This window comes from Flavobacterium sp. (genome assembly GCF_025352015.1).
Lineage (GTDB): Bacteria > Bacteroidota > Bacteroidia > Flavobacteriales > Flavobacteriaceae > Flavobacterium.
The window spans coordinates 1-40,871 of sequence record NZ_JANXUG010000115.1 but is presented as its reverse complement, the minus strand read 5'-3'; the positions used below and the strand labels follow the sequence as shown (position 1 = coordinate 40,871).

42 protein-coding genes and 1 pseudogene are annotated in these 40,871 nt (G+C 34.4%); 22 read left to right on the top strand and 21 right to left on the bottom strand.

The window, feature by feature from the left end:
• From Q0Q96_RS12190 to Q0Q96_RS12175, 4 genes and pseudogenes are all read left to right on the top strand, one after another.
• Positions 1-99 (top strand): annotated as a pseudogene (locus Q0Q96_RS12190) (IS982 family transposase); the annotation flags it as partial.
• 144 nt (positions 100-243) lie between these two features.
• On the top strand, positions 244-978 hold the full coding sequence (locus tag Q0Q96_RS12185; RefSeq protein ID WP_293875806.1) for a lysophospholipid acyltransferase family protein: 735 nt from the start codon (positions 244-246) through the stop codon (positions 976-978).
• 60 nt (positions 979-1,038) lie between these two features.
• Positions 1,039-2,028, top strand: coding sequence for an acyl-ACP desaturase (locus Q0Q96_RS12180; protein ID WP_293875804.1), 990 nt, complete (start codon positions 1,039-1,041; stop codon positions 2,026-2,028).
• Positions 2,029-2,084: 56 nt separating this feature from the next.
• Complete coding sequence (locus Q0Q96_RS12175; RefSeq protein ID WP_293875802.1) at positions 2,085-2,729, top strand: HD domain-containing protein; 645 nt, start codon at positions 2,085-2,087, stop codon at positions 2,727-2,729.
• Positions 2,730-2,737: 8 nt separating this feature from the next.
• Here Q0Q96_RS12175 and Q0Q96_RS12170 read toward each other — a convergent pair whose 3' ends face one another.
• From Q0Q96_RS12170 to Q0Q96_RS12140, 7 genes are all read right to left on the bottom strand, one after another.
• A complete protein-coding gene (locus Q0Q96_RS12170; RefSeq protein ID WP_293875800.1) occupies positions 2,738-2,914 on the bottom strand; it encodes a hypothetical protein in 177 nt (58 codons plus the stop codon).
• Positions 2,915-3,004: 90 nt separating this feature from the next.
• Positions 3,005-3,559 (bottom strand): hypothetical protein, encoded by a 555-nt coding sequence (locus Q0Q96_RS12165; RefSeq protein WP_293875798.1) that lies wholly within the window; start codon positions 3,557-3,559, stop codon positions 3,005-3,007.
• A gap of 9 nt (positions 3,560-3,568) precedes the next feature.
• On the bottom strand, positions 3,569-4,351 hold the full coding sequence (locus Q0Q96_RS12160) for an enoyl-CoA hydratase-related protein (RefSeq protein WP_293875796.1): 783 nt from the start codon (positions 4,349-4,351) through the stop codon (positions 3,569-3,571).
• A gap of 79 nt (positions 4,352-4,430) precedes the next feature.
• Positions 4,431-5,900: an ATP-binding protein gene (locus Q0Q96_RS12155; protein ID WP_293875794.1), complete on the bottom strand. Its 1,470-nt coding sequence runs from the start codon at positions 5,898-5,900 to the stop codon at positions 4,431-4,433.
• A gap of 67 nt (positions 5,901-5,967) precedes the next feature.
• Positions 5,968-6,510 carry a CopD family protein gene (locus tag Q0Q96_RS12150; protein ID WP_293875792.1) on the bottom strand — a complete coding sequence of 181 codons (543 nt, stop codon included), beginning with the start codon at positions 6,508-6,510 and terminating at the stop codon, positions 5,968-5,970.
• Between the two features lie 17 nt (positions 6,511-6,527).
• Positions 6,528-7,547, bottom strand: coding sequence for a ferrochelatase (gene hemH / locus Q0Q96_RS12145; protein ID WP_293875790.1), 1,020 nt, complete (start codon positions 7,545-7,547; stop codon positions 6,528-6,530).
• A 130-nt stretch (positions 7,548-7,677) separates the two neighbouring features.
• Positions 7,678-8,553 (bottom strand): AraC family transcriptional regulator, encoded by an 876-nt coding sequence (locus tag Q0Q96_RS12140; RefSeq protein ID WP_293875788.1) that lies wholly within the window; start codon positions 8,551-8,553, stop codon positions 7,678-7,680.
• A 228-nt stretch (positions 8,554-8,781) separates the two neighbouring features.
• On the opposite strand from Q0Q96_RS12140, the gene hemA reads away from it, so the two are divergent.
• The 12 genes from hemA (at position 8,782) to Q0Q96_RS12080 (ending at position 18,044) form a co-directional block, all read left to right on the top strand.
• On the top strand, positions 8,782-10,041 hold the full coding sequence (gene hemA / locus Q0Q96_RS12135; protein ID WP_293875786.1) for a glutamyl-tRNA reductase: 1,260 nt from the start codon (positions 8,782-8,784) through the stop codon (positions 10,039-10,041).
• 31 nt (positions 10,042-10,072) lie between these two features.
• Entirely contained in the window at positions 10,073-11,011 is a 939-nt protein-coding gene (hemC, locus tag Q0Q96_RS12130; RefSeq protein ID WP_293875784.1) for a hydroxymethylbilane synthase, read from the top strand.
• Between the two features lie 50 nt (positions 11,012-11,061).
• Positions 11,062-11,691 (top strand): hypothetical protein, encoded by a 630-nt coding sequence (locus tag Q0Q96_RS12125; RefSeq protein WP_293875782.1) that lies wholly within the window; start codon positions 11,062-11,064, stop codon positions 11,689-11,691.
• On the top strand, positions 11,688-12,359 hold the full coding sequence (locus Q0Q96_RS12120; protein ID WP_293875780.1) for a uroporphyrinogen-III synthase: 672 nt from the start codon (positions 11,688-11,690) through the stop codon (positions 12,357-12,359). Before Q0Q96_RS12125 ends, Q0Q96_RS12120 begins: the two co-directional genes overlap by 4 nt.
• 51 nt (positions 12,360-12,410) lie before the next feature.
• Positions 12,411-13,436 carry a uroporphyrinogen decarboxylase gene (gene hemE / locus Q0Q96_RS12115; RefSeq protein ID WP_293875778.1) on the top strand — a complete coding sequence of 342 codons (1,026 nt, stop codon included), beginning with the start codon at positions 12,411-12,413 and terminating at the stop codon, positions 13,434-13,436.
• On the top strand, positions 13,436-13,999 hold the full coding sequence (locus Q0Q96_RS12110) for an HNH endonuclease (protein WP_293875776.1): 564 nt from the start codon (positions 13,436-13,438) through the stop codon (positions 13,997-13,999). Before hemE ends, Q0Q96_RS12110 begins: the two co-directional genes overlap by 1 nt.
• A gap of 15 nt (positions 14,000-14,014) precedes the next feature.
• Entirely contained in the window at positions 14,015-14,236 is a 222-nt protein-coding gene (locus Q0Q96_RS12105) for a hypothetical protein (RefSeq protein ID WP_293875774.1), read from the top strand.
• 95 nt (positions 14,237-14,331) lie between these two features.
• Positions 14,332-15,261, top strand: coding sequence for an oxygen-dependent coproporphyrinogen oxidase (gene hemF / locus Q0Q96_RS12100; protein WP_293875772.1), 930 nt, complete (start codon positions 14,332-14,334; stop codon positions 15,259-15,261).
• Positions 15,262-15,352: 91 nt separating this feature from the next.
• Positions 15,353-16,342, top strand: a complete 990-nt coding sequence (hemB, locus tag Q0Q96_RS12095) for a porphobilinogen synthase (RefSeq protein ID WP_293875771.1) — start codon at positions 15,353-15,355, stop codon at positions 16,340-16,342.
• Between the two features lie 3 nt (positions 16,343-16,345).
• Positions 16,346-16,711, top strand: a complete 366-nt coding sequence (locus tag Q0Q96_RS12090) for a c-type cytochrome (protein WP_293875770.1) — start codon at positions 16,346-16,348, stop codon at positions 16,709-16,711.
• Between the two features lie 19 nt (positions 16,712-16,730).
• Positions 16,731-17,201: a methylated-DNA--[protein]-cysteine S-methyltransferase gene (locus tag Q0Q96_RS12085; protein WP_293875769.1), complete on the top strand. Its 471-nt coding sequence runs from the start codon at positions 16,731-16,733 to the stop codon at positions 17,199-17,201.
• A gap of 129 nt (positions 17,202-17,330) precedes the next feature.
• Entirely contained in the window at positions 17,331-18,044 is a 714-nt protein-coding gene (locus tag Q0Q96_RS12080; RefSeq protein ID WP_293875768.1) for a 3'-5' exonuclease, read from the top strand.
• 46 nt (positions 18,045-18,090) lie between these two features.
• Here the strand turns inward: Q0Q96_RS12080 and Q0Q96_RS12075 are convergent, their stop codons facing one another.
• The gene (locus tag Q0Q96_RS12075; RefSeq protein WP_293875766.1) at positions 18,091-21,030 is read right to left on the bottom strand and encodes a S8 family serine peptidase; all 2,940 of its coding nucleotides are present in this window, start codon (positions 21,028-21,030) and stop codon (positions 18,091-18,093) included.
• Positions 21,031-21,219: 189 nt separating this feature from the next.
• Between Q0Q96_RS12075 and Q0Q96_RS12070 the strand changes: the two genes are divergently transcribed.
• Genes Q0Q96_RS12070 through Q0Q96_RS12060 form a run of 3 tightly spaced genes read left to right on the top strand, consistent with a single transcriptional unit; the run spans position 21,220 to position 23,269 of the window.
• Complete coding sequence (locus Q0Q96_RS12070) at positions 21,220-22,659, top strand: nucleoside recognition domain-containing protein (RefSeq protein WP_293875764.1); 1,440 nt, start codon at positions 21,220-21,222, stop codon at positions 22,657-22,659.
• Between the two features lie 9 nt (positions 22,660-22,668).
• On the top strand, positions 22,669-22,869 hold the full coding sequence (locus Q0Q96_RS12065; RefSeq protein ID WP_293875762.1) for a hypothetical protein: 201 nt from the start codon (positions 22,669-22,671) through the stop codon (positions 22,867-22,869).
• A 10-nt stretch (positions 22,870-22,879) separates the two neighbouring features.
• Positions 22,880-23,269 (top strand): hypothetical protein, encoded by a 390-nt coding sequence (locus Q0Q96_RS12060; protein ID WP_293875760.1) that lies wholly within the window; start codon positions 22,880-22,882, stop codon positions 23,267-23,269.
• Here Q0Q96_RS12060 and Q0Q96_RS12055 read toward each other — a convergent pair.
• The 9 genes from Q0Q96_RS12055 to Q0Q96_RS12015 all read right to left on the bottom strand — a co-directional run bounded on the left by Q0Q96_RS12055 (position 23,259) and on the right by Q0Q96_RS12015 (position 33,251).
• Positions 23,259-23,918, bottom strand: a complete 660-nt coding sequence (locus Q0Q96_RS12055) for a CoA transferase subunit B (protein WP_293875758.1) — start codon at positions 23,916-23,918, stop codon at positions 23,259-23,261. The two genes, Q0Q96_RS12060 and Q0Q96_RS12055, sit on opposite strands and share 11 nt — an antisense overlap.
• A gap of 2 nt (positions 23,919-23,920) precedes the next feature.
• A complete protein-coding gene (locus tag Q0Q96_RS12050; protein WP_293875756.1) occupies positions 23,921-24,622 on the bottom strand; it encodes a CoA transferase subunit A in 702 nt (233 codons plus the stop codon).
• 132 nt (positions 24,623-24,754) lie between these two features.
• Positions 24,755-27,067 carry a transglycosylase domain-containing protein gene (locus Q0Q96_RS12045; RefSeq protein WP_293875754.1) on the bottom strand — a complete coding sequence of 771 codons (2,313 nt, stop codon included), beginning with the start codon at positions 27,065-27,067 and terminating at the stop codon, positions 24,755-24,757.
• Between the two features lie 4 nt (positions 27,068-27,071).
• Positions 27,072-27,557, bottom strand: coding sequence for a gliding motility lipoprotein GldH (locus tag Q0Q96_RS12040; protein ID WP_293875752.1), 486 nt, complete (start codon positions 27,555-27,557; stop codon positions 27,072-27,074).
• A complete protein-coding gene (gene ricT / locus Q0Q96_RS12035) occupies positions 27,541-28,764 on the bottom strand; it encodes a regulatory iron-sulfur-containing complex subunit RicT (RefSeq protein WP_293875750.1) in 1,224 nt (407 codons plus the stop codon). Before ricT ends, Q0Q96_RS12040 begins: the two co-directional genes overlap by 17 nt.
• Before the next feature lie 173 nt (positions 28,765-28,937).
• On the bottom strand, positions 28,938-30,326 hold the full coding sequence (locus Q0Q96_RS12030; protein ID WP_293875748.1) for a rhodanese-related sulfurtransferase: 1,389 nt from the start codon (positions 30,324-30,326) through the stop codon (positions 28,938-28,940).
• A 160-nt stretch (positions 30,327-30,486) separates the two neighbouring features.
• Positions 30,487-30,897, bottom strand: a complete 411-nt coding sequence (locus Q0Q96_RS12025; protein ID WP_293875746.1) for a BrxA/BrxB family bacilliredoxin — start codon at positions 30,895-30,897, stop codon at positions 30,487-30,489.
• A 467-nt stretch (positions 30,898-31,364) separates the two neighbouring features.
• A complete protein-coding gene (locus Q0Q96_RS12020; RefSeq protein WP_293875744.1) occupies positions 31,365-32,507 on the bottom strand; it encodes a lycopene cyclase family protein in 1,143 nt (380 codons plus the stop codon).
• Positions 32,508-33,251 (bottom strand): transporter, encoded by a 744-nt coding sequence (locus tag Q0Q96_RS12015; RefSeq protein ID WP_293875742.1) that lies wholly within the window; start codon positions 33,249-33,251, stop codon positions 32,508-32,510. It lies immediately after the preceding gene.
• A 77-nt stretch (positions 33,252-33,328) separates the two neighbouring features.
• On the opposite strand from Q0Q96_RS12015, the gene Q0Q96_RS12010 reads away from it, so the two are divergent.
• Together Q0Q96_RS12010 and Q0Q96_RS12005 are read left to right on the top strand one after the other, a co-directional pair.
• Positions 33,329-35,200, top strand: coding sequence for an Nramp family divalent metal transporter (locus Q0Q96_RS12010; RefSeq protein WP_293875740.1), 1,872 nt, complete (start codon positions 33,329-33,331; stop codon positions 35,198-35,200).
• Between the two features lie 3 nt (positions 35,201-35,203).
• Complete coding sequence (locus tag Q0Q96_RS12005; RefSeq protein ID WP_293875738.1) at positions 35,204-35,857, top strand: metal-dependent transcriptional regulator; 654 nt, start codon at positions 35,204-35,206, stop codon at positions 35,855-35,857.
• Here Q0Q96_RS12005 and Q0Q96_RS12000 read toward each other — a convergent pair.
• From Q0Q96_RS12000 to Q0Q96_RS11985, 4 genes are all read right to left on the bottom strand, one after another.
• Positions 35,854-35,973: a FeoB-associated Cys-rich membrane protein gene (locus tag Q0Q96_RS12000; protein ID WP_366069206.1), complete on the bottom strand. Its 120-nt coding sequence runs from the start codon at positions 35,971-35,973 to the stop codon at positions 35,854-35,856. The genes Q0Q96_RS12005 and Q0Q96_RS12000 overlap by 4 nt on opposite strands.
• A gap of 6 nt (positions 35,974-35,979) precedes the next feature.
• A complete protein-coding gene (gene feoB / locus Q0Q96_RS11995; RefSeq protein ID WP_293875734.1) occupies positions 35,980-38,082 on the bottom strand; it encodes a ferrous iron transport protein B in 2,103 nt (700 codons plus the stop codon).
• Between the two features lie 6 nt (positions 38,083-38,088).
• Positions 38,089-38,325: a FeoA family protein gene (locus tag Q0Q96_RS11990; protein WP_293875732.1), complete on the bottom strand. Its 237-nt coding sequence runs from the start codon at positions 38,323-38,325 to the stop codon at positions 38,089-38,091.
• A gap of 74 nt (positions 38,326-38,399) precedes the next feature.
• The gene (locus Q0Q96_RS11985; protein WP_293875730.1) at positions 38,400-39,074 is read right to left on the bottom strand and encodes an SCO family protein; all 675 of its coding nucleotides are present in this window, start codon (positions 39,072-39,074) and stop codon (positions 38,400-38,402) included.
• A 138-nt stretch (positions 39,075-39,212) separates the two neighbouring features.
• On the opposite strand from Q0Q96_RS11985, the gene Q0Q96_RS11980 reads away from it, so the two are divergent.
• A partial coding sequence (locus Q0Q96_RS11980) for a M13 family metallopeptidase (RefSeq protein WP_293875728.1) occupies positions 39,213-40,871 on the top strand: 1,659 nt, incomplete at its 3' end.

The window sequence follows — 40,871 nt, the reverse complement described above, 5'->3', positions numbered from 1 at the left end:
ACCCGAGAGTTTGCTCGAACTGGCGAAGCAATTTTGGCAAAAATAACAGCATTAACACTGGTTCAATATATCAATAAATTTATCTTTGATAGATCATAAATCAAATAATTTAATTTCATCCAACGGGTTATTTGCTATATTTTAGTAAACTATTTGTTCTATAAAAAAAGCAAAACCATCAAAGTTGTTTTGGGTCGATGAAAACCGTCCTATTTTGCTATTTTTGTATTCTATTTTTATGCTATGGAAAAGCTTATTTCGTATCCCATTTCAGTAGTTTACTATTTGTGTTTTGGTTTGTGTTTGGTTGTTTTTCATCCCATTCAGTGGGTGTGTTTCAATATTTTTGGGTATCAAGCGCATAAAAAAAGTGTCGATTATTTGAATTTTTTTTTGGTACGATGCACCAACCTATTGAGAACGCGTTATACGTTTATAAATAAAGAAATCATTCCAGGCAACGTTCCTCTAATTTTTGTTTCAAACCATCAAAGTATGTACGACATCATAGGAATGATTTGGTATTTGCGGCGGTTTCATACCAAGTTTGTCAGCAAAAACGAACTGGGAAAAGGCATTCCGAGTGTTTCCTATAATTTGCGCCATGGCGGATCAATCCTTATTGATAGAAAAGATTCTAAACAAGCCATTCCTTTGATCAAACATTTGGCTGAATATATTGAAGCGCACCACCGCTCTGCCGTAATCTTCCCCGAAGGAACAAGGAGCAAAGACGGAAATCCAAAACAATTTGCTCAAAGTGGTTTAAAAATCTTATGCAAATATGCGCCTTCTGCCTATGTTGTGCCAATTACTATAAATAATTCGTGGAAAATGGTTAAATTTGGTGCGTTTCCTATGGGATTGGGAAATAATTTGCAGTTTATAATACACAATCCAATTGCCGTTGCTGAATTTTCGTTTGAAGAAGTAATGCAAAAAACAGAAAACGCCGTAATAAGTAAAATAAAAAAGTAATCAAATTTTTGAGTTTAGAATATATATAATAAAACTCAAAATTTAAAATTTAAAATTTTAATGTCAATACACAATATCCGTCTAGAGGTGATGCAATTTCTAGAAAAAAAAGTCGAGGGTTTCATGGATGAATTTTTGATTCCGATAGAAAAAATATGGCAACCTACCGATTTTTTACCCAACTCTGAAACCGAAAATTTCTTTGAAGAAGTAAAAGAATTACGGGAAATAGCAAAAGACTTGCCCTATGATTTTTGGGTAACGCTCGTAGGCGATACCATTACCGAAGAAGCCTTGCCAACTTACGAATCGTGGTTGATGGATGTTGACGGAGTGGGTCAGGTAGAAAATAATGCGTGGAGCAAATGGGTGCGCCAATGGACAAGTGAGGAAAACCGTCATGGAGATTTGTTGAACAAATATTTATACTTGTCAGGGCGTGTCAACATGCGCGAAGTAGAAATTACCACCCAACATTTAATAGCCGATGGGTTCGATATAGGAACGGGTCGTGATCCCTACAAGAACTTTATATATACCAGTTTTCAAGAATTAGCTACTTATATTTCGCACAACAGAGTTTCGCAAATTGCCAAAGAGTATGGCGACAAAAAGTTGGCAAAAATTTGCAAAATGATTGCCGGTGACGAAATGAGACACCACCATGCCTACAGCGAGTTTGTAACTCAAATTTTTAAAGTAGATCCTAGCGAAATGCTATTGGCTTTCAATTATATGATGAAACAAAAAATTGTTATGCCAGCACAATTCTTAAGAGAATCGGGCGAAAAAATAAGCTCGGCATTCTTAAATTTCTCGGATTCGGCACAACGAATGGGGGTTTATACCGCTTCTGATTATGTTGATATTATGCAAAAACTCATTGAGAAATGGGAAATCGATAAGCTATCGGGACTTACGGACGAAGCCGAAAAAGCAAGAGATTATTTGATGAAACTGCCTGCTCGAATGGCTAAAGTTTCGGAACGATTAATAATTCCCGCTGAATCGCAATTGTTTAAATGGGTAGAACCCGCTATGATAAGATAATAGATAAAAGACTTAAATCCTTTCCCACCGAAAGGATTTTTTTAAACCTAAAAAAGATGTCAATAATTGCTAAAACAATACTTTTTGTAAAAGAAAAACTCGAAAATGCCGAAGGCGGTCATGACTGGTTTCACATAGAACGCGTGTACAAAAACTCACTTTTAATTGCCAAAGAGGAAGCTTGTGATGTAACAATAGTTAAGCTTGGTGCTTTGCTTCACGACATTGCCGATAGTAAATTTCACGATGGCGATGAAAACATTGGACCAAAAACCGCAAGAACTTTTTTAAAAAGTGAAAATATTTCAGAAGAAATTATCACGCATGTCATAAACATCATTGACAACATATCCTTCAAAGGCGGAAATTTCGAAAAGAAATTCAATTCTAAAGAATTACAAATTGTTCAAGATGCTGATAGATTGGATGCACTAGGCGCCATTGGAATTGCACGATGTTTTAATTATGGAGGCTTTAAAAATAGGGTGTTGTACAATCCTGCAATTGCACCAAATTTAAGTATGAGTAAGGAAGAATATAAAAACTCCGAGTCACCAACACTGAATCATTTTTACGAAAAGCTATTGTTGTTAAAGGACAAAATGAATACAGAAACGGGGAAAAAGATTGCTTTGCAAAGGCATCTCTACATGGAAAACTTTCTTTCGCAATTTTATGGCGAATGGGAAGGTATGAAATAGAAAAATGTTTATTCCATAACCTCAATTCCTAGACTCAAAGAGTACAACTTACTCTTTTTCCAGATGTCCCTATCCATATACCAAGTATCAGTATAGTCCCAAACATTTTTCATATATATACTCGGTTCATAAAAGAATGCTAACGGATTATTGGATTCCTTATTGTAATTTTTGTTTTGTTCCAAAAGCATATATTGAAGCACAACAAAGATACCTTCCTTTGGGAAAACAATATCAGCACCAGAAACATCTGTGACATTGAGCCGGTTTCCTTTTTAGAGTCGGCAGATGATATTTTCAGAATTGATCAAGTCTCCCGGCTGTCCATTTTCATTAGTATAAAACAAAAGTGAAATGATTCTGTTTTTGTCTTCAGTGAATGTGTAGAATTTTACAGTATTCAAAAGCAGGTCTTCTGTTTTATTATTTGGAAAAAACTTGGCAACCAAAGCCATTTGCGCGTCATATTGAACTGCAGTCATAACATTTCCGGATTTTTGGAATTTACCAAAGCTTTGTTTTTGTGGATTCTTTTTTCGGGTTATTTTAACTTCATCCAAAACAGTGAGGTGAGGTTTAAGAAGTATTTCATTTGCAGAAGAACGGAAGATTTTATCTTCGAAACCAATGGCGGTAACCCTTAAATTGATTTCCTTATTTTTATCATCAATGGTAAAAACGCCTAGTGAATCGATGGTTTTGTAAAATACATTGTCTTTCCAGATGTTAGCGTAGCTTACAGGGTTTTTATTTTCGCTGTTGTACACAGAAATTTTCTTCTGTGCCATGCAGGAACCTACAAAAAGCAATACCCACAAAAAGTTTTTCATCTCGATTGTTTATTTTCCCTTAAAATCCGCTTTTCTCTTCTCTAAAAATGCAGTAGTTCCTTCTTTAAAATCTACGGTGCCAAAACATTTTCCAAAGTTTCTGATTTCGGTTTCAAAACCATTAATGCCTTCTTTGAAATTAGCATTGACACATTTTATGGCTCTGCCTATCGCGTAAGGAGAATTTCTAATAATTTTACTCGCAATGCCTTTTGTAAAATCCAAAAGTTCGGTTTGCGGCACCACATGATTTACCAAACCTGCACGAAAAGCCTCCTCTGCCGATATCATTCCGGCAGTCATAATCATTTCCATAGCACGGCCTTTTCCGATTAATTGCGGCAAACGTTGTGTTCCGCCATAACCAGGAATCACGCCTAGGGAAACTTCGGGCAACCCCATTTTGGCATTATCAGAAGCTATTCTAAAATGGCATGACATCGCCAATTCTAATCCGCCACCAAGTGCATAACCGTTTATGGCAGCGATGACAGGTTTTTTTAAATTCTCAACAAAATCGAATAATAATTCTTGTCCTTGTGCTGCTAATTGTGCGCCTTCTTCGACCGAAAAACCCGCAAATTCCGCAATATCTGCGCCCGCAACAAATGCTTTTTCTCCTTCACCAGTGATGATAATAACCCTGACATCAGTATTGCTTTCTAAATTTTCAAAAGCAGTATGCAACTCCTGAATCGTTGCCACATTGAGCGCGTTTAATTTTGATGGACGGCTGATGGTAATTTGTCCGATGCCATTTTCTATAGCGATAAGAATATTTTCAAAGTTCATAGTTTGATTTTTAAGTACTATAAGTTGTGATAATCTGCAACCCTTGACCACAGGGCAATCTGGGGAAGCAAATCGGTGTTTATTTTACAATAGGAAGCGAGACAAAAAACGTGGTTCCTTTTCCCATTTCTGTTTCAAAAGTAATTGTTCCTTTATAATTTTCAATAATGTTTTTGATAATTCCTAAACCTAATCCCATTCCGCTTGTTTTAGTGGTAAATTTTGGTTCAAAAACATGTTCAATATTGTCGGATTCAATGCCTATTCCGTTGTCTTTAACTGTAATGATGACGTCATTTTCTATTTCGTTAACCGATACTAAAACTTGCTTTTCTGGCTGTTCATCGGGTATAGATTGAATGGCATTTTTAACCAAATTGGTAATAATTCTGATTAATTGAGTTCTGTCCAATTTGGAAATCACATATTCTTTGTTGCTTTTAAAAACGATATAATCTTCATTGAAAATATCCAACGCGAGTTCTACCACCTGAACCACATTGAGCGTTTCGTTTTGTTGCGCGGGCATCGATGCAAAATTAGAAAACGCCGAAGCCACTGCGCTCATCGTATCAATTTGCTGAATTAAAGTCTTGGAATAATCGTTGAGTTTTTGTTTCAATTCAACATCATTGGGGTCAAATTTTCTTTGGAAACTTTGCACTGTCAATCGCATGGGAGTAAGCGGATTTTTTATTTCGTGAGCTACCTGTTTTGCCATCTCGCGCCATGCTTGTTCCCGTTCGCTTTGCGCTAATTTTGAGGCACTTTCTTCCAATTTATCTACCATGCCGTTGTAAGCTCTTATCAATAAATTCATTTCTTTACTGTTGGCTTCAATAACAATTTTCTCGTTCTTTTGGTTCAAACTTGTTTCGTTTATTTTATCGGAAATGGTTTTTAATGATTTAGTAATATAGCTAGAGAGAAAATACGCCAAAGCAAAGGCAATAATCAACATAAAGGAATACACTTGGCTTAAACGCAATAAGAACTGACGCAGTTCGGTTTGATAATAACCATCATCTTCAACATAAGGAATATTTAAAATCCCTAAAGGTTTAAATTTATCATCTTTAATTTGGCTATACGAAGATCGGTTTTGAGTTCCATTTACATTCTTAATATCTACATATCTTTTTTCCACTGTAGACTGAACGAGTTTCAGCACATAATTTGGAATTGGTTGTGCTACTTTATCGATAGAAAAGGAGGATTTGGAAGATTTTAATAATTTTCCGTCCAATCCATAAATATTAATCTCAAGATTATGAATGTCTGCTAGTTCATGAATTTTATCTTTAAAAATCAGGGGAAGATTTTTTTCAGTAAGCGGATAAGTGGTATTCGCAAGAATGTAATTGATATGTTCTTTTATGGCAAATTCTTTTTGATCTAATCGTTTTTGATGATATTCTTTGGCTTCATTTTTAAACTGAATTATCGAAATAGAGGCCATCAAAACCGAGGCAATAACAATCAACATAATCATCGAAAGGAAAATCCTTATTCGAAGTGACAACATTGACATTTTGAATCCGTTGAACATATTTTTAGTGATTAGTAATTAGTAACTAGTCAAAAGCAATACAATGGTAATCACTAGTTACTAATCATTAATTACTTTTTTCTCTTATTCGTTTGTAAAACTTGTAGCCCAATAGGATTAAAATCGAGAACATAAAGATTCCGACAACACCATAAATCCAATTAAATGCATTTTTTAAAATTACTAAAAAAACTACAGCAAATAGGATAATTGTTGCGCCTTCATTCCATAATCTCATAAAGTTGGTAGAATAGTTGAAAATATCGTTTTGTAATTCATTGTAAATTAAGTGACACTTTATTTGGTATGCGATTAATAAAACTACAAATCCCAATTTAACGTGCATCCAAGGCATTTGTAACCAATCTGGCATTAATATAATTAACCAAATTGCAAAAAACACCGCTAAAACAGCACTCGGCCATGTGATGATGTACCACAAACGATACGTCATGATTTTGTATTGTTTTAACAAAATTTCTCTTTCTGGAGAGGGTTTGCTGTTGGCTTCAATTTGATATACAAATAAACGAACAATATAAAACAAACCCGCAAACCAAGTGATGACAAAGATTAAGTGTAGTGATTTTAGGTAATTGTAATATTCCATTGAAAATCTTATGTTGTTTAGTCTTTTTTCTCCCAGTCCTTTATCCAATCTGCAACCGTGGCGCACCATTCGTCACCATCATTCATACACGGTATTGCTCTAAACTCTTCGCCGCCATGCACTTTAAATTCGTGATTGGCTTCCATGGCGATTTCTTCCAAAGTTTCTAAACAATCCGATACGAAAGCTGGAGTTACAACCGCCAATCTATTAATTCCTTTTTCGGGCATTTTGTTTATTTCAACATCGGTGTAAGGCGTTAACCATTTGTCACCAGCTAATCTGGATTGAAATGATTGACTGTATTTTTCTTCGGGGATTCCCAAATATTTCACCACCTGTTTTGTGGTTTCATAACATTGATGACGGTAGCAAAATTCGTGTGCCAATGATGGCGTGTTACAGCAAGAACCGTCTATTTTACAGTGTGATTTGGTAATATCAGTTTTGCGAATATGGCGTTTTGGAATTCCGTGATAAGAAAACAGTAAATGATCGTATTCATAACCTTCCAATTGTTTTTTAATCGAATTTCCTAAAGCTTTAATGTAACTCTCTTTATTATAAAAAGCAGGAACAATAGTAAACTTCATTTCTGGAAAATGTTTTGCGCGCAATTCTTCTGCTAAAACCACGATGGTAGTAGTAGATGCCATCGCATGCTGCGGATATAAAGGGAAAAGTAGGACTTCATTTACGCCCTTGTCGTGCAGTTCTTGCAATCCTTTTAAGATGGTCATAGTACCATAACGCATCGATAAAGCTGTTGGTAAATCTACTAATTGTTGTACTTTTTTCTGCATTCGTTTTGATATAACTACCAAAGGCGAACCTTCTTCCCACCAAATTTTAGCATAAGCTGCCGCTGATTTTTTGGGTCTGGTTTGCAAAATAATACCGCGAACTAATAAAGCACGAAGTAAAAACGGGACATCGATTACAAATCTGTCCATTAAAAATTCATCAAGATATGGTTTTACATCTTTTGCAGTTGGGCTTTCGGGCGATCCTAAATTTACTAATAATACTCCTTTCATAGTTTTTTTTTTTGTTATTTCAAAAAATGAGGAATTTCAATTTATAATTTTTTATAAAAGTAATAAAACTTCTTTTTTGACTTAATGAGGGGTTAATTTTTTATTGATACTAGCATATACGAGATTGATGTTAGGCTGTATTTTGATTTATCGACATTAAATATTTTTTTGGAGTTGTGGCAAATTTTTTCTTGAATGCGGCAATAAAATGACTTCCGGTACTATAGCCAATTTTTAAACCAACTTCGTTCACATTATAAGAACCGCTATCTAATAATTGTCGGGCAAAATCCATTTTATAATCAATTAAAAAACCATAAACCGTATCACCATAAATTTGCTTAAAACCCATTTTTAGTTTTTTCAAACTCAAACCTACTTTTTCCGACAGCTCCTCTAGTCCTGGTGGTTCAGCCATATTAGCAATAATAATTTCTTTTGCTTTTCTAATCTTTAATACATTTTCTTCATCAATCAAAAACGGACATTGTTCTGCATTTGGATCTTCGGAACGATTGAAATACAAACTTAACAGTTCGTATCCTTTTCCTTTATAGTATAAGTTTTTAATAGATGGGTTTAAATTATAATGAAACAACTGACTCAATACAATTGCCATCGACGGACTTATGTCGTTCTCTTTATAATATTTTTTATCCTTATTATCTTCACTCAAAAACGGAATGTGATGCGCATCTTTTGAAAACAAACTATGAAATTTTTGTATAGAAATAATAACCGAAATCATCCAAGAATTTGGAGCTAATTCTAAATTCAAAGGCAATTCTTTTTGTGGATTATAAAACAAAAGTGATTTTTCATCTCGTAATTCTAGCGCATAGGTTCCATCATTAAAAATGAATTTTGCTTTACCTTTTATACCAAAATGAAATTGAATAAGCCCTTGATTTACAGATTTTTTTATATAAAAATTTTCATTTCCGTCATTCTGAAAGCGAATCAAAGTAAAGTCATTTTCAATAGTTATTATTTCTTGAGAACCCATAGCGATATTTTTTCGTATATAATTCGAAATCTAGTAAAAATATTATTTAGAATGAATCTATATAAATAATTTACCATGACTTAATTTCAGTACAAATTTAGAATAAATAACGCCAGAAAGACAAGTGATGGTTAAAAAATCTCACAGCGACACTAAAAGTACTTACAGCGTTACTTTTATAAATTTGTAAATAATAATTTTGTTGAACTTTTTAAGTAAAGTATAAATATGGAAAATTTTAATATGTCGAAGCACACTTCTTTTTATGCCTTGGGGTTGAGTTATAAAAAAGCGGATGCATCCCTAAGAGGAAAATTTAGTTTAGATGCAGCTGCAAAAGCAACGATTTTAATTCAGGCTGAAGCCGAGGGAATAGACTCTTTAATCGTTACATCAACCTGCAACAGAACAGAGATTTACGGTTTTGCCAACCATCCGTATCAATTAATAAAATTACTTTGCGAAAACAGTCAGGGAACTGTTGAAGAATTTCAGGAAGTGGCATATATTTATAAAAATCAAGAAGCGGTTAATCATATGTTTCGCGTAGGAACGGGTTTAGACAGTCAAATTCTTGGCGATTTTGAGATTATTAGTCAATTAAAAATTGCTTTTAACGAAAGTAAATCAAACGGTTTGGTAAATTCTTTCCTTGAAAGATTATTGAATTCAGTGATACAAGCGAGTAAAAGAATCAAAACAGATACCGAAATTTCATCAGGAGCAACATCGGTTTCTTTTGCCTCGGTACAATACATTATTAAAAACGTTACGGATATTACTAATAAGAACATTTTGCTTTTTGGGACGGGAAAAATAGGAAGAAACACTTGCGAAAATTTGGTAAAACACACCAAACATGAGCAAATTACTTTAATCAACAGAACCAAAGATAAAGCAGAAAAATTAGCTCAAAAATTAGATGTAATTGTAAAAGATTATGCTGATTTACAACTCGAATTACAAAATGCAGATGTAGTTGTTGTAGCTACGGGAGCTCAAAATCCAACCATAGACAAAACATTATTAAATCTAAAAAAACCATTGTTGATTTTAGATTTATCGATTCCCAAAAATGTACATGAAAACGTCACCAGTGTAGAAGGTGTTACTTTAATTCATCTTGATTATTTGTCACAAATAACGGATGAAACATTGGAAAATCGTAAACTTCATATTCCAGCAGCAGAAGCTATTATTGAGGAAATCAAGACAGAGTTTGTGGAATGGACCAAAAACAGAAAATTTGCGCCGACAATACAAGCATTAAAAGAAAAATTAAATGCTATAAAAGAAGGAGAGTTGAACGTACAACGCAAAAAATTATCAAATTTTGATGAAGAACAGGCACAATTAATCAGTAACAGAATTATCCAAAAAATTACAAACCATTTTGTAAATCACTTAAAAGATGGCGATTCAATTGATGAAGGAATTGAATGGATTGAAAAAGTATTCCAATTAGATCAAGAAAAATCATTTTTTTAAGCAGTACTTTTTACTGGAAAATTAAAGCAAAGTGACTAAAAAAACAATACGAATAGGAACTCGCGATAGTGAACTCGCACTTTGGCAAGCACACACTGTTCAAAAACAACTTCAAAATTTAGGATATTCAACTCAAATTGTAGCCGTTAAATCAGACGGAGACATCATTCTCGACAAACCACTTTACGAACTAGGAATTACTGGAATTTTCACAAAAACTTTAGACATTGCCATGATTAATGGGCAAGTTGATATTGCTGTACATTCGATGAAAGATGTGCCAACTGCATTACCAATTGGTATTGTTCAAGCTGCCGTTTTGGAAAGAGCTAACACATTAGATATTTTGGTTCATAAATATAGCACTGATTTTTTACACACAGCTGATGTGATTCCTATAACAATTGCCACAGGAAGTTTGCGTCGTCAAGCGATGTGGTGGAATAAATATCCAAGTCATACCGTAGTCGATTTACGTGGAAACGTTAATACCAGAATGCAAAAATTGCAAGAAAACGACTGGAACGGAGCCGTTTTTGCAGCAGCAGGATTAGAAAGAATCAATTTAAAACCAGATAATTACATCAATCTTGATTGGATGATTCCTGCGCCAGCTCAAGGCGCAATGGTTGTTGTTGCCATGGCTGATGACAATTTTACATTGGAAGCACTTTCGCAACTCAATCACATTGAAACTGAAATTTGCACATACATAGAAAGACAATTTCTAAAAACACTCGAAGGCGGATGTACTGCGCCAATCGGAGCAATTGCAAGGTATAATGAAAAGGAAGATACTATCAATTTTAAAGGAGTTTTACTATCAATTGACGGAAAACAAAAACTAGAAATCGATAAAATAGTGGATATTTCTGAATGGAAGAAACTTGGTTTTAATGCGGCGCAAGAAATTCTGAATGATGGGGGAAGCGAATTAATGGCAGAGATTAAGAAACAATTGAAGAAATAGTCTTTGTTATTTTTGAAAAATTCAATTTGTAAAAAAAGCATTATATTTGTATGGATATAAAAATCGTAAAAGATGAACTACAAAATATCATTCAAGGAAAGAGCGGAACTAGCAAAAGAACTCTTATCCAAACAGTTGCCAGTTACCTTGGAGCAAGCCAAACAGCAAGCTCAATGGTTAAAAACAATAAGCACTACAAACAAGAAGAAACAAAAAACATAATTGAATTTTGTAATGAGAGTAACCTTTGGGCTAATAACAAAGTAAATTTTGATTTATTTATTTCTGAAGGTGCGGAACAGAAAGTTTATATAAAAAACGAAAAAACAGTATATAAATTAAACGATTCAATTTACTATTCCTCTTGGCAAGATTATTTTACGAATTTATTATTAAATAATTACTTCTTTCCTGAAACTTCTTACACATTAGTTGGTTTTTGTTTTGTTGATGAAGTTCTATTTGCTTTAGTTGAACAACCTTTTGTAAAAGCAAATCAACCAACAAATTTACATCAAGTTAAAGAATTTATGATGGCTAACGGCTTTGAAAACACAAGAAATCATGATTATTATAATTCTGAATTAGGAATAATTCTCGAAGATTTACATGATGAAAATGTATTAACACAAGATGGTATTTTATATTTTATTGATACCGTATTTTACAGTAAACAATGACAAAACAATTCAACATACTATCTACTAAAAAGCTTTTGCCAAATCAAAAGCAAGAGTTATTAGACGCCCATTTTACAGTTATTGAAGAAGATTTTATCGAAACAACTATCAATAATTTCGAACTTTCAAAAGTAAATGACAATCTGATTTTTACAAGTCAAAATGCAGTTCAAAGTATTTTACAACATCCAAAATGCGAAGAACTAAAAAGTAAAAATGTCTTTTCTGTTGGGATGAAAACCAAAGATTTATTAACCCAAAACGGATTCAATGTTGTTGCTTACACTGGTTATGCATCCGATTTATCCGAAATAATTACATTGATTTATTCTGGCGAATCTTTCACTTTTTTTAGTGGAAATTTACGTCGAGATATTTTGCCAAATACACTTAAAGAAAACGGAATCACATTCAACGAAATTGAAGTGTATGAAACCAAATTAACCTCAAAAAAAACATCAAATAAATTAGACGGAATTCTGTTTTTCAGTCCATCAGCAGTTGAAAGTTATTTGAAATTGAATACAATAAAAGATGAGATGTGCTTTTGCATAGGCGAAACTACCGCAGAAGCATTAGAAAATAAAAAAATAAAAAACATCATAATTGCAGAAAAACCATCGGTTGAAAATGTGATTAATGAAGTTATAGAATATTACACTAACTAAAAAACCCTTTCAGGGTTTGAAACCCTAAAAGGGTTAAATATCATAATAAAAATGATCAAAAACGACTTATTCCTTCGAGCATTAAACAACGAAACCGTAGAACGTCCACCAGTTTGGATGATGCGTCAAGCTGGAAGATACTTACCAGAATTCAGAGCATTGCGTGATAAATACGATTTTTTTACACGATGCGAAACTCCAGAATTAGCAGCAGAAATTACGGTTCAACCTATTAGAATTGTAAAACCAGATGCCGCAATTTTGTTTTCAGATATATTGGTAGTTCCCAGAGCAATGGGAATTCACGTAGAATTGAAAGACAATTTGGGACCAATAATCCCAAATCCAATCCGAACGATGGAACAAGTAAACCAAGTTATTGTTCCAGATGTTCATGAAACTTTAGGTTACGTTTTTGATGCTATCAAATTGACCAAAGAAATGTTGAACGATGAGGTTCCACTAATTGGTTTTGCAGGTTCGCCTTGGACCATTTTCTGCTATTGTGTTGAAGGAAAAGGTTCTAAAAGTTTTGATACTGCCAAAGGATTTTGTTTTTCTAATCCAATTGCGGCGCATACATTATTACAAAAAATCACCGATACCACGATTTTATATCTAAAAGGAAAAGTAAAAGCTGGTTGTAATGCCGTTCAGATTTTTGATTCTTGGGGCGGCATGTTATCACCAGTAGATTATCAAGAATTCTCTTGGAAATACATCAACCAAATAGTTGACGCTTTGGCAGAAGACACAAAAGTTATTGTTTTCGGAAAAGGATGTTGGTTTGCATTAAATGATATGGCAAAAAGTAAGGCATCGGCGCTTGGTGTAGATTGGACTTGTTCGGCAAGAAATGCACGTTATTTAACAGGTGGAAAAATCACATTACAAGGAAATTTTGATCCATCAAGATTGTTATCTCCAATTCCAACTATCAAAAAAATGGTACACGAAATGATAAACGAATTCGGAAAAGACAATTATATTGTAAACCTGGGTCATGGAATTTTACCAAATATTCCTGTAGATCATGCGAAAGCATTTATTGAAGCTGTGAAGGAGTATAATTCATAATGGCAAAAGCAAATATTGATATCAGCCAATTAACTTTAAAAGAACATTTGTTTTATGCTTACGCTAACTTAGCAATGGCACATTCGGCAATTGATAACAAACAAACAAAGTTTGATAAGTTTAATTATAGCATTAGAGCTAAACTATATAAAGGGCTTTTAAATGGAGAAATGAATGTTAGAACTCTTTTTGATGATGAGAAAGTAAAATTATCAATAGGAACAAAATGTAATTATTGCAATTCTACTGAACAACTTGCATTAGACCATATTTTAGCACAAAAATTAGGAGGAAAAGATAGCGGAGATAATTTGGTTTATGCCTGTAAAACATGTAATAGTTCAAAAGGTAAAAAAGATTTAATGGAATGGATGCTTTTTAAAGGAAATGAATTTTTACCATTAATGGTTATTAGACGTTATTTGAAATTAGTTATAAATTACTGTGTTGAAAACCATTTAATGGACTTGAAAATATCAGAAATTGAAATGGATAAAGTGCCTTTTAAATTATTATTAATCCCTGTGAAATTTCCATCTCCAGATAAATTAAGGTTAGTTTAATAAAAACAAATTATTATGACCAAAGAAACCGCAATAAAATTATTTGAACAAAAACAAATTCGTTCACTTTGGAATGAAGACGATGAAAAATGGTATTTTTCTATTGTAGATGTTGTACAAGTTTTAACTGAAAGTACCATTCCAAAAAGATATTGGACTGATTTAAAAAAGAAATTAAAATTAGTAGGAAGTGAGATGTACGATAATCTCGTACAACTGAAAATGCAATCGGAGTAAAATAAATTCTATTTTGAACTTGTTACAAATTGTCACCAGTTAAAAAAATGAGTTGGTTACAAATTGTAGCCAACTGAAATTACAATATTTAATTAATGAAAAATAAATTCTACCAATACCTACAATACCTACAAGACCAAATCGTTGCTGGATTAGAAGCAGTAGAAGGAAATGCTAAATTTCGTGAAGACATTTGGGAACGACCAGAAGGCGGAGGAGGAAGAACTCGTGTTATTGAAAATGGTAAAGTTTTTGAAAAAGGCGGTGTAAACATTTCGGCAGTTCACGGAAAATTGCCTGAAGCCATGCGTCAACTATTCAACGTTAGCGAAGCCGATTTTTTCGCTTGTGGATTGAGTTTAGTAATGCATCCAAAAAACCCAATGGTGCCTACGGTTCATGCCAATTGGCGCTATTTCGAAATGTATGATACTTCGACTACACTCAATACAGGTTCAAGGAAAGTAATCAATTCATGGTTTGGTGGCGGACAAGATTTAACACCATATTATCTGTTTGAAGAAGATGCTATTCATTTCCATCAAACTTGTAAAAACTCGTGCGACAAACACAATTCGGATTTTTATCCAACATTTAAAAAACAATGCGATGAATATTTTTGGAACACACATCGCAATGAAGCGCGTGGAATTGGCGGGTTGTTCTTTGATTATTGCAAGGAAACAAACGAAATGAGAATGGATGATTGGTACAATTTCGTAACCGAAGTTGGAAACAGTTTTTTAGAAGCCTACGTTCCAATTGTAGAAAAAAGAAAGGATTTACCATTTACAGAAGCACAAAGAACTTGGCAAGAAATCCGACGTGGTCGTTATGTAGAATTCAATTTGGTTCACGATAAAGGAACATTATTTGGCTTAAAAACGAACGGTCGAATTGAATCGATTTTGATGAGTTTACCACCACATGTGCAATGGGTTTATGATAATCATCCAGAAGGTGGTAGCGAAGAAGAAAAATTAATTAAAGTATTAGAAAAACCTAAAAATTGGATTGTAGATTGAGAATTAACGAGTTTTGATTTCAGTTTCCTGACCTCAAAATTATCTTTTAAATCAAAAATTAGCAATCGTAACTCTTAAATCAAAAATCAATATGTTCCCATTAAGAAGAAACCGCCGTTTAAGAACCAATGAATCTATAAGAAGTTTGGTTCGTGAAACTATTCTTTCACCGCACGATTTTATTGTACCATTGTTTGTAGTTGAAAGTAAAGGAGTGAGAGAAGAAATTCCGTCGATGCCTAATTATTTCCGATTGAGTTTGGATAATTTAGAAAAAGAGGTCAAAGAACTCTGGAAATTGGGATTAAAATCGGTTTTACTATTTGTAAAAGTCCCCGATAATTTAAAAGATAATAAAGGAACAGAAGCTTTAAATCCGAATGGATTGATGCAACGAGCCATTAAAACCGTAAAAAATGTTTGTCCAGAAATGATAGTCATGACCGATGTGGCACTCGATCCGTATTCGATTTATGGTCATGACGGAATTATCGAAAACGGACAAATTGTAAATGATGACACCGCTTTATTTTTGGCAGAAATGAGTGTTTCTCATGCAAAAGCTGGCGCAGATATTGTTGCTCCCAGCGATATGATGGATGGTAGAATTCTTGAAATTCGGGAGGTATTAGAGGATGAAGGTTTTATAAATACAGGAATATTGGCGTATTCTGCCAAGTATGCATCTGCACATTATGGCCCTTTTCGAGATGCATTAGATTCGGCACCAGTAGATTTGCAAAACATCCCAAAAGACAAAAAAACCTATCAAATGGATTACCATAATCGGTTGGAAGCACTCCGAGAAACCAGAATGGATATAGAGGAAGGTGCTGATATTGTTATGGTAAAACCAGGCATTGCGTACCTCGATATTGTTCGGGAAATAAAAAACATGTCTGAAGTTCCAGTAGCGGTGTATCAAGTTTCTGGAGAATATGCTATGATAAAAGCAGCAGCACAAAGAGGTTGGATTGATCATGACGCAGTGATGCTAGAGCAAGTAACGGCTATTAAACGTGCTGGTGCCGATATTATTGCTAGTTATTTTGCAAAAGATGTTGTGAAATTAATTTCGTAAACAATGAAAAAAATTGTTTCAATAATTATGTTTTTCATTTTTCTTTCCTGTAAAAATGAAAATCAAAAACAGCCCGAAAAACCTACTTTTACAGAAAAAATTTCGGGTAAAGAATTATTTGAAAACAAAGGAAATTGTATTGCTTGTCATCAAGCAAAACAAAAAACTATTGGACCGAGTCTAGCTAAAATCGCTAAAATATATAAAGCAAAAAATCAAAGTATTGTTTTATTTCTTAAAGAAGAAAGCGAACCTATAGTTGACCCATCTCAATATGAAATTATGAAAGCCAATTTTGCTATTACCAAAAGCATGAGCGATGAGGAATTAAATGCTTTGGAAAACTATATTTACAGCTTTTCAAAATAATCTTGATAACCTGTATCAAATGGAAACTGTTTTCATCCAAACTCCACTCGGCGTGACCAAAATTGTTGGCGATGAGAATGGTATTGCTATAATTTCAATTTTAGATGCAGGAGAAATTACACTTGCTATTCCCAAAATCCTGCAAGAAGCAACTGCACAATTAAATGACTATTTTGCAGGGAAGCGGAATGATTTTGATTTTAAAATAAATCCTAAAGGAACCGATTTTCAACAAAAAGTGTGGCAAGAATTATTGAATATTCCGTTTGGAAAAACCATTTCTTATCTTGAATTATCTAAAAGGATAGGCGATGTAAAAGCCATTCGTGCTGTGGCTTCCGCCAATGGGAAAAATCCACTTTGGATTGTGATTCCCTGTCATCGCGTAATAGGAATTGATGGTTCACTTACAGGATATGCGGGAGGTTTGTGGCTCAAAAAATGGTTGTTGGAGCATGAAAATCCAACAAATCAACAATGTTTATTTTAATTATTTCAAGATAGATTTCACTGTTTTTCAGAAATAATTTATTTTAATGAAAAATAAATAACTATTTTTAATCACTAACAAAAAATTTTGACAAAACGAATTTGTGAAAATTTGTTAAATTTGTGTTTTATGATTGAAAAACTAAACCTCAATAACATTCTTTTTCTTGATATAGAAACAGTTCCCGAAGAACAAAACTTCGATAGTTTAGACCAAGATATGAAAGCACTTTGGGAGCAAAAAACCCAATACCAAAGACGCGATGAATTCACTCCACAAGATTTTTATGAACGCGCAGGAATATGGGCCGAGTTTGGTAAAATTGTTTGTATTTCTGTAGGCTATTTTGTTAACAAAGGCGACATTAGAAATTTTAGAACAACCTCTTTTTTTGGTGATGAAAAAAAGATTTTAAAAGATTTTTCCAACTTGCTCGACAATCATTTCAACCAAGTGCAACATATTTTGTGCGGGCATAATGCAAAAGAATTTGATTTCCCTTTTATAGCTCGAAGAATGGTTATTAATCAAATTGCCATTCCTAATAAGTTGAATTTATTTGGCAAAAAGCCTTGGGAAATTCCGCACTTAGACACTTTAGAATTGTGGAAATTTGGCGATTATAAACATTTTACTTCCTTAAAATTATTGACCAAAATATTAGACATTCCATCACCCAAAGGTGATATTGACGGCAGTCAAGTAGCTCATGTTTTTTATGTAGAAAAAGATATTGACCGCATAGTTACTTATTGTGAAAAAGATGTGATTGCCGTGGCACAAATTTTCCTTCGATTACGAAGGGAAGATTTATTGATTGAGGACGAAATTATTCATGTATAAAAAAAGGCCTCCAAAACACGGAAGCCTTTTTTACACTTTTTATTTTTTAGTTTCTTCTTAATATTATCTTTTTTGTAACCGACGCTTGATTATTTTCTATAGTAACCAAATAAATACCATCTTGAAGGTTTTCAATCCCGAAACTCGTATACACTTGGTTTGTGTCTTTTGAAAGAATTTGTCGTCCTTGAATATCAAATAATTTTATAGTCGCAGTATCAGATAAAGATGGAATGGCAACATTCACTATCCCTTTTGTTGGGTTTGGATAAACACTGCTACTCATAATAGGATTTGTTGCAACCGATAATGCATTTTCAACGCGACATAAATTGATACTAAAGCTATTAATAACGCCACCATCTTGATCATTATGGTCTAAAACTTTTAAAATCCAATCACCATCAGCTGGTAAAGTATTTAAAGAACTAAGGCTGTCAACTGGCGCAATCAATCCAGTTATAGCTGGGATTCCGCTGCAGGCTGGTACTCCGCCATTATCATCCATAGTACAATTGATATCTTTATTATTTCCACAAGGAATGTCTAATAAGGTTACAATTGGACTTCCAATAGAAGCTGGACCAATAAGCGAAACCGTGATGTCGCCTATCCAAGTATGGGTAATATTCATATTTACTTTCATACTTCCAATGGTGTAACCACCAGTTATCGTTAAGGGTACAGTGGCTATAGAGTTAGGTAAAGTCGCAATAGTAGCATTTGTAAAATCAGTAGCTGTAAAGGTTTGACCACAAGTTAATGTTCCCGTTACAAAAGAATATACAGATGCATTAGCAACAAGACCATTTCCGCAGTTATTGGCTGGAATTACTCTCCAATAATATCGTGTAGCTTGTGTTAAACCAGATAGATTATAAGAAGTATTCGTTACAACTTCATTTGCTGTAAAGCTAGAAAAAGTTGGTGATACTGAAACTTGAATAGTATAACTCTGCGCGTTGGTTTGACTATTCCATTTTAAAATGGCGGCAGTGGATAATCCTGATTGTCCATCAGTAGGCGTTTGTAAAGCTACCTGCTGAAACGTGGCATTATAGATTCTCAACGTTTTGTATCTCGTTTCTGAATCTGTAGCGCTTGTTCCTTTTATTCCTACAAAATATTCATTTGGATCCACATTGGTTAAACCAGAAATTGTCATTGTAACTACACCATTAGCACTCATAGTTGCAGGAGAAAATGTTGCTGTTGCCCCCGTAGGAATACTCAAAGCAGAAAATGTTGTTGTTCCCGTGCCAGTTTGTTTGTAATTAAAAGTGTATACAGCATTTTGGTTTGCGCACACTGTTAAATTATCAGAAGTAGAATTAATAGCAAAAGCAGAATTTATCCCCGTAATTATTAATGAATATTTTTGACGTCCTGTTACAAGAGTTCCTTTATGTGTTACGGTAATAGTATATATTCCTGCAAGTGGTGTGTCTATTTTAACCTGTTCTACATTATCTACATTATTATCTCCAGTTCTTATTGCATCGCTATTTGGATCATTGGTTAATTTCCATGGAAAATATGTAGTCGTATTTTTTGTGATTCTAATGTCTAAATCGTTAACCAATGCTGGAGTACTATCATTGGCAGGTAAATTGCCATTGTTTGATTGCCCGGGCAAATCTGTCCAAGTGATAGATGCCATTAATGGAGTTGCTCCATTGGAATTGACCGACATCGTAAACGTTTGATTGTTATCTAAATTTTCTTCGGAAACCCATGAGGTTAATCCATTATTTGTTAATGTTTCCGCTGCTTTTTTTGCATTTAATAAACCCCATCCAAAAACAGCATCCGGACCAACATTTCCTGCGTCATCGGCGGTATGACATGCTAACCCTTTAAGTGTGGCAGCTCGCATAAAACTGTTAGTCAAATTTTTATAGTGTTGCTGCAGTAAAATTAAAGTTCCAGCCACGTTGGGAGAAGCCATAGAGGTACCAGATAAAACCGCAGTTGCAGTGTTTGAAGCATTGCTGGTTGAGGTTAAATTTTCTCCGTTACCAGTAATATCTGGTTTTACTCGTAAATCATCTGTTGGTCCTTGACTACTAAAAGAACTGATTGTAATGTTTGCGAGATTTGTAGATCCGTCAGTTGCGACGGCAACATCGGCACAGCTGGCAACGATTAAATTATTTTTCGCAGTTTTATTCCCTACTAATTTGTCAAAACCAAAAGCAATTGGATCAGGATTATCTTGAGTTTGCCCATCATTTCCCGCTGACATTACCGCTAAATAGTAGGGAGCATTATAGGCAACGTCATCCCAAATGCGGGCATCTGAAGAGTATGAACCGATAAGCCAAGAGGGTAAAGTTGTCCCGCTCGTAGTAATTGGAACGCCATAGGAATGATTAGAAATTAGCATGCCTAGTTGTGCTTCTGAAATAGCTTCAGAATCATCATTTGTCCAGTTAAAAGTTCTTGCGTTTGCTTGATATGCCATACCTTTTACAGAGGCTGGTGATGGACCGGCAACAAGAGTTCCGGCAACGTGTGTTGAATGTAAAACGGTGGTTGTATTTGCTGGATCGTCAATCACGGTAACTCTTCCTCCAAAAGCATTGTGTGTGGTTCTAACATTTCCGCCGTCCCATTCTCTTACAGTCATTCCTTGACCATTTAGGTTTAAGCCCAGCGCACCTCCAGTATTTAAGAAATTTGTTCTAGTTGACTTTGCCGCATTTACATTTTCGGTTGTGTAATATATTGGCAATCCTTCTGGCGAAAGTTTCATTAATTCAGTAATACTTCCGTCTTCCTTCGTGGTTAGAATTGGCCAACCTTTTACTAGGGCAGTTGCAACGGCTTTTTCTTTTTCTTCTTCAGCTTTTTTTCGGTAATAAATCTCTTTTTCTTTCAGCAAAGACATATTATAATTTGCTGTAATTTTTTTAATATCTTCCTTTGTTTGTGCAAAAAATGGATTCGCAACAAAAAGAATAATAAGCAGTAACAAGTGTTTCATTTTCATAATATTATAATGGGTATTTGAGGTAAATAAGCTAGCAAATATATAAATCGTTTATTAGTTTGTGAATTTAATTAACATAATTTACTAAATTTTTTATATGATTACCACTTAAAAGCTGTAATGAATAAAAATTAATTGAATTTTTTTATTGAAATTTGATAAATGGTATATTTACCAAAAAAAATGGTTTTAAGTAGATTTTGGTTAGCTATTTTTGTTTCTTCTATAGCTTTTGTGGTTTATAGTCTGTGTATTGGAAACAGCTATACAATTGATTCTGTTTTGAACGGAAAAAAAGATGATCCTATTTTAATTTCAGAAAAATATATAGAGCAACTGCCAAAGTTTGTTCAAGACAGCATAAAAAAAGCACCAAAACAAACTATCATTATCAACAAGGATACGCTCAATACAGACACTACTTATGTCTATAAAGCAAAAACGGTAAAGATATATTCTGGAGTTCAAAAATCGGATGGATTGTTGCCCACTTGTAAAAATAGCTTACTGGATTTGATCATTCCTTTGATTGCTTACTTGGCTTTTTTCTGTGGATTAATGCAACTGCTAATCGACTCTGGTGCATCAGAAAAATTAGCCAAAAAATTAAGTCCCGTTTTTTCTAAAATCTTCCCATCGATTCCCAAAAATCATGAATCAATCTCATATATGACCCTGAATTTTGCTGCTAATTTTCTAGGATTAGATTCTGCTGCAACTCCATTTGGTCTTAAAGCGATGCAGAGTTTACAAGAGTTAAATCCCGAGAAAGACAAAGCTAGTGATGCGCAAATTATGTTTTTGTGCCTCCATGCTGCGGGTTTAACATTGATTCCAACATCAATTATTGGATACCGTGCTGCCGAAAATGCCAGTAATCCTGCCGATGTGATGTTGCCTTGTATTATTACATCATTTATTGGAACCATAGCAGCATTTTTAATTGTTGGAATCCGACAAAAAATAAATTTTAAAAGTGCTTCTTTAGTTGTTGCATTGATCACTATAATAGCCGCTATTGTGGGATTATTGTTTTATGTAAACACACTTGATTTAATAGGTAAAAATGCCTTTACCTCTAATCTTTCGGGTTTGATGCTTATTGCGATAATTGGATTTACATTGGTATTCTCATTCATTCACGAGAAAAAATTTGTGGATAAAGACACGACTATTTTTGATACTTTTGTGACGGGTGCCAACAATGGTTTGCAAACCGGAGTCAAAATATTTCCTTACGTGTTGGGAATGTTGGTGGCGATTTCCTTTTTTAGAAACAGTGGTTTGTTCGAGATTATAAGCAACGGAATTTCATTTGTGTTCTCCCATATTGGCGTAAGCAAACAAGTTACTGATTCGTTACCGGTTGCAATGTTAAGACCTTTTAGCTCCGGTGGTTCACGAGGTTTTATGATAGATTCTATGCGGACTTTTGGACCGGATTCTTTCTCCGGAAGATTGAGTTGTATTTTCCAATGCAGTGCCGAGACGACCTTTTATGTAATTGCGGTTTACTTTGGAAGCATTAATGTGAAGAATACGAGATACACGCTTGGCACTATGCTGTTGGTAGATTTGGTTTGTGTGATTACCGCGATTTTTGTAGCTAGTTGGTTTTTTTAATATAAAGATATGGCAAGTGAAGGAATAGAATTGGTAATAGAAGTAGTAATCGAATTTGTTCCAAGATATTTTGGAGCATTTTTAAAATGGATTTACTTTAGATTCAAAATTCCTTTTTCAGAAATTTTAGAGCAAAATGGTACCAAGCGAATTGGATACGTTTCATTGGGACTAATAATTTTAGGAATTCTTTTATTTTTTAAATTTTAATAATTATTCAATGTCGTTTAACGAAACCTTCACCGATTTTTACAACAATGTCAAAGCGAGTTTAGCCGATGGAACTTTTGCTAAACTAACCTTGGCAAAAACCATTGGAAACACTGATTTGATGAATATATATGTTCGTCCGATTTTAGAAGAAGGTGAATTAAAATTGGAACTTAAATACAAATTCCAGCAGGAAGAAGTAATCGAAATTCATACTATCGATGCAGCTCGTGATAAGTTGGGTGCCTATATCAATAATCCATTTATGTCGGCAATATTGTTCACCACTGAATTTGATTTGAAGTATAAACTAAATAAAAAACGAGCGGTCAGCATCACTGAAAAAGGGAATACTTTTGGCAATGCTTCAGAGGTTTTATTGGAGTATCTTAATCGATAACCATCTCCGGAATTTCTCCTTCAATGATTAAATCAGCTTCGGTTGATGCGATAATGTGTTCTACAGAGACGCCGGGTGCACGTTCTAATAATTTGAAACCTTTTGGCGTTATTTCCATAACAGCTAGTTCGGTAACTACTTTTTTGACACAGCCAACTCCCGTTAATGGGAGCGTACACTTTTTCAAGATTTTACTTTCGCCAGCTTTATTGACGTGCATCATGGCTACGATTATATTTTCTGCAGAAGCTACTAAATCCATTGCGCCTCCCATTCCTTTAACCATTTTTCCTGGAATTTTCCAGTTGGCAATGTCGCCGTTTTCGGCAACTTCCATTGCGCCAAGAATCGTTAAGTCAACTTTCTGACTACGAATCATTCCAAAACTAAAGGCGGAATCAAAGAAACTTGCGCCTGGCAAAGTAGTAATGGTTTGCTTTCCGGCATTGATAATATCCGCGTCTTCTTCGCCTTCATAAGGGAACGGTCCCATTCCGAGGACACCGTTTTCACTTTGAAATTCCACAGAAATATCATTGCGGACATAGTTAGCCACCAAGGTTGGAATTCCGATTCCTAAATTTACATAATAACCGTCTTTAACTTCTTTGGCTATGCGTTTTGCGATTTCGTTTTTATTTAAAGCCATGATTAGTCTCTTTTTCTAGTGGTTCTTTGCTCAATTCTTTTTTCAAATTTTTCGCCTTTAAAAATTCTTTGAACTAGTATTCCTGGAATGTGTATGTGATTTGGATCAAGTGAACCAACAGGTAATAATTCTTCGACTTCTGCAATAGTAATTTTTGCTGCACCAGCCATGCATGCGTTAAAGTTTCGGGCTGTTCCTTTGAAGATAAGATTTCCGGCTTCATCGCCTTTCCAGGCTTTAACGATTGAAAAATCAGCTTTATAGGCAAGCTCCATAATGTGCATTTTTCCGTTGAATTCACGAGTTTCTTTTCCTTGGGCTACTTCGGTTCCAAAACCTGCTGGTGTAAAAAATGCGGGAATTCCGGCTTGAGCGGCGCGGCATTTTTCGGCTAAAGTTCCTTGTGGCGTTAACTCAACATCTAACTCTCCCGAAAGCATCTGACGTTCAAATTCAGCGTTTTCTCCAACATAAGATGAAATCATTTTTTTTATTTGTCTTTTTTGTAAAAGCAATCCAAGTCCAAAATCATCGACACCAGCATTGTTTGAAATGCAGGTTAGTCCCGTGGTTTCTTTTTTTACTAATTCAGCAATACTGTTTTCGGGAATTCCACAAAGGCCAAAGCCGCCGAGCATGATGGTCATATTATCTTCAATGCCCTGCAATGCATCTTGAACGGAGTTTACTTTTTTGTTGATCATGATATGTTGGTTAATCTAATATTTTTAGCCCTGATGGAAGCGGCATCCTTTTTCTCGTTTTTTTAACGAGGAAAAGATACAGCGTACAGCAGGAAATAGCTTCTAAAAAAAATTCATACTAATTCCTAAATTTTACAACCCAAATTCATCTGTGTTTTGCTCGTCTGTTGGGACTACAGTCGAGTCTACTTCTACTTTTCTTGGGGCATAACAATCTACTTTTATGGAAAGATTTGCAGGTCTTTCAAACGGATCTTTTGATATGAGCAAGGCTTTATCGGCATAGCATTTTTTCATCATATAGCCCCAAATAGGCAACGCAGCGGTTGCGCCCTGACCATAAGTGATTCCTTTGAAACGTGCTGAACGGTCCTCACAACCTACCCAAACACCCGTAACCAAATTGGGAACCATCCCAATAAACCAACCATCGGATTGATTTTGCGAAGTTCCTGTTTTTCCGGCAATTGGGTTTGTAAAAGAGTAAGGATAACCCGTCCAGCGGTTGTCGCCACTTCCACCGCCTTGCGTTCTCAATCGAACACCAGAACCTTCTTCGGTTACGCCTTCCAAAAGTTTAATTACAGCATAAGCAATGTCTTTGTTCAACACATCGTGCGTTTCGGGAACGGGTTCGTATAGAATCACACCATTTTTATCTTCAATTCTACTGATAAATTGCGGTTTGATATAAACGCCCTGATTGGCAAAAGTGCTGTATGCGGCGACCATATCTTCGACTGTAATTTCAACAGCACCAAGGGCAATAGATGGTTGCACAGGAATCTCTGATTTTACGCCTAATTTTTTAGTTAAAGCCACTACAGCCTCTGGACCTACTTTATCCATCAATTTTGCTGAAATGGTATTGATAGAATTTGCCAATGCTTTTTTGAGCGTTACCATGCCACGGTATTTATTGTCGGAGTTTTTTGGAGTCCAAGCAGCCGTTACATGATGTCTTCCAACCGGAATTGTGAACGGTGAATCGATAATTGAATCGCAAGGTGACATTCCCAATTGCTCAATTGCGGTTGCATACACAAACGGTTTGAAGGTAGAACCAACTTGTCTTGCGCCTTGTCCAACGTGGTCGTATTGAAAATATTTATAATTGATTCCGCCGACCCAAGCTTTGATGTGCCCTGTTTGTGGTTCCATAGACATAACGCCAGTTTGCAGAAAATGTTTGTAATATCTGATAGAATCCATAGGTGACAACAACGTATCAATTTCTCCATTCCACGAAAAGATTTTCATTTTTGTTTTTACACTAAATGAGGTGATAATTTCTTCTTCAGATTTATCTAAATCTTTCATAACGCGCCAGCGTTCTGATGATTTCATGGCTTTATCCATGATATGTTTGGTTTCTTCGGGAGTAATATTTAAAAAGGGAGCATTTTTATTATCTTTTTGTTGTGCAAAAAACTCTTTCTGTAAATTTTTCATGTGCGCACCAACAGCTTCTTCTGCATGTTCTTGAATTTTAGAATCTATGGTGGTATAAATTTTTAAGCCATCGCTATAAATATCATAATCACTACCGTCTGATTTTTTATTTTCTTTGGCCCAATTTTTCATGTATTCGCGAAGAAATTCTCTGAAATACGTTGCCGCTCCTTCTTTGTGACTTTCCGGATGAAAGTGCAAAACAATAGGTTGACTGGCCAATTTATCTTTGGTAGCTTTATCTAAAATACCGTTTCTAACCATTTGGCCTAAAACGGTATTTCGTCTGGAAAGTACTTCTTTCATGCGACGTAAAGGATTAAAATAGGATGGATTTTTCAACATTCCGACAAACATCGCGGATTCATCAACGGTTAAATCTCGTGGCTCTTTACCAAAATAAACTTTGGATGCAGAGCGAATTCCTACCGCGGTGTTTACAAAGTCGGCCTTGTTGAGGTACATGGCAATAATTTCGTTTTTTGTATATTGACGTTCAAGTTTGACCGCAATAATCCATTCTTTCACCTTTTGAATTATTCGATAAACAAAAAACTTTGAACCTTCGCCGTGAAAAAGTAATTTGGCTAATTGCTGGGTTAGTGTACTGGCTCCGCCATTGGAACCTAATTTTAGTGCCGCGCCAAATGTTCTTCGAGCATCTATTCCTGAATGTTCATAAAAACGCTCATCTTCAGTAGCTACTAATGCTCTTACTATACTTTGTGGCAAATCATTGTACTTAATTGGCGTTCGGTTTTCGTTATAAAACTTACCAAGAGTTACGCCGTCAGACGATATAACTTCGGTAGCTAAATTAGATTCTGGATTTTCTAAATCTTCAAATGAAGGCATGCTTCCAAAAAATCCCCATGTTGTCAAGGTGAAAAAAAGAACCATGATACCCAAACTATAGAAAAATAGTTTCCAAAATTTCTTTTTGTAATAGTTACTATCTTTAACCGAAGTGGTTGTATTGTTTTTTTGTGCCATAATTTTATTCGGTGGATTCTATTCTAAAACCAACATCTGAAATTCCCAGAAGCAACGAAACACCATCAATTTTTCCGGTTTGTCTGTTGGCTTGTTTAATGTGAATTTTATAAATTCCTTTTTGCGTAAAATTCACTTTGTTTTTATAAAAAAGCTTATTTTCTTTTATATCCGAAAAGCCATTGCCAAGAAGTGTGCCATCTGGATTGGTCATTTGATATTCTAATGTGTCTACTTTTATCTGATGATTTGGTTGTTCTAGTGAAACAATTAAAAACAGGTTATTGAACGGATAATTGTCATTATCTCTGACATTTACATACATATTGAAAGACTTTTTTGGGTCTAATTTTGGTAACTCAAAAGTAACAATGCTGTCTTTATGCCACGCGTTTCCGACAGATTTGTATTGGTCAAAAATGCTGCGTTTATCACAAGAAATAACCATAAGCAATAGTAAAATAAAAAGGATGCTATTCTTTATTTTCATTCTTTTTAATGATTATAGGTTTTTTGTTTTGTGGTTTAGGCTTCTGGTTTTGAATTTGATTTAGGCTTTGATTGGTAATTTTATTTTTGTTTCGGCTTTTGTTTTTACTCCTTTTGGGTTGATCAAATCGCGTTAAACTCTCTTGACCCATCGCATTGTTAAAATCTTTTTCTGGTTCAGCGACCGTTTCAACTGCATAATCTTCTAAAGAACTTACTTTAATATTTTGTTTATTTTCAGCAATGATTTCTTTGACTTGCTCAATATTTAAAACATGCCAATTCGCAAAATTATCAGTGTAAGCAAACCACATCAGACCTTTAAAAATATCTTGTTTTTGGCAAATAGCATCACCTTTGTCTGTTTTTAATTTGGTCTCAAAATCAGGAAAACCTTTTAGAGCATCCATGTAAGTATCCAATTCATAATTTAGACAGCATTTTAATTTACCACATTGCCCGGCCAATTTTTGAGGATTTAAAGACAATTGTTGGTAACGGGCAGCCGATGTATTCACACTTCTAAAATCGGTTAACCAAGTAGAGCAACAAAGTTCCCTTCCACAAGAACCAATGCCACCAAGACGCGAAGCTTCTTGCCGCAATCCTACTTGTTTCATTTCAATTCTAGTATTAAAAACTCTCGAAAAATCTTTAATCAATAATCTAAAATCGACTCTATCGTTTGCTGTGTAATAAAAAGTTACTTTGGAACCATCGCCTTGAAACTCGATGTCTGAAATTTTCATTTCCAATTTGTGTATGATAGCTAATTCACGTGCTTTTACTTTCATTGGCTCTTCTTTATCACGAGAATCGCTCCAAATGTCGATGTCTCTTTGTGATGCTTTTCGGTAGATTTTAGCAACATCGAGACTAGTGTGATCTACTCCTTTTTTCTTCATTTGTATTTTTACCAGTTCTCCAGTCAAGGTAACAATTCCAACATCATGACCAGGAGAAGCTACGGTAGCTACTATATCGCCAATGCTTAAAGTAAGTTTTTCGGTGTTTCGATAAAATTCTTTTCTGCCATTTTTAAAACGGATTTCAACACAATCAAACGGCGTCTGTCCATTGGGCAAACTCATGTTGGCTAACCAATCAAAAACGGTTAATTTATTGCAGCTATCAGTGCCACAGGTCCCATTATTTTTACAACCTTTTGGTGCGCTACCATCAGAAGTTGAGCAACTTTGACAAGCCATAATTATATAGATAGTGTTGCATAAAAGCAACTTAAGTTTATAAAACGATTAATGGGTAAAGATAGTATTTTAAAGAAATAAATTCCAATAAAATAATCCCAAATTCCAAAACCCTTTATTGTTAGAATTTCAAATTTTTCTGTAAACTTGGAGGATTTAGATTTAAATAAATTTTATTCGAGAACCTTAAATATTTTATCAGATAATCGAATTCGGAAAGGTAAAGCCAAAGTTACTTTATCGCCTGGAACCGCATGATTACCATCAGAACCATTAACAAACATGCTTTTAACAAACATTTCTTGGTTACCAGTTGTTGGTCCAGAAATCATGATTTTATCATCAACAGTTATCGAATGATTTTCAATTATAAAAAGGCCAACTTGTGCTTTTACATAATAATGTTCGGTTCTGCCAATAACTATTTTTTTTACTTTCGTTTTTTGCCGAATGTCTTTTCGATTTTCGGATGAAGTTAATGCGTTGTCAACTGGTTGCTCTACTTTTTCTAGTTTTGCGCTCCTGTCGCCTGCATATTTGAAGGTTAATTTATCCGATTTTCCTTTTCTGAAAATTTTATTACCGTTTTTTACACCGCTTCTTAATTTTGCTTGGTCAAGCAACGACATGTGAATTATTTCTTGACATTCTGTAGAGCAGCAGTTTTCCATGGTAGCTTTACAGTCATCACATTGAATGAATAATAAGTGGCAACCCTCATTCTCACAATTGGTGTGATTATCGCAAGGTTTTGCGCATTGATGGCATTGCGAAACGATATCGTTTGTAATTCGTTCGCCTAGACGGTGGTCAAAAACGAAATTTTTCCCAATAAATTTACTCTCCAATCCATCTTCCGCAATTTGTTTAGCATAATTGATAATGCCTCCTTCGAGTTGGAATACATTTTTAAAACCCTGGTGCTTGAAATAGGCCGAAGCTTTTTCGCAACGAATGCCGCCAGTGCAATACATCACTATATTTTTATCTTCTTTATGGTCTTTTAATTGCTCCTTAATAATGGGTAAACTTTCTCTGAACGTCTCCACATCTGGGGTAATTGCTCCTTTAAAATGACCAATTTCGCTCTCGTAATGATTTCGAAAATCGACAACAATTGTATTTGAATTTTCTAAAATTTCGTTAAATTCTTTTGCTTTCAAATGTGTCCCTATGTTAGTCACATCAAAGGTTTTATCATTTAAACCATCGGCTACAATTTTACCGCGAACTTTTATAGTTAATTTCAAGAAAGAAAGATTGTCTTGTTCTAAAGCCACATTCAGGCGAATGTCTTTCATAAAATCATAAGCTTGTAGCGTTTCCCGAAAGGCCTCCATTTTTTCGGCGGGAACACTCATTTGAGCATTAATTCCTTCATGGGCTACATAAATTCGACCCAGCGCATCGAGTTTGTTCCATCCGATAAATAAATCGTTTCTAAAATTTGTTGGATTTTCAATGTGGGCATACGCATAGAAAGACAAGGTAAGTCGGTTTTTGCCAACTTCTTGTATAAGATTGACTCTTTCTTCTGCGCTTAATTTGTTATACAGTTGCATGCTATAAACATTTAAGTAAGGACTATGTTGTGAACCCTAAATGGGAGAATTCGAAAGCAAAGATACTATTAATTTGAGGATTTGAAAATGTGTTGTCATGATAATAAAAAAGTCTTTTAGAGAGTTTCTAAAAGACTTTTTTTAAATGAATTTTTTCTGGTTAACAGAATTCTGCGTAGGCTTCTTTCAAATTTTCTGCGATCAATTCTGCGGGTCTGCCTTCAATGTGATGACGCTCTAACATGTGAACCAATTCACCGTTTTTAAACAATGCAATGCTAGGAGATGAGGGCGGAAAAGGGAACATATGTTGGCGCGCAGCATCAACAGCTTCTTTATCTACTCCAGCAAAAACGGTTACGATGTGGTCTGGTTTTTTAACGCCTTCTAAACTCATTTTTGCTCCTGGACGCGCATTTCTTGCAGCGCATCCACAAACCGAATTTACAACTACAAGTGTTGTCCCTTCTGCTTTTATAGCATTTTCTACTTCAGCGGTAGTATATAATTCTTGAAAACCAACTTGTGAAAGTTCTGCACGCATTGGTGATACCATTTCTTTTGGATACATAATTATTTATGATTTAATATTGTTGAATTTTGATTTTAGATTAAAACAAATCTAAATACAAAGGTAATAAGAATTGTAAAAAAGGCTTTAGATAATTATAAGGATTTATTATGTTTACATACTTAAAATAAATATACAATGGAATTTGATAAATTTAGGATTGAAATAGTTTTGCTATTATTTTTTGGGATTGGTTATTATTTCATCCAAAGATAAAACAATTTGAAATTAACTTTACAATATTTATTGTAATGATATGCTATAGCAATTTTATTATTGTCGCTAACTGTAAGACATATTTTCCCCTGTTATCCTGAAGATATTTCAGATCTTGAAAATAAAAAAAGATTACTATTTCATTTACAAAGAACTAATGAAGCTCTAGTTCAAACTACTGAAGCATTTCTCGAAATGACTTTTTTAACATTTATAATGTTAACTTTAATTATAAATAAATTATCAAACACTTAAAGTTGGATAAATCGGTTAATTAATGCTTTTATGAAAAGACCTTTCGGGCATTTCCAAATCACTTGTAAATCCTCCCAAAACGAGGTTTCTTCATCAAGAAATCTAAAGATTAATGTTGGATTTCCTTTTTTAAAAAGTGCTGAAAAAACTTCGGAACCCAGCTCATTGCTCTGATTCAAAACATCCAAAAACAACAAATCGTAGAACCAGAATTTGTCTTGTTTATGAAATTTTCTAAAGTCGGTTTCCGTCAAAAGAAATTGAACTAAATCTTTTGATTTTTTGATGGTGTTTTTAAAAGTATAACCGGTGCTGGCTTTGGTCCAACCACCAGCAGAGCCAATATTTATAATGTTTTTAGTGTTGTGTTTCCAAAATTTATACGAAGTCATCGGGATGTTTCCCTGCTCTTTTTCAATAATTTCGTATTCGGTAATTCCTAGTTTTTGGATGTAATTCTGAATTTCGGTTTCGTATCCACTTGTCGATAATAAATCTTTTGAGAACAAAGTATATTCTATCAAAGCTTCGGTTTTTGAAGTTGGAAGCAGATACATAAATCGTGTATTGCCTTTTTGTTCCACCGAGAAATCCATGAATGTGGCACAATCTGGCGTGAAAACTGCTTTTTTGCTTTTGATAAACCAGCCTATAAAATGCTGCTTCAAAAGAGGATATTTGGATTGATTCTCTAACGCTTTCGGATAAAAAATAGAATTGAAAACGTGGTTACATGTATAACTTTCAACCACTGTTTTTACAATACAATGATCTGTTAATTCTTGAAAATCGAGTACTTTTTGAGTGCTAAAATGAACGTTTGTATGTTTAGAAATTGTTTCAAAAACCAACGAATAAAAGTCCAAACCTCTAATCATTTTGTAGTGATAAGGATTTAAATTTAGTTTTCTTTTAATTCTTTTGTTTTTAAAATAAGCGAAGTTCCATTTTGCGAAAGCTAAAGTGTCAAATAATTTTTCGTCATCCCAAAAACACCAAGTTCGGTCATTGTTTCTTTTGGAATTTTCATCGATAAGTAAAATAGTTTTGTCTTCAAATTTGCCCGATAGCAGCATTTTGTATACCGTCATTAAAGCTGACAAACCCGAACCCGTAAAAATGTAATCGTAGTGCTTCATTTATATTCGGAACGAAAAACCTAGTGCGAAATAATGCTTTGGCGCATTGTCAGTAATGCCAATTCCTGATGACAAATCTAACATAAAATTGTTGTTAATCAAATAGGTAAAACCACCATCTAAACTATGATTTGAGGTCTCATTTTGAGGAGCAAAACCAAAGAGTTCAAAGTAAGCGCCCAACTGATCTGTAAACGAATAACCCGAAGTCACAGTGTATATAAAAGTAGCTACCGGAGAAAATCCATCCCACTCGGCGCCAAGATTATAACTAAAACTCACTTTCTTTGTTAGCGTGTGCTGCATTACAAATCTAAATTTTGTGGCAAAATAGTCAGCTTTAAACTCCGTTGAAGCAAGTTTTGGCAACAAAATATGACCTATAAAGGAAGTTTTGGGAAGAAATCCTTGTTCATCAGTAATCTTTATTTTGCAACCTATATAAATTGGATTCAAACCAAAAATAGTTTCCCCGTTTATAGTTTGAGATATAAATTCGGTAATTAAGCGCATCTCAAAATTTTTGTTCACGCCATATTTCCAAAGGGTAGACGGCAAAGTTTTTGTTGTGCTAACCGCATCATTTTTTTGAAAAGTAAATCCCGATTCTGCCTGAAACATTCCTGCCGGCACTAATGATGGCGTTTCTGTTTGGTCTGGTCTATCGGCTTGCAAGGGTTCTATTTCTTGAGAAAAACTTATTAAATTGAAAAATAATAGTAGCAGAAGTATTTTACTTTTCATAAATAAATTTTAGACAAAGCTAAAAAAATATTTACCGTAATCAAATAAATTTTTATATTTGTGTAAATTTTTAAAATATGAGCAAATCGTTAGAAGAAGTAAATCAATCGGTTGCAACCCAAAATAAAACCACAGGCTTCAGGAAAATATTGGCTTTTTTTGGTCCAGCTTACTTAATCAGCGTTGGTTACATGGATCCGGGAAACTGGGCGACGGATATTGCCGGCGGTAGTCAGTTTGGTTATGCTTTGCTTTGGGTTTTATTGATGAGCAACATTATGGCGTTGTTGTTGCAAAGTTTGAGCGCACGATTAGGAATTGTTACACAACGCGATTTGGCGCAGGCATCGCGCGAAACGTATTCGCCGTTTATAAATTATATTCTTTATTTTTTAGCAGAAATTGCCATCGCAGCCTGTGATTTAGCCGAAGTTCTAGGTATGGCAATTGGTTTGAATTTACTCTTTGATATTTCGTTAATTCAGGGCGTAATGATAACCGTTTTGGACACTTTTTTATTGCTTTTTTTAATCAATAAAGGAATACGCAAAATGGAAGCGTTTATAATTGCTTTAGTACTGATCATTGGTTTTTCATTCATTTTTGAAATGATTTTTGCCCATCCATCTGTGACTAAAATATTCACAGGATTAATTCCTTGGTTGCCCAATGAAAATGCTTTGTACATCGCTATCGGAATTATTGGTGCTACAGTGATGCCTCATAATTTGTATCTGCATTCATCATTGGTGCAAACCAGAAAATTTGATCGAAGTAAAGCAGGAATTAAACAAGCTCTTAAATACAATTTCATCGATTCTACCATCGCTTTGAACCTGGCTTTTTTTGTAAATGCTGCTATTTTGATTTTAGGTGCGGCTGTATTTTACCAAAACGGGATGTTTAATGTTGCCGAAATTCAAGACGCACATAAGTTTTTAGAACCGTTATTAGGAACAAAATGGGCACCGATATTATTTGCGGTAGCGCTGATTGCAGCGGGACAAAGCTCCACAATTACTGGAACATTGGCAGGTCAAATCGTTATGGAAGGCTATCTCAATTTAAGAATCCAACCATGGGTGCGGCGCATTATTACCCGACTAATAGCTATCGTTCCAGCAGTTATTGTAATCTCTGTTTTTGGCGAAGGTGTAACAGGGAAAATGCTGATTTTAAGCCAGGTGATTTTGAGTTTGCAGCTAGGATTTGCGATTATTCCGCTGATTCATTTTGTGAGTGATAAAAAGAAAATGAAAGGTTTTCAAATCAGTACAACAACCCAAATCGCCTCATGGATTGTTGCTATCATCATTGTTTCGTTGAATGCTAAATTGGTTTTTAATGAAATTCAGGATTGGCTCAAAAGCTCTGAAAGCCCCATTATTTTATGGTTAACAGTCGTTCCACTAGCTTTTGGTTTTTTGCTTTTGCTTTTGTACATAATTTTCAAACCATTTTTTACCAAAATAAAAGAAGTTATCGGGAATCAGTTGCCGCACAACGTGATTGTAAAACTTCGCCCAGAAAGAAATTATGAGAAGAAAAATATTGCTATTTCGGTTGATTTTTCCGTAGCCGATGAAAAAGCTTTAAATCATGCCTTTGATATTGGAGGCAAACAATCCACGTATACTTTAATTCATATAGTAGAAACTGTGGGAGCTATGATGTATGGTAATAAAACGAGTGACCATGAAACAACTATAAACGAGAATTTGTTGTTGGAATACAAAACACTTTTAGAAGAAAAAGGATTTAAAGTTGAATTAAAATTAGGGTTTGGTAAACCGGGAAAAACAATTCCAAAAATAATTAACGAAGGCAATTATGATTTGTTAGTTATGGGAACCCATGGGCATACTGGTATTAAAGATTTAGTTTTTGGGACAACAGTTAACAATGTCCGACATAAAATCAGCATTCCTTTATTTATTATAAAAAATTAAAAAATGACTTTTTCAGAAGAGAATTATCTAAAAACAATCTATCATATAACCGCTGCTACTGGCGTTGAGGTAAGTACAAACGCCATTGCTGAAAAAATGGAAACCAAAGCGTCATCAGTAACCGACATGTTGAAAAAATTGGCAGAAAAAGATTTGATTATTTACAAAAAATACCAAGGTGTTTTATTGACAGATAAGGGAAAACTTTCTGCTACAATGATTGTTAGAAAGCACCGTTTGTGGGAAGTTTTTTTGGTAGATAAATTGCAATTTTCTTGGGACGAGGTTCACGATATTGCAGAACAATTAGAACATATCAAATCGGAAAAACTTATCAATAAATTGGATGATTTTTTGGGAAATCCAACTGAAGATCCGCATGGAGATTCAATTCCGGATGCGAAAGGTAAAATTAATAAAATAGAGAAATTGGTTTTGGCTGAACTCCATGAAAATCAAACGGGAATTTGTATTGGCGTCAAAGATTCATCGACACAGTTCTTGAAATATTTAGATAAAAATCAAATCACATTAGGTTCTAAAATTGAGGTTTTAGCCAAAGAGGAATTCGATTTATCTTTAAAAATAAAAGTAGAAGAAAAAGTCGTTACGGTTTCGAATGTAATAGGTAATAATCTTTATGTGAAAATTATTTAGTGACAACTACAATCGTCATCATTACAGTTTTTCTTTGACTTTTTCTTCCAAAAAAACTTCCGGATTAAAAAGATAAGTGCAACTAGTAAAGCTAGGTAAACTAATAATTGTTGCATCTCCATTTATTTTAAAAGTTGATAAGCAATCAGTGCTGTTATATAAGCAAATCCACTCATAAAAATCAGCTGCACCAATGGCCATTTCCAGGTGTTGGTTTCCTTTTTAGTTACGGCAAGTGTGCTCGCACATTGCATCGCGAACGCATAAAAAAGCAATAAAGAGACGCCAGTCGCAAAATTGAATATTTTAGTTCCGTCAGCATGAACATCAGCTTGCATTTTACTTTTTATGGTGCTGTCATCGTTGTTATTTCCAACACTATAAATAGTTGCCAATGTTCCTACAAAAACTTCACGAGCAGCAAAAGATGTAATTACGGCAATGCCAATTTTCCAATCGTAGCCTAGAGGTTTTATTGCTGGCTCAATAGATTTTCCTATAATTCCAATATATGAATTCTCAAGTTTGTAGGTGCTAATTTCGTTTTTAAGCTGGTTTTTTTCAAGAATTTTACCTTCCGTTTTTGCAGTTGAAGTTACTATTTTTTCAGCATTTTTAAATGACGCATTCGGACTATGAGAACCCAAAAACCAAAGAATTATTGAGATTGCCAAAATGATTTTTCCTGCACCAAAAACAAATGATTTCGTCTTTTCAATTACGTTTATCGCAACATTTTTCAATAATGGCAATTTGTAATTAGGCATCTCAACAATGAAATAGGATTTGGTTTTAACCTTTAAAATTTTATTTAAAATATAAGCCGAAAAAATCGCCATTCCAAAACCTAAAAGATACAATATCATTAAAGTTGCGCCTTGCAGACTAAAAAATCCAAACAAGCGTTTGTTTGGAATTATTAAAGCTATTATGATAGCGTAAACGGGTAAGCGCGCCGAACAGGTGATAAAAGGAGTGACCAAAATTGTAATCAATCGTTCTTTCCAGTTTTCTATATTCCGGGCACTCATAATTGCCGGAATTGCACAAGCTGTCCCCGAAATTAAAGGCACTACACTTTTACCCGAAAGCCCGTAACGGCGCATGATTTTATCCATTAAAAAGACAACACGACTCATATAACCGCTTTCTTCGAGCACAGAAATAAAGAGAAAAAGAAACGCAATTTGCGGAATAAAAATTACGATTCCACCTATACCGGGAATAATTCCTTCACTAATTAAACTGGTAAATTCTCCGGCAGGAAGTAGTTTTTTTGTATAATTCGCAAAATTGGCAAAAGTGGCGTCAATAAAATCCATCGGATAACTCGACCAATCAAAAATCGATTGAAAAATTAGCAGTAAAATCCCAAAGAAAATAGCGTAACCAAAAATTTTATGGGTCAGCACTTTATCTAATTTTGAACGCAAATCAGTGGCATTGGCGGTGTCAATTGTTTGCCCAACTTTCAAAGTTTCATTGATAAATTGGTAGCGTTTTATAGTTTCCTTTTGCTGCAAACGTTTTAAATCGGAATGCGATTTTGTAAAAGTACTTCGGATTTCATTTCGTTCTAAATTCAAAAAATTAACATCTTGTGTAATCACTAACCACAACTTATACAACAATTGATTTGGAAACGCTTTTCGGAGTTTGCTGAAATATTGTTCATCAATACTTGACGCATTCATACAAGGTTCCGTTGGTAAAGATTTGTAATTGACAATTTGATTTTTTAGTTCATCAATTCCGTAGCCTTTTCGAGTACTCACCAAAATAATTTTGGTTTTTAATTGTTCTTCGAGGTGCGTAACATTGAGCGAAATTCCCTTTGGTTTCATTCTATCTGCCATATTAATGACAAGAATGGTTGGAATTTCTAAATCTTTTATTTGCGTAAAAAGCAAAAGGTTACGCTTGAAATTTTCAATATCCGTAATTACGACGGCAACATCCGGAAACAGTTTGTCGTTTTTATTGAGCAATAATTCTATGACTACATTCTCATCAATGGAACTCGCATTTAAGCTATAAGTTCCTGGTAAATCAAGAATATTGGCTTTGATAGTGTTAGTTAATTTACAAAAACCCAATTTTTTTTCAACCGTAATCCCGGGATAATTTCCAACTTGTTGCTTCAGTCCTGTCAATTGGTTGAACACCGAAGTTTTTCCGGTATTTGGATTTCCAATTAAGGCAACATTAATATTTTGGATGCTCATGTTTACTTATTTCTCCTGAATTTCAACTTCAATCTCACGAGCAGTTTCCTTTCGTATAGCCAAATGAGAACCATTATTTACATTCAAATAAATCGGATCTCCAAGGGGTGCAATTTGGATAATTTCTACAGTATTGTCTGGGAAACAACCCATTTCTAAAAGCTTTAACGGAATTTTGTCCAAGTCAACATTAGTGATTGTGGCGATGTTTCCAATTTGTAATAAATCAACAGTGGTTTTCAATGCTTATTTAGATTGAATTAAGATTGTAAAAGTAAACATTAATTGATAATATTGAATGAAATATGTAAGTTTAACTACTTTTTATCATTTTCGCAAAGCCAATTAATATCTTCAATCAACCGTTTGATTTCCTCTTTTTTGGTGCCGTCATAAAATCCACGAACTCTTCTTTGCGCATCGACCAATACAAAATTTTCGGTGTGAACCATATCATACAATTCGTTTGGTTTGCCCAATTTTACTGCCAGATAGGATTTTCGTGCCATACTGTAGATTTCTTTTTTATCGCCTGTAACCAAGTTCCATTTGGAGTCAACAACACCTTTTTGAAGTGCATATTTTTTTAAAATAGGAACACTGTCAATTTCTGGAGTCACGGTATGGGAAAGTAATATTACTTTCGGATTATTGAGAAATGCTTTTTGCACATCAACCATATTGGTAGTCATAATGGGACAAATGGATTGGCAAGTAGTAAAGAAAAAATCGGCAACATAAATCTTGCCTTCATAGTCTTTTTGTGTAATTGTTTTCTCGTTTTGATTGGTAAAAGAAAAATCAGCAATTTTATGTTCTTTGGCAATATATTGCACTGTAGAATCTACCAATTCCGGATTGACATCAGCAGGATTGAATATTGGCAATGTTTTTTTTGGTTTTAAAACATTGTAAAATAAAGATATGGTTATGATAGAAAAGACAACAAAAGTGCCAATAAAAATTCTATACTTTTTTAAAGTATTGAGCATTATTTTTTTTGCAAAAATACAAAAGCTTTGCAAGTTTGTAACTTTTTACAATCATTAAAGACTTATATTTTTGTTAAAAAAAAATTTCTTTCACCAGAAACAATAAATTTGTAATCAACTAAAAATAAACACTATTATATGAAGTTCACTTTTATCTCTAGAACATTGCTAACAGTAGCAATATTTACGAGCGCTATTCAAATTAATGCGCAGCAAAAAACACCAGGAATTAACTTGTCTTTAATGGACAAATCGGTGAGTCCAAAAAACGATTTTTTTAAGTTTGTAAACGGAACGTGGTTAAAGAACACTGAAATTCCTGCAGATAAAACACGTTGGGGAAGTTTTGACGAATTGCGTCAAAACACTGATAAGGATGCGTTGGCAATTTTGAAAAAAGCGACCACTAATTCAAAGTACAATTCAACTACAGACCAAGGAAAAGCTATCAATATGTACAAAGCTGCAATGGATACTGTGGCACGAAACAAGCAAGGAATTGATCCTATAAAGCCGTATCTAGCAAAAATAAATGCCGTTAAAAACATTAAAGATTTGCAAAACTTGATGATGCAACAAGAAGCTTTTGGCGGCGGTGTTGGTTTTTTTGGATTCGGAATTGGAGCTGATGATAAAAATAGTAACAGAAATGTCGTCAGTCTTGGAGTAGGTGGATTAGGTTTGCCAGACAGAGATTATTATGTTTCAGATGACAAAGATTCTAAAGAAAAACGCGAAAAATATCAAGCTCACGTGGCTCGTATGCTGTCATTCATTGGAACAAGCCCAGCACAAGCCAAAACAGATGCTGAAAAAATCCTTGCTTTAGAAATAGCCATGTCACGACCAAGATTAGACAGAGTTGAACGAAGAGACGCCAGAAAACAATACAATCCAACGGCTATTGTTGATTTGCAAAAAATGACTCCAGCAATTGATTGGAATACTTATTTAAAAACTATTGGAATTACAAAAGCAGATACAATTATTGTTTCACAACCAAGATATTTGGCTGCTTTGCAAACTATTTTTTCTGAAAATAAAATAGAAGATTGGAAGGCATATATGCGCTGGATGTTGTTAAGAGGTGCTGCTGCGCAATTATCAACAGATATTGAAATGGCTAACTGGGAGTTTTACGGAAAAACATTAACAGGTGCTTTAAAGCAAAGACCACGTCACGAAAAAGCATTGCAAGTGGTTAATGGAACAGTAGGAGAAGCTTTGGGTAAATTATATGTAGAAAAAATGTTTCCTGCTGAAGCAAAACTGAAAGCAGAAAAAATGATCAAAAATGTGATTCGTGCTTACCAAGGAAGAATTAACAACTTGACTTGGATGTCTACCGAAACCAAGAAAAAAGCAATCGAAAAGTTGAATAAAATAACCATCAAAATTGGGTATCCCGATAAATGGAAAGATTACTCGGCGTTAACTGTTAAAAGTTCTGAAGAAGGAGGAAGCTATTTTGAAGACCTTAAAAATGTGTCTGAATGGAATTGGAAAAAAGATTTAGAAAAATTGGGCAAACCAGTAGACAAAACCGAATGGGGAATGTCGCCTCAAACCGTTAATGCTTACTACAATCCATCGTACAATGAAATAGTTTTTCCAGCAGCAATTTTGCAAGCTCCATTTTATGATTATAAAGCAGACGAAGCTGTAAATTATGGTGGAATTGGAGCTGTAATTGGTCATGAAATCTCACATGGTTTTGATGATGAAGGATCAAGATTTAATGCTGAAGGAAATCTTGTAGACTGGTGGACAACAGATGATTTGACAAAATTTACAACG

Excerpts from the sequence above, each read along its gene's own strand:
- Q0Q96_RS12140 (WP_293875788.1), bottom strand. The coding sequence starts at position 8,553 with ATGGGTTCTCAAGAAATAATAACTATTGAAAATGACTTTACTTTGATT.
- Q0Q96_RS12065 (WP_293875762.1), top strand. The coding sequence starts at position 22,669 with ATGGCAAGTGAAGGAATAGAATTGGTAATAGAAGTAGTAATCGAATTT.
- Q0Q96_RS12165 (WP_293875798.1), bottom strand. The coding sequence starts at position 3,559 with ATGAAAAACTTTTTGTGGGTATTGCTTTTTGTAGGTTCCTGCATGGCA.
- Q0Q96_RS12125 (WP_293875782.1), top strand. The coding sequence starts at position 11,062 with ATGGATATAAAAATCGTAAAAGATGAACTACAAAATATCATTCAAGGA.
- Q0Q96_RS12005 (WP_293875738.1), top strand. The coding sequence starts at position 35,204 with ATGACTTTTTCAGAAGAGAATTATCTAAAAACAATCTATCATATAACC.
- hemH (WP_293875790.1), bottom strand. The coding sequence starts at position 7,547 with ATGAAAGGAGTATTATTAGTAAATTTAGGATCGCCCGAAAGCCCAACT.
- Q0Q96_RS12045 (WP_293875754.1), bottom strand. The coding sequence starts at position 27,067 with ATGGCACAAAAAAACAATACAACCACTTCGGTTAAAGATAGTAACTAT.
- Q0Q96_RS12030 (WP_293875748.1), bottom strand. The coding sequence starts at position 30,326 with ATGCAACTGTATAACAAATTAAGCGCAGAAGAAAGAGTCAATCTTATA.
- Q0Q96_RS12070 (WP_293875764.1), top strand. The coding sequence starts at position 21,220 with ATGGTTTTAAGTAGATTTTGGTTAGCTATTTTTGTTTCTTCTATAGCT.
- Q0Q96_RS12010 (WP_293875740.1), top strand. The coding sequence starts at position 33,329 with ATGAGCAAATCGTTAGAAGAAGTAAATCAATCGGTTGCAACCCAAAAT.
- Q0Q96_RS12175 (WP_293875802.1), top strand. The coding sequence starts at position 2,085 with ATGTCAATAATTGCTAAAACAATACTTTTTGTAAAAGAAAAACTCGAA.
- Q0Q96_RS12055 (WP_293875758.1), bottom strand. The coding sequence starts at position 23,918 with ATGGCTTTAAATAAAAACGAAATCGCAAAACGCATAGCCAAAGAAGTT.
- hemA (WP_293875786.1), top strand. The coding sequence starts at position 8,782 with ATGGAAAATTTTAATATGTCGAAGCACACTTCTTTTTATGCCTTGGGG.
- Q0Q96_RS12060 (WP_293875760.1), top strand. The coding sequence starts at position 22,880 with ATGTCGTTTAACGAAACCTTCACCGATTTTTACAACAATGTCAAAGCG.
- Q0Q96_RS12050 (WP_293875756.1), bottom strand. The coding sequence starts at position 24,622 with ATGATCAACAAAAAAGTAAACTCCGTTCAAGATGCATTGCAGGGCATT.
- hemB (WP_293875771.1), top strand. The coding sequence starts at position 15,353 with ATGTTCCCATTAAGAAGAAACCGCCGTTTAAGAACCAATGAATCTATA.
- feoB (WP_293875734.1), bottom strand. The coding sequence starts at position 38,082 with ATGAGCATCCAAAATATTAATGTTGCCTTAATTGGAAATCCAAATACC.
- Q0Q96_RS12155 (WP_293875794.1), bottom strand. The coding sequence starts at position 5,900 with ATGTTCAACGGATTCAAAATGTCAATGTTGTCACTTCGAATAAGGATT.
- ricT (WP_293875750.1), bottom strand. The coding sequence starts at position 28,764 with ATGGCTTGTCAAAGTTGCTCAACTTCTGATGGTAGCGCACCAAAAGGT.
- Q0Q96_RS12085 (WP_293875769.1), top strand. The coding sequence starts at position 16,731 with ATGGAAACTGTTTTCATCCAAACTCCACTCGGCGTGACCAAAATTGTT.
- Q0Q96_RS12000 (WP_366069206.1), bottom strand. The coding sequence starts at position 35,973 with ATGCAACAATTATTAGTTTACCTAGCTTTACTAGTTGCACTTATCTTT.
- Q0Q96_RS12090 (WP_293875770.1), top strand. The coding sequence starts at position 16,346 with ATGAAAAAAATTGTTTCAATAATTATGTTTTTCATTTTTCTTTCCTGT.
- hemE (WP_293875778.1), top strand. The coding sequence starts at position 12,411 with ATGATCAAAAACGACTTATTCCTTCGAGCATTAAACAACGAAACCGTA.
- Q0Q96_RS12160 (WP_293875796.1), bottom strand. The coding sequence starts at position 4,351 with ATGAACTTTGAAAATATTCTTATCGCTATAGAAAATGGCATCGGACAA.
- Q0Q96_RS12015 (WP_293875742.1), bottom strand. The coding sequence starts at position 33,251 with ATGAAAAGTAAAATACTTCTGCTACTATTATTTTTCAATTTAATAAGT.
- Q0Q96_RS11985 (WP_293875730.1), bottom strand. The coding sequence starts at position 39,074 with ATGCTCAATACTTTAAAAAAGTATAGAATTTTTATTGGCACTTTTGTT.
- Q0Q96_RS12110 (WP_293875776.1), top strand. The coding sequence starts at position 13,436 with ATGGCAAAAGCAAATATTGATATCAGCCAATTAACTTTAAAAGAACAT.
- Q0Q96_RS12105 (WP_293875774.1), top strand. The coding sequence starts at position 14,015 with ATGACCAAAGAAACCGCAATAAAATTATTTGAACAAAAACAAATTCGT.
- Q0Q96_RS12185 (WP_293875806.1), top strand. The coding sequence starts at position 244 with ATGGAAAAGCTTATTTCGTATCCCATTTCAGTAGTTTACTATTTGTGT.
- Q0Q96_RS12150 (WP_293875792.1), bottom strand. The coding sequence starts at position 6,510 with ATGGAATATTACAATTACCTAAAATCACTACACTTAATCTTTGTCATC.
- Q0Q96_RS12025 (WP_293875746.1), bottom strand. The coding sequence starts at position 30,897 with ATGTATCCAAAAGAAATGGTATCACCAATGCGTGCAGAACTTTCACAA.
- Q0Q96_RS12020 (WP_293875744.1), bottom strand. The coding sequence starts at position 32,507 with ATGAAGCACTACGATTACATTTTTACGGGTTCGGGTTTGTCAGCTTTA.
- Q0Q96_RS12180 (WP_293875804.1), top strand. The coding sequence starts at position 1,039 with ATGTCAATACACAATATCCGTCTAGAGGTGATGCAATTTCTAGAAAAA.
- Q0Q96_RS12040 (WP_293875752.1), bottom strand. The coding sequence starts at position 27,557 with ATGAAAATAAAGAATAGCATCCTTTTTATTTTACTATTGCTTATGGTT.
- hemF (WP_293875772.1), top strand. The coding sequence starts at position 14,332 with ATGAAAAATAAATTCTACCAATACCTACAATACCTACAAGACCAAATC.
- Q0Q96_RS12075 (WP_293875766.1), bottom strand. The coding sequence starts at position 21,030 with ATGAAACACTTGTTACTGCTTATTATTCTTTTTGTTGCGAATCCATTT.
- Q0Q96_RS12120 (WP_293875780.1), top strand. The coding sequence starts at position 11,688 with ATGACAAAACAATTCAACATACTATCTACTAAAAAGCTTTTGCCAAAT.
- Q0Q96_RS12080 (WP_293875768.1), top strand. The coding sequence starts at position 17,331 with ATGATTGAAAAACTAAACCTCAATAACATTCTTTTTCTTGATATAGAA.